We start from the raw sequence: 45,886 nt of genomic DNA on the forward strand, positions 1-45,886 counted from the left end.
GGGTGGGACTCAAAGGGGCAGCCGCGAGGACGAAGCCCGCCGCAGCAAGCACCGCACCGGGCTGTGTGGAGAGGGGCGGCGCGCAGCAAGGCGCGCGAGTCGTCGCGGCTGGGGCTTTGGAGGTGTTCACCGTCGATCCGAGTAAGACCGCTTATAAGCGAGTGGCTGGGGCTTTGGAGGTGTTCACCGTCGATCCGAGTAAGACCGCCTATAAGCGAGTGGCTGGGGCTTTGGAGGTGTTCACCGTCGATCCGAGTAAGACCGCTTATAAGCGAGTGGCTGGGGCTTTGCAGGTGTTTACCGTCGATCCGAGTAAGATCGGTTATAAGTGAGTGACTAAGGCTTTGGAGGTGTTCACCGCCCCGTTAGCAGCTTATAAACACCCGCCAGCAACACCCAAATTCGACTTATAAACGACCAGACCACCGATCTGATTCACGTACTCCCGCTATCGATCAAGATGCACGTTCAAACATCGGCTGTTTCATGCTCTATCGTGTCGCGGATCACGGCCCGCTCGCGGCGCGCCATCACAGGAGGTACCGATCACGAATGGACGTCCAGCGAGTCACGTTCAGGTTGCCTACCCGTTCGGTACGTCCGCGGACGGGTGTTCCCTCTCGTGGTCGGGTCCCGCGGTCGGTCGATCACACCACGAGCGGCCAGTAGAACAGCCACGACACCACGATCACGATGAGTCCGTGAACCATCGTCACGAGTCCGAACCCGAACACCTCACGGAGCCCGAGCGGGCCCCTGTCGTACGACAGCAGCACCGACGTGGTGTTGAACGGGAAGAACGTCGTCGACCCGATGACGGTGAGCACCGACAGCGCGAGGAACAGTCGGTTGATTCCGAGCACCGCACCGAACTCCATGATGATCGGCAGCGTCACGACGATCGCGGCCGACGCGGTCGAGAACCACACTCGGATGAACACGCCGATCGCCAGCAGCGTCCCGACGACGAGCCACGGGGCCATCGCCTCGAACGGGACCGCGTCGATGAGCAGCCCGACCACGAAATCGAGCGTCCCGGTCGACTCCATCACCTCGAGGATCGAGAACATCGCGCCGATCAGAAAGAGGATCCCCCAGCTCACCTCGCTGACGAGCTCGCGGTCGACGATGTCGATCCCGGGGGCGGCGAGGATCGCGACCGCGACGACGGCGGGGACGATCGTTGGCACGCCCAGAAAGGAGCCGGCGATCCACGCGAGAACCGCACCGAGCATGACGAGACCGACGATCCGCTGTTCCCGGTTCAACGACGCGCTGCCGTCCTCGACCGCGGTCGTCATCGAGTCGTCGAGCGCGGTCGACTCGACGGTTCGCTCGTCGTCGACGCCGTAGAGGTAGATGGCGCTGACCGTCGACAACCAGAACAGCAGCATCATCGGCGGGATCATGTACACGCCCCACTGTACCCACGTGATCGGTCGCACGGACTCGTTGATCAGCTGTGAGGTAATGATCGCCATCCCGCCGCCGGTCATCAGCATCATCGAGCCGATGGGGTTGATGTGACCGAGCACGATGAACGACGTCTTTCGGAACGAGCCGTCGTTATCGAGCCCGTACGCGTCCGTCATCTGGTTCACGACCGGAATGAACGTCACGGCGCGGGCGACGGCGGACGGCATCAATAGCGACAGCGCGACCATGTGTGTCGCGAGCGACCGAACCGTCGTTTTGGGCGTGCTTCGCGACGAGAGCATCCGCCCGGCGACGACCTTGCCGAGACCGACCTTCCCGATCGCGCCACCGAGGAGCAACAGCAGGAACAGGAAGAACACGAGCGTCGATGCGAACCCGGCCACCGCCTCATCGAACGTCTCGACGAGATCGAACGCGTACAGCATCACCACTGCGAGCGTACTGGACACCACGTACGGGACCGCTTCCGTCAGCCACAACACGAGCGCGAACCCGAACACCGCGAGAACGAGCTGCATCTCGGGTTCGAGCCCGCCGAGCGTCGGCGAGAGGACGCCGACGGTGAGGACGACGAGAGAGGTCCAGATCCCGATGTCGCGGGGACCCGGAACGGGGAGACTATCGAGAAGGGCGAACAGGCGGGTCCGGGAGTCAGGCATGTACTCGACGAACGCGGGTCAGTACAAAAACACAGCGAACGGAGCAGTATCGCCCGGACCATTGAAAATTATAAGAACGTTGGGCTCACATACCGTAGCACCAATGACTATCATTGCCGGGGTCGAGCGGATCGACCACGAGAGTGCAGCGGTCATCGAGGGTGCGAAACTCGCCGAGGCGTTCGACGAAGCGCTCCACGTCGTCCACGTGTTGAGCCAGTCGGAGTTCCGTGACCTCGAACAGAGCAGCCTTCAGGAGACGGGCCAGACCGTCCCGGTCGACGACATCAGGTCGTACGCCAAGGAGGCCGCCGACGACGTCGCCGCTCGAACGACGGACGACTACGAGGCGGTCGGTCTCGTCGGGGATGCGGCCGAAGAACTGATCAAGTACGCCAACGACCATGACGCGAGTTACATCTGCGTCGGCGGTCGACGTCGCTCCGCGGTCGGTAAGGCGCTGTTCGGTAGCGTGACCCAGGACGTTCTGTTGGATTCGAACTGCCCCGTCGTGACCCACATGCGAGCAGGCGACGAATGAGCGGCGCGGGGACACCCACCGCGCTCGTCGATCAGGACGTCAAACCGCGTGCAGTCCTCGAACGAGGCGTTGGCGACCGGATCGCACTCGACGTCGGGGTCGATCCGACGGAGGACGCGCTGATCGATCGGCTCGCGGGCAAGGACGTGTTGTTCACGACGTCCCGGCTCCCCGTCTCCCGCCGGGTACTGGAGTCGGCCGACTCGCTCGAACTCGTCGCGAAGATCGGAACCGGGATCGACACGATCGACCTGGACGCCGCGGCGGACAACGGCGTCACGGTCGTGTACACTCCCGGATTGAACGCGCTGTCCGTCGCGGAACACGCGCTCACGTTGCTGTTAAGCGTCAAGCGGAACGTGCTGATCGGTCAGCAAGCGCTCCAGGACGGCAAGTGGCGTGACGAGGTCCCGAACGCCACGCCGGTCGCGGGTACGTCCGTCGGGATCGTCGGGTTCGGTAACGTCGGATCGCGGCTCGCGGGGCTGCTCTCCGGGTTCAACGTCGACGTGTACGCGTACGATCCGTACATCCACGAGATCGACACCCAGATCACGGGAACGACCCTGACGGACTTCGAGACCGTCCTCTCGGAGCCGGAAGCCGTCGTCGTGACCGCCGAACACACCGCGGAGACGCGAGGGATGATCGACGCGGACGCGCTCGCGACGATGGCGGACGACGCCGTCCTCGTCAACACGGCGCGCGGCCCGATCGTTGACACCGACGCGGTCGTCGCCGCGCTTCGCGAGGGCACGCTCGGCGGTGCGGGACTCGACGTGTTCGAGACGGAGCCGCTCCCCGCGGACTCGCCGCTCCATGGGTTCGAGAACGTCGTCACGACGCCGCATATCGCGGCGTCGTCAGTTCGTGCGCGCTCGGCCATCATCGAGACGCTGGTGGACTGTACCTTCGAGTTCATGGACGGCGGAGTCCCCCCGGAGCGGTTCATCGCGGTCGCGCCCCCGGACGACGTGTAGCCGCCCGGGACGCGCCGTCCCACTCGCATCCTTATAAACTCCTGTTCCCGCTTGTCGGAACGATTTTGTACATGTCCGTCGTACTCCTTCATGGTTAGCTACACACATGTCTAACAACGAATACGACGCCGTCGTCGTCGGATGTGGAATCGCCGGGCTCTCGGCGGGGATCCGTTTGGCGGAACAGGACGTCTCGGTGGTCGTTCTCGAGAAATCGCCGAAGAAACACCGCGGTGGTCACACGCAGTTCACCGAGTCGTTCCGTCTTCCGACGGCGGATATCGACCTCGACGTCGAGTTCAACGTCGAAGACTACGACGCCGCGGACTTCTACTCGGACCTGATGAAGACGACGAACTATCGGGCCGACGAGGAGCTCGCGCGGACGGTGACCGAGGAGGCGGCGGAGACGTTCGAGTGGTTAACCGCGATGGGGCTGGAGTGGGAGTATCAGGCCCCCCATCCCGGCTACACGGCGGGCCGCGTCTGGCTCGACGGCGAGACGATGGTCGACGGTCTCGTCGATCGATTCGAGGAGGTCGGTGGCGAGGTACGCTACAACGCCGAGGTCCAGGACGTGATCCGTGGTGACGACGGGTCGGCCGAGGGCGTCGAGGGGTTCGTCGACGGGCGTCGCGTCCGCTTCGAGGCGGACGCCGTCGTCCTCGCCGCCGGGGACTACGGTTCCAGCAAGGAGAAGCGGACCCGGTACTTCGGTCCCGGCTACGGGAACATGAAGGTCCGAGGGAGCCGTTACAACACCGGCGAAGTGATCGACTCGGCGATGGACGTCGGGGCGAAATCCGACGGCGAGTGGGGCGACGCCCACATGGCGCTCATCGACGCGGGCTCGCCGGACGTCGAGGGCGGGATCACGCGCATCGACGGTTATCAGTACGGGCTCATCCTCAACCACGACGGCGAGCGATTCGTCGACGAGGGCGAGGACTCACGGGCACACACGTACGCGAAGTTCGGCCGTCGCATCTTCGAGCAGCCGTATCACGAGGGGTTCATCGTCGTCGACTCGAAGGTCACCGATGACGTTGCCCACATGGGCCCGTCGCGAGCGATCACCGCCGATTCGCTCGAGGCGCTCGTCAGGCGGCTCGACATCGAGCGCCCCGAGAAGGCGGTCGAAACGATCGAGGCGTACAACGAGGCCTGTGCCGACGATGCGGCCGACCGGTACGACGCCGACGTCCTCGACGGGAACGCCACGGAGGGACTCGACCTCCCCAAGTCGAACTGGGCGCTCCCGCTGGATGAGCCGCCATACACGGGCTACCCGGTCACCGGCGGAATGACGTTCACGTTCGGTGGCGTCGCGATCACGCCCGAGGCGGAGGTGCTCGACACGACCGACACCGTGATCCCCGGACTGTTCGCGGCCGGCAACGTCACCGGTGGGTTGTTCTACCACAACTATCCCGGCGGATCCGGACTGACCAACGCTGCCGTTTACGGACGGGTCGCCGCCGAAACGGCCGCCGAGTTCGTCGACGAAGCGGAGACCGAAGCCCCCGCCAGCGACGACTGACGGTCCCGATCGCACCCGAACCGGCGGCGGGAACACGCATCTTTTTAAGCGAACGTGCGGAGTTCTTACCTGATCTATGAGTTACGACAAGGTTACGGTACCGGAGGAGGGTGAGGCGATTTCGCTGGCGGACGAGGAGACGGGTGAGTTGGACGTGCCGTCGAATCCGGTGATTCCGATCATTCACGGCGACGGGATCGGCTCGGACGTGGGGCCGGCCGCCCAGCAGGTGTTAGACGCGGCCGCGGAGGCGACCGGTCGGTCGATCGCGTGGATGCGCGTGTACGCGGGGAGCGCGGCTCGCGACATGTACGGCGAGAACCTGCCCGAGGACACCGTGTCCGCCATTCGCGAGCACCGCGTCGCCATCAAGGGCCCGCTCACCACGCCCGTGGGCGCGGGCTTCCGCTCGCTCAACGTCGCGCTCCGAAAGAGGCTCGATCTCTACGCCAACGTTCGCGCCACGTACTACCTCGACGGCGTTCCCTCGCCCGTCACGAACCCCGAGGCGATGGACATGGTCACGTTCCGTGAGAACACCGAGGACGTGTACGCGGGCATCGAGTGGGAGTCCGGCACCGACGAGGTCGAGCAGGTCCGCGAGTTCGTCGAAGCGGAGATGGGCGTCGACGACATCATCCACGACGGCCCGGTCGGCATCGGCATCAAGCCGATCACCGAGTTCGGCTCGAAGCGGCTCATCCGCGAAGCGATCGACTACGCGCTCGCGAACGACCGCGACTCGGTCACGCTCGTCCACAAGGGCAACATCATGAAGTTCACCGAGGGCGCGTTCCGCGACTGGGGCTACGAACTCGCCGACGAGGAGTACGGCGAGGACGTCATCTCCGAGGACGCCCTCTGGGAGGAGCACGACGGCGACCAGCCGGACGGAACGGTCGTGGTCAAAGACCGCATCGCCGACAACATGCTCCAGCAGGTGCTCACACGCACGGAGGACTACGACGTGATCGCCACGATGAACCTGAACGGCGACTACTTCTCGGACGCGGCGGGCGCACAGATCGGCGGCCTCGGCATCGCACCGGGGATCAACCGCGGCCACGGCCGCGCACTCGCGGAACCCGTCCACGGCTCCGCGCCCAAATACGCCGGCCAGGACAAGGTCAACCCCACCGCGATGATCCTCTCGGGCCGCGAAATGCTCGAGTACCTCGGCTGGTCGGACGCCGCCGACCTCGTGCGTGACGCGGTCGAAGAGACGATCTCCTCGGGCAAGGTCACCTACGACCTGCACCGCCAGATCGAGGGCGGCGAGAAACTCGCCACCAGCGAGTTCGCCGACGCCATCGTCGAGAACATCGAACGGCTCTCCTAGAGCGCCGATCGACCCGCGGTCGACCGGACTCGACGTCGGTCGCACCTACGCTTTTAAGTTCGTCTCGCTACTCGATAGGGTATGGTACGTAAATACGAACCATCCGAGATCCCGTCGGTGTACAACCTCCGAGACGCGCCGGTCGCGAAGGAGGGGAAGGGGTTCGAGCAGGTCGTCTTTCGCGGCATCGACCAGATGGTCGGCATGACCACGATCGGGCCGGACCGGGAGGACAAGCCGCAACACTCGCACCCGTGGGAACAGATGAACGTCGTCATGGACGGCGAGGTCGACTTCCTCGTCGACGGCGAGCGGATCTCGCTGTCCAAACACGACGCCCTGGAGATCCCGCCGGACGTCCCCCACGCCTCCCGCGCCGTCTCCGACGAGCCGGCCACGCTGCTCGCCTTCTGGCCGCTCCGCGAGGACCGTCTCGACGCGACCGAGTACCAGACGGAGTTCGATGTCTAGCGACGCGGACGGCGGCAGCGAGGGCGCGGGGATGGACCTGACAGGGAAGACGGCGCTCGTCACCGGATCGAGCAAGAACATCGGGCGAGCGACGGCGGTTCGACTCGCCGAGGCCGGTGCCGACGTCGGGATCACCGCCCGAAGCGACGAAGCGGGCTGTGAGGAGACGGCTCGTCGCGTCCGTGAGGCCGGTGGCGAGGCCGCGGTCGCGCTCGGCGACATCGGGGACCCCGACGACATCGAGGCGGTCGTCGAGCACGTTCGGGACCGGCTCGGGCCCATCGACGTGCTCGTGAACAACGCGACGTACCGTCCGTCGAAGCCGTTTCTCGACATTGACGCGGCCGACGTCGACCGCGTGATGGACGTCAACTTCCGCGGCGTCCTGTTGACGACGCAGGCCGTCGTCCCCGACATGCAGGAACGGGGCGGTGGCGCGGTCGTGAACCTGATCGGGGCGATGGTCTACCTCGGAAAGACCGGCCACTCCCACTCGTACGGCTCGAAGCTCGGACTCGAGGGACAGATCCGGCAGTTGGCCACGGAGCTCGGCGGCGACGACATCCGCGTCAACGGCGTCTCGCCCGGCCTCATCGACGTCGACCGGTCCCGGACGGAGGAGTGGGAACGGATCGAACGGGAAGTGATCCGGGCGACGCCGCTCGAGCGGCTCGGTCGCGTCGACGAGATCGCGGACGCGTGTTGCTTCCTCGCGTCCGACGCCTCGTCGTTCGTGACCGGACAGGTGTTACACGTGAACGGCGGGACCTATCCGACGCCGACGCTGGTCCCTGACGAGTAGCCGCTGCGGAGAAACGGACCGTGACGGGGGACGGGTGACGATCCCGCCCGGCCGACCCTTATAAGAGACGGCTGCTCCAGCCGCCGTCGACCGGGAGCACGGAGCCGGTGATGTACGACGCTGCGGGCGAGGAGACGAACGCGACGGCCTTCCCGAACGTCTCGGTCGTTCCCATCTCCGGAACCGGAAGTTCCTCGACGCGGAGCTCGCGAACCTCCGCCTCGGTTATCCCTTCGCGTTCCGCTCGCGCGGTGATCTTCGATTCGATCCGATCGGAGAGCACGCCGCGAGGTGCGACGCAGTTCGATCTGATATCGTGTTCGCCCTCCTCGTTTGCGAGTATCTTCGAGAGCCCGTAGACGCCCGGACGGAACACGTTCCCGAGGGTACCGTACGACGTCGGCTCGGCGGCCGAGGCGGCGACGAGGTGCGTGATCGCTCCGCCACCGTCACGGAGGTGCGGGAGCGCCGCCTTACACTGGATCACCGTGCTTCGGAGTACGTCGTTGTATCCGCCGTCGAACGCGGAGAGCGACGTGTCCTCGAAGGAGGTGTTGTCGGGGCCGCCGTGGTTGGTCACCAGGACGTCGAGACCACCGAACTCCTCCACCGTCGCGGCGATCCCCGACTCGATGTCGTCGCGGTCGGCGAGATCCGCTTCGACGGTGAACACTGCCTCCCGATCGCAGCCGGCCGCCTCAACGATGCTCTCCCGAGCTTCCGCGAGGTTTCCCGCGCTCCGGGAGGCGATCGCCACGTTCGCTCCCTCGGCGGCGAACTGCGTGGCCGCACCGAGTCCGAGTCCCTTGCTTGCGGCGGCGACGAACACTGACTTCCCTTCGAGTTCGAGTTCCATGTGTGCTCATCACAGAACAGGGTGGTAACGCTTCTGTTCGCGGAAGCGGCATGATTCACCCAGCTACGATTCGCCCGGATTCGGGCCGGTACGGTCCACGGTGTGGATCCGGAGTGGTTACGCTTCTCTCGCGTCGCTGACGCGGTCCTGGAGGTCGGACACGAACGGCTCGAACGCCGGATTGTCGCCATCGCGGACCCACCGATACGTCACGATCCCGTCGTCGTCGATGACGAAGACGCTCCGTTGAGCGGACTCGATCGAGCCGTACATGTTCTCGTAGACGACGTCGTACGCGTGGACCAGTTCGTGGTCCCAGTCGGAGAGCATCGGAACGTCGAACCCCTCCTGTCGGATCCACTCGTTCTGGGCGAACGGGAGGTCGACGCTGACGCCGAACACCGAGGCGTCGAGCGCCTCGAACCCGTCCATCTCCCGTCCGATCGTACACATCTCCTCGGTACAGCCGCCGGTGAACGCGCCCGGCACGAACGCCAGAACGATCGGTCCGTCGCCGATCGCCTCGGACAGCGTGAAATCGGTCACGTCGTCGTACCCGTCTCCGCCGGCCTTCGGGACGGTGAAGTCCGGAGCCGACTCGCCTTCAGTAACCATACGTCCCCGTTTCTCCGGCAGTGACGTAACGATGGCGGACGGTCGCTGGCAGTGACGGACAGCGACGGACGGTCGTCGGGAGCGACGGACTGTGCCGGACGGTCGTCGGCAGCGACGTGCGATGTCATCGAAATCGTCTCCTGGACGAAAGCGATCCGCCGACCGCTAGGTTCTTGTCGCCGCGAGATGTGCGATCGGATATGGAGCCAGTCGATTTCGACGACGCCGAGCAGTACGAACCCGACGAAGGATGGGGCCGGAAGTCGCTCGCGGGCAGTGACCAGTTCTCCTTCGAGTGGTTCGAGAAGCCGCCGGGACACAGTTCTCCGATGCACGACCACGAGAACGAGCAGGTGTGCCTCTGTCTGGAGGGTGAGCTCACCGTCGCCACCGAGGACGACGAGGTCGTCTTAGAGAAGTACGACTCGGTCTACCTCGAGTCGTGGGAGGCCCACCGCGTCGAGAACACGGGCGACGAGCGCGCCGTCGGCCTCGACGTGTTCGCACCCGGTCGCGGTTTCGACTTCTGGACGGACCGCGAGGAGTAGTCGACGACGTCGCGGGGGCGGCGTCGTGACGCCGCCCCCACGATCGACGCCGTCCGTCACGCAGTCGGTTTACTGACACCGCGTTTTCGAGCCACATCTCTCGCCACCCCTCTAAACATACGAAAACAGCAATAAACGATAACGTATATGTGATCTACTAGGTTATCCTTCTTCGGTTCGCGGATCGGTCCGATCCGTCGGGTCTCTCAGTGGACTTTCGACTGTTCTCAACGATACACCTCATATATGTCTGTACGTGTGCGGTATATACAAATAAAATCCGAAGAAGGGCCATGTACCGTCGATATTTCCGATCGAAGAATGGACGATTCCGTTACTGTGACGACCGACCTACGTCGGGAGACGTCTCGAACAAACACGAGGTATGAGTGGGTACACACGAGGTATTAGCGGATTTCGGCCCTGGATCTCGTCCGATGCGGTCGAGACATCGGAGTACGGCGAAGCCGGTGTTGTGATCGGTGTCGGATCGCGCGATACGCTTCGTAATATAACTTGGTTCATATATGTATATATATTTTATATGTATGTGGTACTGAACGGAGGAACCGGGGTCGGTTTCGGGGGTACGACCCCGTCTCGCTCGTGTGAACCGCCTCGGGGTCAAGCCCCGAGGCACTCGGCCTGCTCCGCCTGTAGAGACTCGCGGATCGTTTGCTCCCGAGGCGCTTTACAGCAGGTCTCCCGAGGCGACTCACAGCTGTCCCGGCGATTCACTCGGCGAGTATTCGGAAGTCCGCCATGCTTTTCGCGAGGAACAGTCCGCCGATGACGACACACAACGTCGCGTACAGCGCTTCGTCGAGGAACACGGAGAACCCCGCGCCCGAAAGGACCAGGAACGCACCCACGCTGCCGTTGACGCGCATCCTCGTCGCGTTTGGCCGTGTCATGAACGCTCTACGACGGTGAACGAAAAGAGTGTGACGGCCTCGGGCGTGTTACGCTGACCCGTCGGACCGGCTCTGCCACACGCCACGGAGCAGGTTTATGGCCGGTTCGGTGATGAACACGACCACGATCGCGATCCAGAGGATGATGGCGATGGTCCCCTCGAAGAAGTACGTCGGATCCTGCCTGCTGATGAGCATGCTCCGGAGGAACGCACCCTCGATGATCGGTCCGAGGATCACCCCGAGGATGATCGGGATCAGCGAGTAGTCGTTCTCGCGCATCACGAACCCGATGATCCCGAACAGGAACATCAACCAGACGTCGAACAGACTCGATCGCATCGCATACGCCCCGATGACGGTCAACACGAGGATCGCCGGCACGAGCATGTGGGCGGGAAGGGTGACGACGCGCACGAGGTACTTCGAGATGGCCAGTGCGAATATCACCAGCGCCACGTTCGCGACGAGTAGCGAGAGGATGATGATGTTGGCCTCCAGCGCGAAGTCCTGCATGAGTTCGGGTCCCGGTCGAACGCCGTGTAACAGCAGCGCGGCGAGCATGACCGCGGTCGTTCCGCTTCCCGGGATCCCGAGCGCGAGCGTCGGGACGAGCGAGCCGGCGGTCACCGCGCTGTTGGAGCCCTCGGACGCGATCACACCCTGTGGGTTCCCCTTGCCGAACTCCTCCGGTTTATCCGACTGCGTCTTCGCGATCCCCCAACTCACGAAGTTCGCGACGGAGGTCCCTGCCCCGGGCATCGATCCGATGACGAGACCGATAGTCGCCGCTCGAACCACGTCGATCGGACGGCGGATAACGTAGACGAACCCCGAGAGGATGTCGCGGTAGCTCGTTTTGATGTCCGTGTCCGAGCTGATCGCCTTCTTGTTGATGAGGTAGAACAGTTCGGAGATCGCGAACAGCCCGACGACGACCGGAACGAACGGCACCGAGTCGTACAGCGCGAAGTAGCCGAAGTCGAGCCGCCGCTGTCCGGTCGTCGGATCGACGGGCATCGCCGCGATCAGCAGTCCGAGGAACCCGGCGACCAACCCCTTCCGGATGTTGTCCCCGATCGCGGCCGCGACGGCGGCCAGCCCGAAGAGGCCGAGAACGAATATCTCCCGGTTGGTGAACATGAATGCCAGCTGTCCGATCGGGTCCAGAAGCAGCAGGATCGCGACGGCGGCGAGGAGGCCGCCGATCGTGCTCGCGAGGATCGAGATCCCGAGCGCCTTCGATGCCTCTCCTTTCTGTGACATCGGGTACGCGTCGAGTACCGTCGCCGTCGCGCCGGCGGTCCCCGGAGTGTTGATGAGTACGGCCGGGATCGCGCCGCCGTAGTTCGCGCCGACGTAGATCGCCGACAGGAACACCAACGCGATCTCCGCGGTCATCGGGAGCGTGAACGGCAGCGCGATGGCGACGGTGTTCGTCCCGGTAAAGCCCGGGATCGACCCCGCGAGAATACCGAACACCACCCCGATGAATATCAGCGCCAGGTTCTCGACGGTCAACAGCACCTCGAGTGCTTCGAGGATCATCTCCATCGCTTCTCACCCCCGTCGTGTCGCGCGGACGTCGGTGAGACGTCGGAGATCATATCCCCAACACCCCCTCCGGCGGCTGCAGCCCCATCAGCTGAATGAACAGCCCGTACACTGCGACCAATACGAGCACCGAGACGCCGACCATCACCTTCGGATCGCGTAAGCCACCCAACAGCATGATCGCGATCATCCCAGCAAACGACGCCGGGAAGAACCCGAGAAAGTCGATCGTCCCGATGTAGACGATCCCGACGAACACCAACCCGATCGACCGGTTCCACTTCCGGGCCCGGTGCCGGACCGACTCGGCGAACGTCAGGTCGCCCGACCGTCCCCACAGATCACGGAGCTCGGTTACCGAGACGCTGACGACCGCGACGACCAGCATGGAGATGACGAAGTACGGGTAATAGAGGTTCGATCGCCTGAGTTCACCGTACGTGTTCTCGATGTAGAGTGCCGCGAGAACGAGTCCCGCGACGGGGAACGCGAACCGGACCAGCGTGACGTACGCCGTCGACAGCCGGGAGGTGTCGTCGTCGTCGCCGTCGCTCGCCGCTCCCGAGTTCTCGTCCGGATCCTCCGGCGGTTCAGCGTCGGCTCGTTCGTCCGGTTCGGCCTCGGTCGCGAGTGTATCGGTTGTCGATGTGTTTGAACTCATTTAAAAATCGAAAGGGTCGGGAGAGATCCGTTAGTTCTGGACGTACTCTTGGAACAGCGGGATGAACTCCTGGTACGTTTCGTAGGCGGCCCGCAGGATCTCCTCGGTCTCGTCGGGGTCGTTCCAGACGAGCTTCCCGAGTTCGCCGATCTCGTCTAAGTCGGCACGGTACTCCTCGTTCTGGTGCGCCTCGTAGAACGCCTCCTGAACGTGCTCGTACCGGCTCGGGTGTGCCTCCGCGGCGTCCGCCGAGACGTAGTAGAACTGCGTCCCGTTCGTCGGGTCGTAGTTGATGTCGGTGCCGAGCGCCTCGTTGATCGGCGGGGCGTCGTTCGTCAGGTCCGGTTCCGGGTTCTCCTCCGAGTAGATACAGAGACAGGTCGACTCGTCCGCGATGCTCGCGCTGTTGTACACACTGCGAGCCGCCACATCGATCTCGCCCTGTAACAGCGCCGTCTGGGTCGGTCCGCCGCCGTCGAACGGCACCAGCGTGAAGTCGATCCCCGTCGCCTCCATGAGCTGGATGATCGACAGCATGTTCCGGTTCGTTGGGCCGGATGCGCCGACGGTGAGCTCGCCGGGATTATCGTCCGCGTAGTCGACGAGTTCCTCGATCGTCTGGAACCGGTCGTCGTCGGGACGAACTCGGATGATCGCCGCCTCGCCGGAGAGGGTTCCGAGCGGTCGGAGGTCGTCGAGCGTGAAGTCGGGGTCCTCGCCCTCCGCCTCGTCGAACGCGACCGCGGCGGGAGTCGCCGGGGAAAGCGTTCCACCGATCCGGAGGAGCTCGCCGTCCTCCGCGACAGTGTTCGCGGCGATCCGCGTTCCGGCACCGTCACGATAATCGATGCTGAGGTTGGTTCCGAGCGCCTCCTCGAAGTACGGCTGAATCTGCCGCATGTTCGTGTCGACGCCGCCACCCTCCGAGTAGGCGTTGATGAAGTCCAGCGACGACGGTGGGTAGTCGTCGACTTCCTCCTGATCGTCGCCGTTGCCGCCGTTACCGTTGCCGCCGTTACCGCCGTTGCCATCGTCCGGAATCTCCTCGTCGTCCGAACAGCCCGCGAGAGCGACTGCCGCTCCGCCTGCTCCCAATGTCTTGATGAACGTCCTTCTGTCGCTTGTTGTCATGATCCGTCTTCACAAGAGGGTTATGTCTATTTATATTTTTTGTGTAGGACACAACGACGTTCGAGTCAGTGAGCGAACGTGGTGGCGGTCGAATCGCCAGTTGACGGTGATTGCGTAGGTTGACGGTGATTGCGTAGGTTGACGGTGATTGCGTAAGCGATGCGCGTCCGACGCGTCGGAGACCGTACCCGGTAGTAAGGACGTACCGGCCACTCGGGGCGTGCTTGCCGACCGAGACGGAAGGTCCGAACGGGTGCGACCGCGCCGTCAGTCGACGCGGTACTCCTCGAACACGTCCTCGTCGATCGTGATTCCGAGTCCGGGTTCGCTCGGCGGATCGATCCGCCCACCGTCCTGTACGTAGATCGAGTCGCGGTTCTCGACGTACGGTCCTGCGATGTACTCGCCGGGGTCGTCGATGTCGTCGTCGAGGACGGCGAACTCGATCAGTTCACACTGTCTGCTCGCCGCGGCGACGTGGAGGCTGGCGGCGTAGTTGATCGCCGGGCCGAGCGCGTGCGGAACCATCTCCTTGTTGAACGCCTCGACGAGCGATGCGACGCGCGTTGCGCCGGTGATGCCGCCGACGTAGTCGAGCGACGGCTGGTAGATGTCGAGCGCACCGGCCGTGAGGTGATCGAGGGCTGGGTAATGTGGCGTGTGCGTCTGGTACCCGGAGATGGGGACCGCGACGTCGTCGTTGAGCTGCGCCTGTCCCTGGATGTCCGTGTGGGCGATGGGCTCTTCGAACCACTCGACCTCGTACTCGCTCGCGGTCTCCGCGACTGCACGGGCGTCGGTGTAGTTGTAGGAGGTGTTGGCGTCGATGGCGAGCCCGAAGTCGTCCGGGATCTCGTCCATGATCGTCTTGATCCGGTGGCGGTCCTCGGCGACGCCGAAGCCCGCACCGATCTTCATCGCCTTGAACCCCTTCTCGTGGAGCCAGTCCGCGTAGTCGACGAGCTCTTCGGCCGTCTTGTCCGCCGGGAACGTCGCGTACGCGTTCACTTCGCCGGTCTGTCCGCCGAGAAGCTGGTAAACGGGTTTCCCTGCCTCCTTCCCTTTGATGTCCCAGAGCGCCTCGTCGATCGCGCTCAGCGCGCCGTACGCACCGGCCCGCTTCACGTGGAGGTACAGTTCGTGCCAGATCGCCTTGACGTTCTGCGGGTCCTTCCCCTCGATGTGACGAGACATCGACTCGATGCTGCGTGCGAGGAAGTGGTTGTTCTCCTCCGACCGGTAGAACGACTCGCCGTATCCGGTAATTCCCTCGTCCGTGTGGATGCGGACGACGACGGAACTGATCTCGAGTTCGCGGGCCCCGACCTGTGCCGGGAGAGATGCGGCGTCGACGGCACTGCCGAGAACAGCAGTTTCCACGTCTGTGATCTTCATCTGTGATTGGAAGGCGATACCACAGGGTCTAATATTTTGCGGTCGATCGCATCGATCGCCCCGTCCGTCCCGTCACTCGTTGACGACGATCTGTGCGGGTCCGCGTGCGTCGAACCGCTCCTTGTCGGCAGTTATCGTGACGGCCCGCTCGAACTCGTCGAGGCCGTCCAGCTCGTGGGTCACGTACTCCTCGATCGACACGCGGTCGCTCGCGACGAGTTCGGCGGCGAGCCCTCCGGTGTCCCTTCCCGGTCCGACGGTTGCGACACCCGTCACGGGGTTGTTCCACGTCACGCTCTTCTTCCGGATGGCCCGTGCCGAGAACGTCACGTCACCGATGACGTATCCGACTTGCACGACGGTTCCGCCCGCTCGTACCATCTCGACCGCCTGTGCGATCGGGTCGGAGCCGCTGGTCGCGTGTGACTGCTCACCGCCCACGGCCTCGAACACGACGTCGGCACCGACGCCGTCGGTGTGCTCCGTGACCGCGCGGACGGGATCGACCTCGGTGGCGTCGATGGGGTCGAGGCCTCTCTCCGCCGCGATCCGGAGCTTCTCCGGGTTCACGTCGACGACGTACACGCGCTGGGCTCCTTCGAGCAACGCGAGTTGGGCGCACTGATACCCCATCACCCCGGTTCCGACGACGGCGACGACGTCGCCGGTTTCGATCCCGCTGTCGCGGACGGAGAGTATCGAACTGGCGAGCGGCTGCAACGCGGCCACCTCCGCGTCGGAGAGCGACGACGGCACGGAGCGAAGCGCCTTCCCCGGAATGGCGGCGAACTCCGCGAGCGCCCCCGGAACGTCGTAGCCGACGTACGTCTTCGTCGGACAGTACAGCTCGTACCCCGATCGACAGTACGTACACTCCCCGCAGTGTACCTTCGCCGGTGCGTACACGCGATCGCCGACGTCGACGTGGTCGACGCGTTCACCGCGCTCGACGACGCGGGCGCTGAACTCGTGCCCGAACAGCCGAGCGGGTCCGTCCGCGAGCCGGTCCCGAACGCTCTCGTGGTGGGCGATCTTCTTGCCCCGATACAGTTCGCACTCGGTCACACTGAGCTGCACGCGACGCACGTCCACCAACACCTCCTCCGGTCCGGGCTCCGGTCGGGGAACGTCCTCGATACGTGCGTCCTCGAAGTCATGGCAGACAACTGCTCGCATATGTCGGCCTTACTGCACAGCGACCTATACGTTCTGATCGCGGTTCACGCCGGCTCAGAGCACGTACCGGCTCCAGCCACCGTCGACGCTCACCACCTCACCGGTGACGTAGCTGGCTCGCGGGGACGCGACGAACGCGACGGCGTCGGCGAACTCCGACGGCTCGCCGGGCCGATCCAATGACACTTCGTCGACGCGGCTCTCGAGGGCTTCCTCGCGAGTGAGTCCCCGCTGCTCGGCCCGTCGTTCGACTTTGTACTCGATCCGATCCGTCATGATGAACCGCGGCGTCACCGTGTTGGCGCGAACCTCCGGCGCGTACTCACGGGAGATCGACTTCGTCAACCCGTACAGCCCGAGCCGGAAGACGTTCGAGATCGCGTGGCCGGTGGGCGACTCGCGTGCCGACGCGCTCGTCACGGTGACGAGCGATCCCACGTCGCTCTCGCGGAGATGCGGGAGCGCCGCCTCACAGAGCCATCGAGTGCTGGAGATCACGCCCTCGTAGCTGTCGTTCCACTGTCGTTCGGTCGCCTCCTCGAACGTCACGGCCGGCGGTCCGCCGTGGTTGGTCACTTGGACGTCGATCCCACCGAACTCGTCGACTGCGGCCGCGATGAGCCCCTCGACGTCGTCACGCTCGGTCAGGTCACAGACCACCGGTAACACGCGATCGTCGTCGACGCCGGTTTCCGCCCGTACACGGTCGGCGGCGTCCTCGATGCTCTCGCTCGATCGTGAACAGATCGTGACGTTCGCTCCTTCCTCGAGGAACCGTTTGGCGGTCTCATAGCCCAGTCCCTTGCTCGATGCGGCGACGACGACGGATCGGTCCGCGAGCTGTAAGTCCATGGTGTGTCTCCACCCAACACGGCCGACTCTAAATCAGTTGCGCTCGCTCCGATCGCGGTACACGCGGAACACGGACTCACGGTCGGACTCGCGGCCCACGGACGCACTCACGGTACACGGTCGGACTCGCGGTCGGACTCACGGCATAGGAGGGACCGCCGTTCTTCCGATCCGGCCGACTCTACCCCCACCGGAAGTATAAGGGACCCCTGTGTCCTCACTCCGCGTAATGGTCGACACGTACGAACGGTTCCGTGACGGGGTCCGAACGTACGATCTCGTCATCGTCGTTTCGCTTTTGTGGTTCATGGTCCAGTTCCTCCGGTTCGTCTTCCCCCCGCTGTTCGAGACCTTTCAGTCGACGTTCGCGGTAACGAACACCGAAACCGGGATCCTGTTCACCGCGATGATGCTCGCGTACTCCGCCGTCCAGTTCCCGTCCGGCGTGCTCGGCGATCGATACGGCCGCCCGCTCGTCATCCTCGTCGGAGCGAGCGTGTTCACGGGGGCCGCGCTTTTGGTCGCCGCGAGTCCGTCGTTCCTGGTCATCATGCTCGGTGCCGTCCTCATCGGGCTGGGAACCGGCCCACACAAGGCGGTCGCGATCCCGCTTCTGTCCCACAAGTACGAGGACCGAACCGGGCGCGCGCTCGGGACGATGGACACGATCGGCCAGTTCGGCGGCATGGTCGCCCCGCTCGTCGTCGTCGGGGTCTTGAGCGTCTTCGTCTGGCAGGGCGTGTTCGTTCTCGGTGCGGTCGTCTCGGCGGTCCTGGTGGTGACGTTCTACGTCGTCGTTCGCGGCGACACCGAACTCCGCGTGAAGGGGTCCGTATCCCAGTCGCCCGATGACGGCGGCGACGAGGGATCGACGACGAGCTATCTCTCCGTGTTCAGTGACCGGTCCCTGCTCGTGTTCGTCGTCGTGACGATGCTTTTCACCTTCGCGTGGAACGGGCTCTCCTCGTTTTTCCCGCTGTTTCTCGCGACGGAGAAGGGACTCTCCTCGGGGATGGCCGGCGTCCTGTACAGCCTGCTGTTCGTCGCGAGCGTCAGTCAGGCCGTCACGGGCGATCTCAGCGACCGTATGGGTCGGCTCCGAGTCAGCGTGGTGCTTTTCGTGTTCATGTCGGTCGGCCTCGCCGGCCTGATCGCGCTCGAATCGCTCGCCGCACTGGTGCTCATCACGGCGGTGGTGGGTATCGGGTTCCACGGCTTCCGGCCGGTTCGGGACTCGTACCTCATGGACGTCATTCCTGACAGCGTCGGCGGCGGCACGCTCGGGGTCATTCGGACGGGTATGACGGCCGTCGGGGCCCTCGCACCGGCAGTGACGGGGTACCTCTCCGACACCGTTGGGTTCGTCGTCGCGTTCCTGGTGCTCGGTACGGCGGCGGCCATCGCGGGGGTTCTCACCTTCCTGCTCAGATGAGCTCTTCCTGCTCAGATGAGCTCTCCGGCCGTTCGCTCCCGACGGGGCGTCATCAGACACGACCGTCCGCCGTTTCGACGTGTCGCTCTCGTCTGACGATCGCGGAGCGGAGGAAAACGTTCATACGTCTCCGGTTCATCCCGTTCGTCATGGACGAACGATCGAGGTTGATCCGGTCGATCGAAACGATGTTCGACGTCGTGACGGTCCTCGTCGAAAACGACGGCGCGGGCGTGACCGAGGTCGCGACGGAGCTCGACCTCGCGAAAAGCACGGTGCATCAGCAGCTCTCGACGCTCCGCGAGCTGGGGTATGCCGTAGTGGAGGACGGCGAGTACCATCCGGGGCTTCGATTTCTGGAGATCGGCGAGCACACGAGGGAACGCAAACGGATGCACGTCCTCGCGGAACCGCTGGTCGAGCAGTTGGCCGACGAGACGGCGGAACGCGCCCAGTTCTTCGTCAAGGAACACGGGCGTGCGATCTACCTCTACACGAAGGAGGGGGAGCGCGCCGTCAAAGTCAACCGCCGTCCCGGAAAGGTCAGATATCTCCACTCCAGTGCGGGCGGAAAGGCGATCCTCTCGGGGATGTCCCGCGAGGACGTGGAGGCGGTGATCGAGAGGTGGGGACTGCCGGCGGAAACCGAGAAGACCATCACCGACGACGCGGCGCTGTTCGAGGAACTGGACCGCATCTCCGAGCGCGGGTTCGCCACGAACAAAGAGGAGTCGATCACGGGGCTGTGGGCGCTCGGCGTTCCCGTCACGGTGGACGGAGAGGCCGTCGCCGCCTTCAGCGTCTCCGGTCCGCGATACCGTCTCGAGGGCGACTGGTTCACCGAGGAGCTGCCGGGCCTGTTGCGAGGAACCGCGAACGAGCTCGAACTGAAACTCGAGTACTCGTAGTCGACGATCGAGCCCACGGACACGCAGTAACAATTAATGGGACGCGCTTGCTGGTAGGGAACGATGACGATCGTATCAACCATCGACGACGCTGACGACGCACGGATCGTCGCGGAAGGGAAGGCGCTCGCGGACGCGTTCGGCGAGGAGCTCCACGTCGTCCACGTGCAGGACCGAGAGGAGATCGAGGAGTCGGTCGGAAAACACGGGAAACGCACTGCCCGGGAGGAGGCGGCGGCGACGGCCGCGACGGTCGCGGAGACCGTCACCGACGAGTTCGAGGCGATCGGGCTGCTCGGTAATCCGGCCGCGGAGATCGATTCGTACGTCGACGAGGTCGACGCGCGATACCTCGTCGTCGGCGGCCGGAAGCGCACGCCGATCGGTAAGGCGTTGTTCGGAAGCGTCACCCAATCCGTGCTACTCAGCGTCGATACGCCGGTCGTGACGGTCCGGACCGGCGACACCTAATCCGTTCGTCACTGACGAACGTTCTGTGACGGGAATCGGTAGAATATGACGAACGTCGCAGTATCGAACGGATCCTCCAATGATTCCAGCATTACCTCCGGCTCGGGAGATATATCATTATTATATGTTTAATATCTGTACGTCCGTCACGTCGTGTATTTACAATAATACGGTTGTAATGGAATCTGTTCGGCAGTACGCTCGTTCCGTACGGGCCGTCGATCTCGGCGGATCGTTCCCCGTTTGGTCTAGCTCGCTCGACGTTCGTCATTGACGAACGACTGAATGCGCATCGATTCGCCGTCGCTCGGCGTCCGCGCTGACGGCGGATAGAATTCTCCCGCTCTCGTCACATGGATCCGACGAAACGGTCGCCACATCGTTCCGACGAAAAGGTTAATATACGAACGCACCGCAGTCGGCTGTATGGGTGAAACAGCAGTGCTTGCGGAGTTCGTCGAGTCTGTCGTGTACGACGACGTGCCGTCGGAGGCGATCGAACACGCGAAAACCGCGATCCGTGACTACGTCGGTGTGGCGATCTTCGGCTCCCACCACGAGGTCGGCGAGCAGATGACGTCGTACGTGGACGCGTACGGTGGCGACGGCGACGCGACCGTGATCCATCGCTCTCCGAAGTCCGCGCCCGCGGCGGCGCTCGCCAACGGTGCGTTCGGCCACGCGATCGATTACGACGACACCTTCGAGTCGATCGTCATTCATCCGACGTCGCCGGTGTTCGCCGCCGCGCTCGCGGCCGCCGACGAAGCCGACGCCACGACCGAGGACCTACTTCTCGGGTACGTCGTCGGCTGTGAGGCGGCGTTCCGCGTCGGTCACAGCACGTATCCCGAGCACTACCAGAACGGGTGGCACAGTACCGGAACCGCCGGTTCGTTCGGGGCGACGGCGGCCGCGGCGTCGGTTCTCGGTCTCGATGCGGAGGAGATTGCCCGGGCGTTCGGGATCGTCGCCTCCGGCTCCTCGGCGCTCAAGAAGAACTTCGGGACGATGACGAAGCCCCTCCATGCCGGCCACGCGGCACAGATCGGCGTTCGAGCGACGCTGCTGGCGCGCGAAGGGTTCACGTCCGATCCCGAAGTGTTCGAGGGCGAAAACGGGTACAACCACGTCATGACGATCGACGGCGCGTACGATCCGTCCGAGATCACCGACGGTCTCTACGAGGAGTGGGCCGTTCAGGACATCGGGTACAAACCGTACCCGTCGGGCGTGATCACGCACGCGGCGATGGACGCAATGCGTGATCTCGTCACTGAACACGATCTCGAACCGGACGACGTCGAGGAAGTCGTCGTCACGCTCGAGCAGGCCGCCGACGAGATGCTGATCCACGCACAGCCGGACGACGCGCTGCAGGCGAAGTTCTCGATCGAGTTCTGTCTCGCCGCGGTGCTCCGCGAAGGCGACGCTGGGATCCACGAGTTCACGGACGAATACGTCACGCAGGAGGCGACCCGAGAGGTCATCGACAAGGTCACTCGGGACTTCAGAGAGGAGATATTCGGCGACCAGTACGCCGGCTACGGCGCGATCCTGCAGGTGACGACGACCGACGGCGAGACGCTCGACACGGAGGTTCGGTACGCGCCGGGCAGCCCGAACAACCCGGTGAGCGAGGACCGGCTCCGTGCGAAGTTCTTCGAGTGCGCCGAGACGCAACTCGACACCGACGAGGCGGAGGCGCTCGAAGCCGCCATCCTCGATCTCGAATCGACGGATATCGACGAGCTCCGCGGGTACCTCGCTTAAGCTCGACGGGAGAATACGTCGCGTGAGCCCGCGGGAGAACACGTCGCGTGAGCTCGCGGGAGTCACGTGAGATCAACGGGCTCAGGGGGATCCCGCAGGCCACTCCCGGAAACGTTTTGGGCCGCGGCCTCGTGGTCCCGTCGTGAACCACGAAGTCCTCAGTACCCGTTCCATCGATCGGGTCGAGACCGCGTTTGCCGACGTCGACACCACCGTGATCCCGAAGCGCCGGTACGAACGCGAGGAACTCATCTCACGGATCGGCGAGGCGCGCGGGTTGTTCGTTCACTCCGAGAACACGTTCGACGACGTCGTTATCGATCGGGCTCCGAACCTCGAGGCGATCGCGAAACCGGGATCCGGAATCGACAACATCGACCTCGACGCCGCGACCGAGGCGGGCGTCGTCGTCCTTCACACGCCCGGGATGAACGCCGTGGCGGTCGCGGAGTTCACCGTCGGTGCGATCCTCGCACGGCTCCGGCGGCTACCGGAGGCCCAGGCCCACCTCGCCGAGGGCGGATGGCGCTCAGAGGACTGGTGGGGGACCGAACTGCGGGGGAAAACCGTCGGGATCGTCGGACTCGGTGCCGCCGGGATGGAGACCGCCACGCGTCTCGATCCGTTCTGTGAGGAGTTCCTCGTGTACGACCCCTACGTCGACGACGACCGCGTCGCGGCGATCGACGGCGAATCGGCGTCGCTCGAGGAGGTCCTCTCGGCGTCGGATCTGGTGTCGATCCACGTCAGGCTCACGCCTGAGACTCGCGGGATGATCGGTGCCGAGGAGCTCGCGACCCTCGGTCCCGACGCGTATTTGGTGAACACGTCACGCGGCCCGGTCGTCGAGCGTGAGGCGCTGGTCGAAGCGCTCGAGTCCGGCACGATCGCCGGGGCCGTTCTCGACGTGTTCCACGAGGAGCCGCCCGATGCCGATGACCCGATCCTCGATCAGGACACGGCGTTCACGACGCCCCACCTCGCCGGAGCGACCACCGAGACGCGCACGCAAATGCTGAATGTGGCCGCAGAGAACCTGATCGCAGTGCTCGACGGCCGCGACGTCCCGACCGAGTACGTCGCGAACCCGAGCGTCCTGTAGCGCACAAGTCGGTACGCGCCGATCCGTCTCTTATATACCTCAACGTTCTTGTATATAAGATATGTTCTACTTTACTATCATATATTCCCCTCGACGGAGACGGATGGTCTCGCATCCGCCTGCCCATCCGCGGATGCGGATCCATACGACTCGGTATGGCGTTATACGATTTTTAAGCGCGTCTCATTCGGTTCTCCTGCGAGCGCGATCGGAGATCAGCGATCTTCAGCCCGTGCTATCGATCCGTACGCTCGAATCCTCCGAGACAGGTTATATCCCGGATATTATCTTATGTTACTCCGATTTCCGGATGATATATTGATCGGGACGCCGGAATGTCGCTTCGGAGACGGATTCGGAGCAAATGCGCTCATATATCTATCTTCTATATATGATGTTATATTTATATTTATGCGGAGGAGGGGGTACGTCTGACTCGTGTGCTTCGGGCACGGTTCGTCGCTCGTTCGTGCCGGCGTCACTGTATCCGTCGTCGCCGGTGACCCTTTCCGGCCCGCCGTCGTGGTCGACGTATGTCGACCGTCAGCGACACGTACATCGAGAACCGCCAGCGCGTCCAGCCGACGCACACGAACAACTACGAGTCCGCACACGGGGGAAACGTCGTGAAGTGGATGGACGAGGTCGGCGCGATGTCGGCGATGCGTCACGCCGGCGAGACGTGCGTCACGGCCCGAATCAACGAGTTGGATTTCAAGCGACCGATCCCGCAGGGAGACACCTGCGTCATCGAGTCGTACGTGTATGCGTCGGGACGGACGAGCGTCCGTGTTCGGCTCCGCGCGTTCCGCGAGTCGCCGCGGACCGGTGAACGCGAGATCACGACGGAGTCGTACTTCGTGTTCGTCGCCGTCGACGAGGACGGGTCGCCGACGCCGGTCCCGGAGTTGACCGTCGCCGGAGAGCGCTGCAGGGAACTCCGAGACGAGGCGCTCGCGGCCGAGCCCGACGAGTAGCTCGCCCCCGTACGAATCGAACGTGGACGTCCGGGACGACCTCGCATCCGCTTGACGTGGATTTTTCTCCGTTCGGTCCAATATCTATTCGATGACGCCACCACTCGCAGCGATCGATCTCGATTTCGTCCCGCTCGGTCGGACCGGCATTCGAACGAGCGAACTGCAGTTCGGCACGTGGCGCTTCGGCAAGGAGAACGAGTCGGGCGAGGTGGAGATCGGCGAGGAGCGCGCCCACGAGCTGCTCGACGCGTACGAGTCCGCCGGCGGCCGCTACATCGACACCGCCGACGTGTACGGTAGCGGGGCGAGCGAGGAGTGGATCGGCGACTGGCTCGCCGACCGCGACCGCGAACGCTACACGATCGCCTCGAAGATCTACTGGCAGATCCGCGACGGCGACCCGAACAGTCGGGGGACGAACCGGAAGAACGTCCGCCACCGCGTCGACGCCTTACTCGACCGGCTCGACACCGACTACGTCGATGTCCTCTACATCCACCGCTGGGACGACGACACGCCGACCCGAGAGCTGATGAAGACGCTGAACGGGCTCGTCGAGTCGGGCAAGGTCCACTACCTCGGCGCGTCGACGATGCGGCCGAACGCCTGGAAGGTCGCCCGTGCGAACGCCATCGCGGACGCACAGGGCTGGGAGCCGTTCACCGTGCTCCAGCCGCGGTACAACCTCGTCGATCGCGAGGTCGAGGGCGACTACCTGGAGTTCGCTCGTCAGCGAAACCTGGCCGTCTCCCCGTGGAGCCCGCTCGGACAGGGATTCCTGACGGGCAAGTACGATCGCGACGAGGACCTCCCGGCGGACTCGAAGGTCGCGTCGTCGAGCCGGTTCCAAGAATCGTACCTCACCGCGGAGAACTTCGACGTCCACGACGAGCTCGACGCGGTCGCCGACGAGGTCGACGCGTCGCCCGCACAGGTCGCGCTCGCGTGGCTCACTCATCGGGACGGGGTCACCGCACCCATCGTCGGCGCGCGCACGGTCGACCAGCTGGCGGAGAACCTCGCGGCCGCGACGATCGATCTCTCCGACGAGCAGGTCGACCGGCTGACGGCGGCGAAGCCGGGCCCGTACGAGGGACTGTAGCCACCTTCGACGGTCCCAGGTCGTCCCTGGCGCGACTCCGTCGATGACGGCCGTGAAACGGTGCGTCCGAACGTGTTCGCCGTCCTCCTTACGCCGTCTCGGAGCGGAGTTCATCGCATGCGAACGACCAACCCGACTCGCTCTCCACCGGAGGCGAACGCGGAGACGGCATCGTCGACGACGGGGGTCGAGACGACGGTGACGGTACGATGTACGGGGCACGTGCGCCGCGAGCTCGGCACTCACGAGTTCGAGTACACCTTCGAGGGCGACACGCTCCGCGAGTTCCTCGCCGAACTGTTCGCGGAGCATCCGGAGATCGAGGACATGATCCTCGCGGAGACGGAGGCGGAGGCGACTCACAGCGGCTGGGCACCGACGCCGGAGGAACTCCCCGGAACGTGGACGAAGAACCCCGAAGGTGAACAGACGATCGCGTACGCGCGGATCCTGGTCAACGGTCGGTTCAACGAGAACCGAAACGGGTTCGACACGGTGCTGTCCGACGGGGACCGCGTCGCGCTCGTATATCCGTTCATGTTCTGCTGTTGATCGTCTGCTGTTGATCGTCTGCTGTTGATCGTCTGCTGTTGATCGTCTGCTGTTGATCGTCTGCTGTTGATCGGGAGCGCCGCTGTGACGACGTACCGATGCTCCCGTTCGTCGTGTCCGGATGAACCAACCGGTGGTACGGGGATTGCTTTTATAAATGAATCCCACGAATCTCGATGTGTGACTTCCATACGAACCGAGTTAACGCGACGGGCCGACGACCGTGGTCGGGTCGCGCTGGGCTCCGAATTCAGCGGCGAGCAGGTCGAAATCGCGATATCTCGATCCGTCGATATCGACGAACTCCCGACGATGCGTGCCGTCCACTTCATGTCGCCCTCCGAGGTTTCGAAGGCACGGTTGTACTCGGGCATCGACCGGGACGATGCGGAGGCCCTCTTCGGGATCCATTGGGGTACCGGTCCCGTCTGGGAGCGGTCCGCATACGCTGCCAAGCAGTGGGATAGCGCATTGAAGGACTACAACGCGATGGAGAAGGCGTCTCGGGGTGCACTCGTATCGGCCTACTACGGTGCAAAAGCGAAGCGCTTGTACGAGAACAACGAATACGGTCTCGATGACCATCTCGTCATCGGCGTCTGTCCTCCAGAGTCCGACGTTCGGCCCGTCCCGCTGGAGGGTGACGACGGTACCGTTCACTTCGTGAAGACGCTTCCGTTAGTGAACACGATCGAGGTGTCTCGTACGAACCACAAAGCGCTCTTTCGAGACAACGTAAAAGGGCTCTCAGTCCACGAGACCGCTCAAAAGGCGGACCTGATCCGTGACGTGTACTCGAACAACGTCCGCTAGCCGGGTCCGATATCGTGCCGTGATTCCCCGCACGAGTCGCGCTCTTTTTACACCTCTCACGGGTAGATGTCGTCGATGACCGAATCGGGTGACAACGTCCGTGTCCGCTAACCGAAAGGGCGACCGTCGGGAGCGCGAACTCGTCAACGCCCTCGACGACGCCGGCTTCGCGGTGATGCGTGCCCCGGCCAGCGGGTCCGCCACCGAGCGAGAGCTGCCGGACGTGCTCGCGGGCGACGGCGATGAGTTCTACGCGATCGAGGCGAAATCGAGCGCGGGAAACCCCATCTATCTCGACGGTGAGGAGGTCGAAGCGCTGCTGTTTTTCGCGCGCAACTTCGGTGCGAAGGCCCGGATCGCGGTCCGGTTCGACCGCGAGGACTGGTACTTCTTCCACCCCGGCGACCTGTACACGACCGACGCCGGCTCCTACCGTGTCAAAAAGGAGACCGCTCTCGCCGACGGCGTCGATTTCCCCGAGTTCGTCGGCGACACTCGGAAGGTCACGCTCGATGAGGTGGGAACCGACCCGAACGAGGAGCGCCGAACGATCCTCGAGGCCGTTCGCGACGGACACATGAGCGTCGACGACGCCGTCGACGTGCTGTAGCCCGTCGCATCGGTTGCGCTCCCGACCGATCCACGGTCGGCCGCGATCGCTTCCACCTCGGCTGCGGATCCTCGGGTCCGTTGAAATCCTTGTCAGTTGCTATAGAATCGCCCGATTGCGGTCAATACGGGTAAAGCACAGATCGCTCAACACAGGCACAGCGGTGATCGATGACGGGAGTACGTGAATCAGATCGGTGGCGTGGTTGTTTATAGGTGGGACTGGGTTGTTGCTGGCGGGTGTTTATAAATGATCGACGACGCTGCGATGAACGCCTGCAAAGCCCCAGCCGCTCGCTTATAAGCGGTTTCACTCGGATCGACGGTACACACCTGCATAGCCCCAGCCGCGACGACTCGCGCGCCTTGCTGTCGTTCGAAAATCGAAGATTTTCGTGATGACAAGAATCCAAGATTCTTGAACCACGCGCCTCGCTCGCGGTGCTCGCTGCGGTGTCGCCGGCGGCAGAGCCGCCGGCTGCCCGTGGCGCGTCGCGCCACGCTGCTTACTGCGGCGGGCTTCGTCCCACCGGGAGACTTCGTCTCCCGAGCCCCCGCTCACTCCGTTCGCGGGGATCACGGCTGCCCCTTTGAGTCCCACCCGACCGCACCGCAGCCGCGCCTCACGCCTCCCCAACCTCGTCAGGGGCGGTCGCCGGACCCGCTCGGCGACCGCCCCTGACTCCCTCGCGCGCGCTCCTCGCGCCCGCCGGGCGCTCGGAGGCACGCGCCACCGCGTCGTTCGTTTATAAGTAGTCGTCGCTGCCGCTCGCGGTCGTTTAAATGTAGTATCGCGACCGGTCGACTGCGATACGTACTCCCGATGTCGATCAAAAAGCCCCGTTCAGCGACCAACTGTTTCAGACAAGAACATCTGTAAACTACCCCACCCTACTTCGCTCACCGCATAGGCGGTTCGCTCGTTGAGGGTGTCGTCAGAAGCGGAGCTTCTGACTGCTAACCAGAAATCTCTGATTTCTGGTGATGGGGCTTTGATGTGGACTCCCGGCAATCAGTCGCCAGCAATAGGCTGGTGACTCTCGCCGCTCAACGTCCCACCATTCACACGCACGTCTACTGGTGCGTCTCCGCTCCCCGACTTGGGCGAGGAACGGAGTCTGTGTTGTCGCTTTCGCGCGTACCGCACGCCAATGTTCTTCGCAGCGTTATAATCCGCGTTCACTTCGTAACCACACTTCTGGCACTCGAAATGTTCTCCGTGGCGGTTGTCCTCATGCGTGAACCCACAGTCCGTCCGAGAACAGCGTTGGGACGTGTGATTCGGCTCGACTTGCTTCACAGAGACGCCCTGTTCGGGCGCTTTGTACTCGACGTACTCGTACAGGCGTCGGAACGCCCAAACGTGGTGCCACTTCGCCTGCGGAAGTCGCTCTCGGATGTCCGTTAGGTCCTCGAACGCGATCACGTCGCATCCGTTCTCGACGGCTTCCGTGACGATCTCGTTGGCGACGACATGGATGTACTGTTTCCGCCACGCTTCTTCGCGCTTTCCGAGGCGAAGGAGTGTGTTGTGCGCGGCTTGCGTGCCGCGCTGTTGCATCTCACCACGCCGCTTCTCGAACTCGCGGCACCAATGATCGTAGTCGTCACCTTGCCAGAATGTGCCGGTCGAAGAGACGGCGAGGCTGTTGACGCCGAGGTCGATACCGAGGACTGTTTGGTGCCCGGTATCTTCCGAAACCTCGTCATCGTCCTTCCGGGTTGTAATGTGGAAGTAGAACTCGTCGGTCGCCTTGTCGTATTGGAGTGTACTCGCACGGAACTCGTACTGCTCCGAAAGAACGTACTGCTCGTAAGGCGTTGGGCTGTCCGCTGGGAGTACAAAGTCGCACTCTACACGCCCGTTGACGGTTGAGAGCGAGACGTTGTTCTGGTAGAAGGTCGCACTCCGCTTGTCGTAAAGCATACTCCACGACGTGAACTCCGGCTGGCTCACACGCTTGCCCTGTTTCCACCGTTCGACGCACCCTTTCGTCGCTTGAACGGCACGTCGGATAGCTTCTTGGACGAGGTTCGCAGTGAGATCAGTTTCTTCCCGCAGCTCGTCATAGAGCGCGTCTCGTGCAGTCGTGTTCGCTGTAACGCAACTCGTGTAGGAGCGGTCGTCCCAACAGAACTCGGCTGCACGATTCGCACAGTAAAGGAATTGTCGCGCGGATTCGTGGAGGTCGTCGCGCCGCTCATCGGGAACGACGAGTTTGACCGGCGCGGTTCGACGCACCTCCATACTTCAGATGTTGAATTAACGGTACTTAAGCACTTGGGAGTCTAACGGCCGCAGTATGCCGGTTGTGTCGTCCCATGTCGGTTTCCTCTCCGACCTACTCACTCGCTTCGCTCGCTCCTTGAGGACGGAGGCTCCACCTTGAATCATGCTGAAAAACAGGACATCAACGGAGTCGGATCCTCCATACGATGACTCTCGGTATACTCATGCGTTTTCTTTGATCGTATATGAGGATCTATACGATCATCTCTATGGTGAAGACTGGGCTGCTATTCAATCTATGGCGGATAGATAATGATAATCGTCTATCCTGTCAAAAATTGTTAAGTGGTCGTGAACGTAATTAACAGGTAGAAAGCGACGAGCCGTCCATCGACGGTCGGTTCGGACGTTCACACGACCATGTCAGTCGAGATCGACCCAAGCGACCACGAACCGAGCCTTCACGGAAGCACGACCACCCGCGGTAGCCGGAGCGACGAAACGAACGAGGTCGACACCGAGGTCTCCGCGGACGTCGACGTGACCGGCCTGTTCGAGCGCGTGTTGGTCGTGACGAACGGCGAGGATCCGGGCGACGCGGCGATCACCGCCGGCGTCGATCTGGCGGCGGCTCACGGTGCGACCGTCGACGCGCTGTACGTCGTCGACACCACCGAACACTGGGACATGGCGGTCGAGCGACGCGAGCGCACGGGTGAGGCGGCCGTCGAGGCGGCGGCGGCACACGGCGACCGCCTCGGCGTCGACGTCGAGAAGTGGTTCCGATACGGCACCGCTCACGAGGAGGTGCTCGGCTTCGCCGAGGCCCACGACGTCGACGTGATCGTCGTCGGCTCGGCCCGCCGGACGGGGCTCGACCGCCTCGTCAACCCGGAAACGATTCCGGTCCGAGTCCAGCGCGGTGCCGACTGTCCCGTGTTGGTCGTCGGCGTCGACGGCGAGTAGACTCGGAACGCGTCGCGCTCCGGGACCCTACACGCCCGTCGAGTACCGCAGAATACCGGCGACGCCGCCGAACGCGTCGAGGAGCTGTTCGCCCTTCTCGAAGTCCGTTGAGATGAACTTCGTCTCCGTCCCGCGCTGTTCGGCGATCGCCATCAGGTGTTCGATGACGTCCTCGCGCTCCTCGACGGCGGCGTCCTCGCCGCACTCGGTACACTCGTGGGTCGGCGTCGAGTGGCGGGCGTCGACGACCTCGTACTCCTCGTGGCCGTTCGGACACTCGTAGACGACGACGTCCGAGCGGAGGTCCTCGGAGATGAGCAGCCGATCGACCGAACCCATGATCAGGTTCCGGCGGGTCTGCTCGAAGCCGTAGGTGGCCTCCTCGCCGGTGTGGAGGTTCTCGAAGAAGGTGTCCATCTGGCGTTTGTCGTCGACGATCTCCTGGTCGGCGAGCGCCTCGCTGGCGTTGTCGACGAGGTCCTTCAGGCCGGATTCGTCGGTGTACGCGACGTCGAACTTCCCGAGCACCTTGTCCTGGAGCTCGTGGTGGAGGTAGTCGCCGTCGAGGAACTCGTCTTTCGTCGGTGACGGCCCGCCGACGAGGATACCGTCCAGCTCGTGGCGCTTGGCGACGAACAGGTCGTTCGCCATCCCCGCGACCTCCTGATAGAAGTTGTCGATCGCTTCCAGCCGGAGGCGGGCGAACCGCTGGGCGGACTGCCCCCCTTTTCGCTGTTTGCCGGGGACCAGCGAGGACGCGGACTTGACCGGTTCGATTCGTTTCCCCTTCAGCCAGCCGACGTTGGCCTCGCGGCGATCCAGGACGATGAGCCCGAACAGGCCGGAGTCCTCCAGCATGTGCTCGAGCGGCTCGGTGAGGAACTCGGAGTCACAGTGGTATCGGAACGACTCCACGGGGTTCGGCGGCGACTCCAGCGTCCGGGTGACCATGTCCGTCTGTCCGCCGCCGGCGTTGATCGCGCCGGAGAAGATCACCATTCCGTTCGCCGGGGGAAACGTGTCGTAGTACCGCAGTCGGTCCTTGATCGACGTGAGCGCGTCTTGAACGTTCGTCCGGGTCTGTTTGGACTTGATGTTGGCCGCCTCGCTGTGCTCTTGGGTGACGTGGGCGACCACGTCGGATACCTGCTTGTCCTCGGGGATGTAGATGGTGACGAGCTGGGTGCCGGAGCCCTCGTACTCCGTGAGCTCCTCGATGACCTTGCGGAACTCGTACTTCCGCCGGTCCTCGCTCGCCTCCTCGGCGTCGCTGCTCATTACGTACTACTCGCCGCCGTGCGTGTAAGTAACCTTTGACCTCGGAATCGGGTGTGTTCGGCGGCGAACGCGGACACCGGACCGTCCGATTCGGCGGGGTCACGCCGACCCCTCGCTACATCGACGTCGGGGCCTCGACGCCGAGCGCGTCGAGCGCGTTCGCCATCGTGTTGCGCGCGGCGACGACGGTCGCGAGCCGGGCGTCCCTGAGGTCGTCGCGCTCGGCCGTCAGGACGGGGCATTCGCGGTAGAAAGCGTTGTACGCCTCGGCGAACTCGCGGGTGAACGTCGCGACCGAGTGCGGCTCCAGATCGTCCGCGGCCGCCTCGATGACCGCCGGGAAGCGGGCGACCTCGCGCAGGAGGTCCCGCGCCGCGCCGGTCTCCAGGACGCTCGCGTCGACGGTCTCCGAGTCGATATCGCTGGCCGCTCCGCTGACGCCGGGAACGTCGACGCCGGCCGCCGCGGCCTCGTCGACGATCCCGCAACAGCGCGCGTGGACGTACTGGACGTACGGGGCGGACTGCGCCTCGAAATCGAGCGCGTCCTCCCACTCGAAGGTGATCGTCTTCGAGGGCTGTTTCGAGACGATGTCGTAGCGGACCGCGCCGATACCGACCTGATGGGCGATGCGGTCGACGTCGTCGTCGGTGAGGTCGTCGTCGCGGATCCGGTCGTCCATGCGGCTTTCGACCTCCTCGCGGGCGCGGTCGATCGCCTCGTCGAGCAGGTCGTCGAGCATGACGCCCGTCCCCTCGCGAGTCGACATCCCGCCCTCGGGGAGGTTCACCCACGAGTAGTGGATCGAATCGAGCCGGTCGGTGTCGTTGCCGAGCACCTGCAACGCGGCGTCGAGCTGATCGGCCTGCAGCTTGTGGTCCTCGCCGAGTACCGTCACCGCGCGGTCGTAGTTGGCGAACTTCCACTCGTGGTGGGCCAGGTCCCGAGTGGTGTACAGCGAGGTGCCGTCCGAGCGGAGGAAGACGAGGTTCTTCTCGATGCCCCACTCGGAGACGTCGAGCTGCCAGGCGTCCTCCTCGTACACCGCGTGCTCGCTCTCCTTGAGCCGTTCCGCGACGTCGTCCGTCGAGCCGTCGCGCATGAACCGCGTCTCCTTGACGAACTCGTCGAACTCGGCGGGGAGCCGCGCGAGGCACTCGGTCATCCCGCCGAGGACGGCGTCGACGACCTCCTGAACGCGGTCGTACGTCTCCTCGTCGCCGCCCTCCAGCCCCTGGAGAATCTCGGTGATCTCGGCTTCGGCGGCCTCGACGTCGTCGGGGTCGGCGTCCTCCAGATAGGCGTTCCCCTTCCGGTAGTAGCGGACCAGATCGTACTCGATCCGGTCGCGAGCGGGGGGTTCCGCGAGGTCGTCCTCGTCGAACGTCTCGTAGGCCCACGTGAAGACGGCCATCTGCCGACCGGCGTCGTTGACGTAGTAGTGACGCTCGACGTCGTAGCCGGCGTACTCGAGGACGTTGGCGACCGCGTCGCCGACGATCGGGTTGCGAGCGCGTCCGACGTGAACCGGGCCGGTCGGGTTCGCGCTCGTGTGCTCGACGACGACGGAGGTCTCTCGGTCGGGGAGGCTGCCGTACGCCTCCTCGCCCGCGGCCGCGGTGAGCGTGTCCGCGAGGTACCGATCGCTCGCGTGGAAGTTGACGTACGGGCCGGCGGTGTCGACGCGGGCGAGGTAGTCGTACCCGTCGACGTCGACCGCGTCGGCGACGTCGGCCGCGACGCTCGGCGGTGCGGTGCCGACCTCGCCGGCGAGCCGGAACGCCACGCTGGAGGCGAGGGTCGCGTCCATGTCGTCGGGGGGCCGCTCGATGCCGAGATCGTCGGCCGGGAGATCGAGGCTCGCGAGCGCGTCGGCGAGCGCCGTCGCCACCTCCGACCGGAACTGCCTGAACATGTACGCCCGTTCGTGTGTCGACCTAAAAGGCCCTTCCGAAGCGTGGCGCGTCGCCCCCGACGGAACCGAGCGGTGCGTCCCGGCATCCGCAGTTCGACTCCGTCCCCGGCATCCGCAGTTCGACTCCGTCCCCGATCTCCGCCATCGCGTCCGTCGTCGGTCTCCGCCATCGCGTCCGTCGTCGGTCTCCGCCATCGCGTCCGTCGTCGATCCTCGCACCGTCTCCGCATCGTCTCCGCGGTCCCGGCGGGAGTCGTCGCGACCGACGCGCTTAGGTAGGGCCCGACCGGAGGTCAGATCGAGCGTCACGGAGTCGGGGAGCGTCCCGGAAACGGAATCTCATCTTCTCGTTTTTGAGATCCATACCAAATTCGTTATCCTTTTGAGTACGACCCTCGAATATCGGGTATGGCAGAACCGGCGGCGACGACGGAAACGGATCCGGCGGAGCTCGCGGCCCTGAAACACGTCGCGCTCGTGGGGGGGTTAGCCGAGACGAAGGTGTCGTGTGCGGCGCTCGGCGACCGCCTCGACGCGTCGACACAGACGGCCTCTCGACGGCTCCAGGCGCTCGAATCCGCGGGACTGGTCGCACGCGAGGTCGTCGGCGACGGGCAGTGGGTGACCGTCACCGACGCGGGCGAGGCGGCCTTGCGCGGCGAGTACGCCGACTACCGACGGCTCTTCGAGACCGACGTCGAACTCCTCCTCGGCGGGACCGTCACCGGCGGGATGGGCGAGGGGAAACATTACATCACCCTTCCGGGCTACGCGGAGCAGTTCGAGGCACGGCTGGGGTACGAGCCGTTCCCCGGCACGCTCAACGTCGACCTCGACGAGGAGAGCGTCCGACGCCGCGGCGAGATCGCCGGCGTCGACGCGGTCCCGATCGACGCGTGGGAGGACGACGATCGCACCTACGGTGCGGCCACCTGTTACGCCGTCACCCTCGTCGCCGACGGCGAGCGGTACGAGAACGCCCACGCGATCGTTCCCGACCGCACCCACCACGACGACGACCAACTGGAGCTCATCGCTCCGGATCGACTCCGCGACGAGCTCGATCTCTCCGACGGCGACGTCGTCGAGGTACGAGTGGAGGCGACCTCGCGGATCGACGACGCGGCCGACCGCTCCGGCGCGGGGGTGGCGTGATGCGCGCCGACGTCGACGCGGATGCCGGCACCGAGGCGGACCCCGACGTCGATGCGGAGGTCGACGCCGTCGAACGCGCGCTCGATGCGTTTCGAGCCGGCGAGCCGGTCTGTGTACACGACTTCGCGGACCGCGAGGGGGAGACCGACATCGTCTATCCGGCGAGCGCGGTCGACGCCGAGGCGGTCGCCCACATGCGTAACGACGCCGGCGGCCTCGTCTGTGTCGCCGTCGCCGACCACGTCGCCGACGCGTTCGGGCTCCCGTTCCTCGCGGACGCGCTCGAGCACCCAGCCGTGGACGACACGCCGGAGTACGACGACCGCTCGTCGTTCTCCCTGCCCGTGAACCACCGCGACACGTTCACCGGTATCACCGACGACGACCGCGCGCGGACCATCGGCGCGCTCGCGGACACCGCGGCCGCCGTCGACCGCGACCCGGACGGCTACACCCCGGAATCGTTCGCCGCCGAGTTCCGCTCGCCCGGCCACGTGCACGTCCTTCGCGGAGCACATGCCGGGCTCGACGACCGGGTCGGCCACACCGAACTCGGCTTGGCGCTCGCGAACGCGGTCGACGACGCGCCCGCCGCCGTCGTCTGCGAGATGCTCGACGACGAGACGGGTGCGGCGTTAACGCCCGACGACGCGGCCGCCTACGCCGCCCGGCGCGGGATCCCCTACGTCGAGGGGGCGGACCTGGTCGACGTGCTGCAGTAGTCGCGGCTCGTCGAGACTCGCTTGCACGCGACCGCAGTCGGCATGCGACCGCAACGGGCACGCAACCGCAGTCGGTACGCCACGCCGTCGCACGGATGTCATAATTTTAAGCCCGCTCATCTCGACGCACGGATCATGGGATTCGACGAGATGGACGTCGACACGATCTGGAAGAACGGGGAGTTCCTCGACTGGGAGGACGCGACGACCCACGTTCTGACCCACGCGCTCCACTACGGGAGCGGCGTGTTCGAGGGCGTCCGCTGTTATGACACCGAGAACGGCCCCGCGATCTTCCGCTGGGACGAACACCTCGATCGGCTGTTCGACTCCGCGAAGATGTACGACATGGAGATCGAACACGACCACGAGGAGATCTCCGAGGCGACGGTGGAGCTCCTCGACCGGCAGGGTCTGGAGTCGTGTTACGTCCGTCCGATCGCCTACTACGGGTACGACTCGCTCGGCGTCTCGCCCGCGGACTGCCCGACCGATCTGGTCGTCGCGGCGTGGCCGTGGGGCGCGTACCTCGGCGAGGAGGCGCTCCGGGACGGCGTCGACGTGATGGTCTCCTCGTGGCGGAAACACGCCTCCTCGCAGGTGCCGACGAACGTGAAGACGACCGGGCTGTACGTCAACTCCATGCTCGCTGGCGAGGAGGCCCGACGGAACGGCTACGTCGAGGCGATCGTCTTGAACAAGGAGGGCAACGTCGCCGAGGGACCGGGCGAGAACGTGTTCATGGTGAACGACGGCGAGATCTACACGACCGGTCCGGCTCAGTCCATCCTCGAAGGGATCACCCGCGACACCGTGATCACGCTGGCCGAGGAGCGCGGCTACACCGTCCACGACGAGGCCGTGATCTCCCGCGGGCAACTGTACACCGCCGACGAGCTGTTCTTCACCGGCTCGGCGGCCGAGGTCACGCCCATCCGGACCGTCGACGACAAGCAGATCGGTGCGGGCACGCGTGGCCCCGTCACCGAGGAACTGCAGAGCGCCTTCTTCGATCTCATCGAACGGCGCACCGACGACCACGACGACTGGTTCACGTATTTATAACCCCCTGCCGGTCGATCGGCGACGGCCGCGCGTTCGTCCGTCGGGGTCGCACGCGTCGTCCCGGACGATCGGAGCTACGAGCGCGGGTCGTGCGAACGCGTGGCGTTCCGCGCGGCGTCGGTCTCGCCGACGACGTCGCCGATGCGCTCCTCCTCGACCGGGATCTGGTGGGCGGAGTCGGCGAAGCCCGCCGAGAGGATCCGGGTCATTCCCTCCTCGACGCTCTCGCCGGTCTCCTCGACCCGCTCCGGTTCGACCTCGATGACGAACCCGGAGGTGATGTTCGGTGCGGTCGGCATGAACAGGACGATCTTGCCGTCCCTGGTCTTCTTCCCGGTTTTAAACGCGGTCATCCGGATCCCCGCCCAGGTTTCGAGATAGACGGGGCTCTGCAGTTCGTCGGTGCCGGAGAGGGCGGTCTCGACGGCGAGTTTGGAGGCGTTGTACACCACCCGGAGTGCCGGGATTCGGTTGATCGTATCGTCCATCTTCGACTCCGCCAATCGCCCGAGTGTGGTACGCATGAAATACCCCACTGCGAGCACGAGCGTCGTGAGCACGGCGATGGCGATTATCACGCGCGACAGCGGGAGCAGGGGGTCGGGGATGATCGCCGGCTGGAGCGCGTCGATGAGCGGTATCGACGCGATGTGCCGGTAGATCCAGCGGAGAACCAGGATGAGAACGAGGAGCGGAGCCAACACGATGAGTCCGCTCGCGAAGTCGCGCTTCCACGTAGACATCTATCACGTACGTATGCGACGGCAACCCTTAAGAGGGCTTCTACGTGTCGCCGAAAGGACGGATCCCGGACCGATATTCGCTACCGGCCGAGGACGGCCCGGACCGCGAACAGGAGGTTCCGTCGTCGCTCACGGACGCGCCGGGAGAAGTACGAGAGCCACTTCTCGCCGTACGGAGCGTACTGGGCGACCGAAACGCCCTGTGCGGCCAGATCGCGCTGTGCGTCCTCCCGGACGCCCATCAGCATCTGTATCTCGTAGTCGGTCGCGAACTCGGTCCCGAGACGAGTCGCCAGCGACACCATCTCCGGGTCGTGGCTGCCGACGGCGACGCCGCGGTCGCGATGCTCGAACAGGTACTCGATGTCGCCGCGGAACGCCTCGTTGACGCGCTCCACGTCGGTGTACGCTATCGACGGCGACTCGTCGTACGCGCCCTTCACGAGCCGGATCTTCCCCGGGACGTCGACGAGCCGAGCCAGGTCGTCGCGGGTGCGTTTCAGGTTCGACTGGAGGCACAGTCCGGCGGTCCACGGATGCGTTTCGGCCATCGACTCGAACGCGTCGATCGCGGCGTCGGTCGTTTCCGCGTCCTCCATGTCACACCAGACGAACGCGTCCCGCTGGTCGGCGTACGAGACGATCCGTCCGAGGTTGCGACCGAACAGCTCCGGGGAGACGCCGAGTCCGATCTGTGACGGCTTCACCGAGAGACACGCGTCGAGATCGGTTTCGGCCAGATCGTCTATCAGGTCGAGATACGCGGTGGTGTCGGCGCACGCCGCCGCGCGGTCGTCGTACTGCTCTCCGAGCAGGTTCAAGATCACCGCGATTCCGTCCTCGTTGCAGTTTCGTGCGTGTTCGAGCGCCTCGGGAACGCTCTCTCCCGCGACGAACCGCCGCGCGATCGGAGGGATCATACCGAGAGGTCGTACCGGACGAACCTGTACTTTTGGCTGTCGGTCCGGATCCCCCGTTTATAAACCGGCGACGACCGTCGTCCCGGTATGATCGGTTCGCTCGTGGCGACGGCGTTCTGGGCGATGTTGCCCGCGTACGTCCCCAACAACTTCGCGGTGCTCGCGGGGGGTGGACGTCCCATCGACGGCGGTCGAGAGTGGAACGGGAGCCGGGTCCTCGGCGACGGGAAGACGTGGCGCGGTACCGCGGCCGGGACGGCGGCGGGGTTCGCGCTCGCGCTCGCGCTCAACGCCGTGAACGACCCCGTGAGCGCGGCGCTGGGCGTGACGCTCCCGACGTTCGAGCTGCACGCCGCGTTCGCGCTCGCGTTCGGCGCGATGCTCGGCGACATCGGGGCCTCCTTCATCAAACGCCGGTCGGGCCGCGAACGCGGTGCGGCGTTCCCGGGTCTCGACCAGCTCGATTTCGTCGTCGGCGCGCTCGCCGCCGCGTTCGTCGTCGCGCCGGGCTGGGCACTCGCCGTGTTCACGCTCCCGGTGCTGGCCGTGGTCGTGGTCATGACGCCGGTGCTCCACGTGGTGACGAACGTCGCCGCGTACCGGCTCGGGTTGAAGAACGAGCCCTGGTAGGTCCTCCGACGGGTCACTCCTCGTCGTCGCGCAGTTCCAGATCGGCGACGATGTCGTACGGGTCCGTCCCGTGTCGGATCGCGTCCAGGATCCGAAACGCCTCGTCCGGCGCGAGGAAGTGCCGACAGATCGCTCGCCCCAGCGGCGTCGGGGAGAACCCGTCGATGAACTTCCACTCCAACAGCTTCCCGACCGCGTGTTTCGTCGGGATCTCGCCGATCATTCGGTCGTTGAGCCGCTTGGCCTTCTTACCGGCGACGACGACGTTCGCGAGCGTCTCCTCGACCGCGGCGGTCTCGTCGTACAGCGTGTCGACGTCCTCCATCTCGCCTTTTAACAGGGTGAACGCGACCTCGTCTTCCGTCCGGTCCATCGAGTTGTGGTAGACGCCGTCGGGCTCGACGAGGAGGTACACGCGGCCACGGTCGTGGTAGTCGGGTCGCCCCGCCCGGCCGAGCATCTGTGAGAACTCCTGGACGGAGAGCCACTCGATACCCATCGCGAGCGAGTCGAAGATCACCTGCGAGGCCGGGAAGTCGACGCCGGCCGCCAGCGCCGCCGTGGTGACGACCGCCGAGAGGTCCTGGTTCCCGAACTGGCGTTCCACCTGCTTGCGTCGCTTGTAGTCGAGTCCGGCGTGGTACGGCGCGGAGTCGTACCGGATCTTCCGGCTGATCTCGTGACAGCGCCGGCGGGAGTTGGTGAAGATTATCGTCTGGCCGCGATACCCCTTCGACGATTTCGTGTCGAACTCGCGTTTGACGAGCTTGTCCGCGATCTCCGCCTTCTCGCGGCCGTCGGCGAACGTGACGTGTCGCTCGATGGGGACGGGGCGCTCCTCGAACTCGATCAGCGTCGCGCGGAGCCGTCCAGCGAGCCACTCGGGGTTGCCGACGGTCGCGGACAGATAGACGAACTGGGTGCCGCCGTAGCCGTCGTGGCTCCGCATCCGCTCCTCGCTGTAGTACTTCAGTCGAGAGATCAACCCGTCGAGCCGATGGCCCCGCTCGCCCTCTTTTAAGGTGTGAACCTCGTCGATGACGACCGTGCCGACGTCACCGAGGTCCTTCCCGGTCCGGAGCGCGTGGTCGATCCCCTCGTAGGTGCCGACGATGACGTCGGCGTTCGGGTCGAAGCGGTTCCCGTCGTCGGAGATTCGGGAGGAGCCGACCCGGATCGACACGTCGAGCAGGTCGCCGTACCGATCCTCGAAGTCCTCGTGCTTCTGGTTCGCGAGCGCGACGAGCGGCACCAGAAAGAGGAGCTTGCCCTCCCCGTTCAGCGCCCGATCGATCCCGGTCAGCTCGCCGACGAGCGTCTTCCCCGTCGCCGTCGCGCTCACCACGAGCTGGTCGTCGCCGTCGAGCAAGCCGTTTCGGACCGAGAGGCTTTGCACCGGCAACAGCTCCTCGAACCGGCCCTGCACTCGGGCGGCGAGCTCCGGATGGAGGTCCAGTTCGTCGGTACGCACGGGGCTCACGTCGTCGACGTTCGCGGACACCTCGTCGTACTTCGTCAGGTCGGGGTCGAGCCCGCCCTGGAGCAGGTTGATGATCCGGTTGAGGTCCTTCGAGTCGTACAACAGCTCCTCTAACCGCTCCTCGGCGGCACCGGTGAACGATCCCTTATACGAGAGCTCCCGCTCGAGCTCCCGTTTCGCGCAGTCCCGACAGATCGACTCGCCGTTGTGCTCGATCGCGGTGTCCGCCGTGATCGGGCCGTACCGTCCGTCGCTCGCACAGCGCCGGCAGGTGCGAACGGTCAACGCCTCCAGCTGGTAGCCGTCGAGCATCGCCTCCAGCCGTGTCCGGCTCTCCGGAGAGGTCTGCTGGGAGATCCGGATCCGTCCGGCAGCACGCGCGAGGTCGACGAACTCGTCGGGAGGGCGGGGGTGATCCTCGCCGTCGCGGATCACGCGGAACTTGCCGGGGCGGGGCCCCGCCGACGTCTCCTTGAGTTCGAGCCGCCCGCGAAGCACCCTGCGTCCGTCCCGCGTGGCGACGACGGTGTAGTCGCTCCGCGCCTCGTGTATGAACAGCGTCTCGACCTCGGCCAACTGCTTTGACACTGCCACTCCGTAGGCGGGTCGGGTATTTCAGCGGTTCGGCTCCGTGTAACGCCGTGGCCCTCGAGAGCGACGAACTCGACGGCTCCGAGGGCGTTCACTCCTCGTCGGGAACCGTGTCCAGTGCCGCCTCGACGGCCCGAACCGCGTTCGCCCCCTCGCGCCGTCCGACGACGACGATGAGCGACTCGGCGGCGACGCCCGCGGCGCGGGTCTCGATCCCGGCCGTCGACAGCCGCGCGAGCACCGCGGCCAGCGCCGGGGCGTCCACGTCGCCGGTCGCGACGATCGCGGTGGCGTCCCCGTCCGGAACGATACCCGTGCCCGCCACGGACAGCGCCGGCTCGCCGGCGGAGTGGACGCTCGGACCGTCGGGGTCGTCGACGTCGGTGGGACCGCTCCGGTCGAGGGCGGCCACGCCGATCCCGCTCCGCATCGACACGCTCGCGGTTCGCGCGTCGACGTCGTACGGCGCGAGATCCTCGCGGAACCGGCGGAGCGCGGTCGCGATCGCGTCGGGGTCACCGTCGAGTCCGGCGTCGCCGGCGAGCCACGCCGCGGCGGCGCTGTAGTTCACCACGCCCGCGCGCAACGCCGTGAGAACGAACGGGCGCGCTCGAACCGCCTCGCGCGTCTCGGCAGCGAGCGACACGGTCAGTCGGCCTCGATCCGACAGCCGTCCGTGTAGTCGATCCCGTCGAGCGTCTCGATCCCGTCGTCGCCACACGCCGGACAGTCGGGCTTTCTCGCGTACTCGACGGTCTCGAAGCTCATGTCCATCGCGTCATAAAAGAGGAGTCGACCGGCGAGCGGCTCGCCGGCCTCGAGCAGGAGCTTCACGGCTTCCGTCGCCTGGATACAGCCGACGGTACCGGGCAACACGCCGAGCACGCCCGTCGCCGCACAGTCGGGAACCGTGCCGGGATCGGGCGCTTCCGGGAACAGACACCGGTAGCAGGGGCCGTCCGGGACGAGCGTCGTCGCCTGTCCCTCGAACTTGTAGATGGCCCCGTGAACGACCGGCTTCCCCTCGATCCGAGCGGCGTCGTTGACGACGTATCGGGTTCGGAAGTTGTCCGCGCAGTCGACGACGAGGTCGGACGCGCCGATCAGCTCGCGAGCGTTATCGACGTCGAGCCGCGTCTCGTGGGTCTTCACGTCGACGTCGGGATTGAGCCGCTCGACGTACCGCGCCGCCGACTCGACTTTCGGCTCGCCGATGTCGTCGTCGCCGTGGACGATCTGTCGCTGGAGGTTCGACCGCTCGACGACGTCGTCGTCGACGATGCCGAGCGTGCCGACGCCCGCGGCCGCGAGGTACTGGATGACGGGCGCACCGAGCCCGCCGGCACCGAGCACCAGCACGCGACCGTCGAGGAGCCGCTTTTGCCCCTCGGGGCCGACCTCGTCCATGATGATGTGTCTGGAGTAGCGGTCGAGCTGGGTCGAGTCGAGCGAGAGCGTCATACGCGACCGTACCCGTCGAACCGACTTAAAAACGGGCTCGTCGGTTACGGGCCGGTGCCGGGCGGATCGCCCGGCTCGTCACCGTCCGCTCCGTCGTCGTCGGCTCCGTCACCGTCCGCTCCGTCGTCGTCGGCTCCGTCACCGTCCGCTCCGTCGGCCGTCTCCGTTCCGGCCGGTCCGAGCGGGTCCTCGCCCCGCCGTGACTCGTGGACGGCGAACGTCGTCTCCCCGGCCGCGTAGGGGTCGTCGTCGGGGTCGTAGGACCGCTCCTCCCGCTCGAACAGGTACGCGAAGAAGCCGAACAGCGGGACGAAAAAGGCGATCGCCGCCCACTTCTTCGGGTTCATCCCGTGTCTCGGCGCGTCGACGTACGCGTACGCCGCGAACCCGATCAGCCACGCGAGCGGGAGGCCAACGAGTACGGCCAGCAGGAACGCGTCCATACGACCGCTACGCGGGCGACCCTTCTAACCCTCCGGTCTGACCGGCCGGGGACGTCGGTCGAGACGCGTACGCCGCCGTCACACCGCATGCGATCGCAACTGCGACCATGCCGGCTGTATCGACCGAAATCGGGCCTAATTCGGATTAACCGACGTCCCTTTTTAAGCAATATACGGTTCACCGACCGGACGTGACGATGACAACACGAACGCTGTACGTACTGCTGGTCGCGGTCGTCGCGATCGGTGCCGCCACGGGAGCCGTGGCGGCCGACGATGGACTGAACGTCACGGTCGACGACGCGGACGCGGAGCCGATCGTGACGGTGACCGACAACGAGACGGCAGTCGAGAACGCCACGGTCGACGTCGAACCGGTCGACGAGAACGAGACGTACGTCGGTTCGGGCGAGTACGAGACGGACGCCGACGGGACGGTCGAACTCCCCGCCGCCGAGGAGGACGTCTCCGTGACCGTGACGGCGACGTACGGGAACGAGACCGCGACCACGACGGTCGATCTCGAGGCACCGCCTGAGCTCACGGTCGACGTGACCGACGCGGACGCGGATCCGGTCGTGACGGTGACCGCGGGCGAGACGGCCGTCGAGAACGCCACGGTCGACGTCGAGACGGTCGACGGGAACGAGACGTACGCGGGCGAGGGAACCTACACCACCGACGGGAACGGGACGGTGACGCTCGTCGCGGCCGAAACGAACGTCACGGTCGACGTGACCGCGACGTACGAGAACGAGACCGCGACGACGACGGCGACGCTGATCGCCGAGGAGACGGACGAAGACGAGGCGGCGGCGGGACCGTTCGGTCACCAGGTCCGTGAGTTCATCCGGAGCCTCGGGATCGGCCCCGGTGCGTCCGGCGGGATCGGCGAGTTCGTCTCCGAGTTCGCGACGAGCAACAACCCCGGTAACGCGCCCGACCACGCGGGCGGCCCGAGCAACGAGACGACGAACGCGAGCGACGGTCCCGGTAACGCGCCGGAGCACGCGGGACCGCCCGAGCACGCGGGACAGGGTAATCACACCGAGAACGGAACGCACACGGGTGACGGCGGTCCGCCCGAACACGCGGGTGCCGGCTCCGCCGACGGTGCAGGAACCGGTGACGAGGCCCCAGGCAACTCCGGCGACGCGCGAGGCGGTCACGGTCAGGAGAACGCAGGTAACGGTCACGGGAACGGCGGCGGCCCCCCGAACTGATCCGTTGGCCGAGCGAACTGATCCGTTCGCCGAGCGCCGACTCGTGTACGCGTCGCTTCGCGCGACGACGACCGGCCAGCCGCTTTTTTTCGGTCGGCCCGCGATCGGTGTCGGCAGCGTTTAGTGTTCGGTGAGCCAACCACGGTTCATGAGCGAAGCCACGTACCCACCGGTCACGGAGCATCTGTCCGATCCCGACACGGCCCGCGAGGAGGGCCGCCGGAAGATGGACTGGGCGCTTCAGCACATGCCGATCCTGGAGGCGCTCCGCGAGGAGTTCGTCACGGAGCAGCCGCTCGACGGGGAGGTCATCGCGATGGCGATGCACGTCGAGGCGAAGACGGCGAACCTCGTCGAACTGCTCGCCGACGGCGGCGCGGAGGTCGCTATCACCGGCTGTAACCCCCTCTCGACGCACGACGACGTCTCCGCGGCGCTGAACGAGCACGAATCGATCACCTCCTATGCGGTCCGCGGCGTCGACGACGAGGAGTACTACGACGCGATGCACGCGGTCGTCGCCCACGGACCGACGATCACCGTCGACGACGGGATGGACATGGTGAAGCTCGTCCACGAGGAGTACCCCGAGCTCATCGACTCCATCGTCGGCGGCGCGGAGGAGACGACGACGGGCGTCCACCGACTGCGCGCGATGGACGCCGACGGGGAACTGCAGTATCCCGTCTTCGCCGTCAACGACACGCCGATGAAACGGCTGTTCGACAACGTCCACGGGACCGGCGAGTCCTCGCTCGCGACCATCGCCATGACGACGAACCTCTCGTGGGCCGGCAAGAACGTCGTCGTCGGCGGCTACGGGCCGTGCGGGACGGGCGTCGCGAAGAAGGCGGCCGGCCAGAACGCCAACGTGATCGTCTGTGAGGTCGACCCTCGGAAGGCGCTCGAGGCCCACATGGAGGGGTACGAGGTGCTCCCGATGGTCGAGGCCGCGAAGAAGGGCGACGTGTTCATCACGACGACGGGCAACCGCGACGTGATCACCCGCGAGCATTTCGAGGTCATGCAGGACGGCGTCCTCCTCGCGAACGCCGGCCACTTCGACGTCGAGGTGAACCTCGATGACCTCGACGACCTCGCCGTCGATCGGTTCGAGGCGCGCGACGGCGTCGAGGGATTCGAGATGGCCGACGGCCGCGTGTTGAACGTGCTCGCGGAGGGACGACTCGTCAACCTCGCGGCACCCCTCTCGCTGGGTCACCCGGTCGAAGTGATGGACCAGAGCTTCGGCGTGCAGGCGGTGTGCGTCCGCGAACTCGCCGCGAACGGTGACGCCTACGACCCCGGCGTCCACGACGTCCCGGACGAACTCGACCGCGAGGTCGCGGACATCAAGCTCGCCGCCGAAGGCGTCGAGTACGACGCGCTCTCCGCGGAACAGCGCGAGTACATGGGTAGCTGGGAGCACGGGACGTAGACGGTCAGCGGCGACCCCTGAGAAATGCCTGTGTGAGTCCGCATACAACCGTATGCACGTGTCGAAGAGCATCCGTCTCTCCGAGGAGGCCTACGATCGGCTCGCCGCTCACAAACACGAAGACGAGACGTTCTCCGATGTCGTTCTCCGACTCGCCGGCGAGCGATCGTTGCTCGAACTCGCGGGCATCCTGAACGACGACGAGGCCGACGCGCTCCGTCAAGCCGTCGAGGAGCGGCGTGAACGACGCCCCGCCGAGTTAGCATTTAAGTAGTATTTAAGTAGTATTTAAGTAATATTTGAGTTAGTATTTAAGTTAGCATCTAAAAACGGCGCGCGCCTCCGAGCGCCCACCGGGCGCGAGGAGCGCGTGCGAGGGAGTCAGGGGCGGTCGCCGAGCGGTTCCGGCGACC

At 65.1% G+C, this 45,886-nt stretch carries 45 protein-coding genes; 26 read left to right on the forward strand and 19 right to left on the reverse strand.

Annotation, left to right across the window (positions count from 1 at the left end; all coding sequences use genetic code 11):
• Window positions 1-332: hypothetical protein (locus ACNSN7_RS14430; protein ID WP_418283001.1), on the forward strand; the 332-nt coding region annotated here is incomplete at its 5' end.
• A 315-nt stretch (window positions 333-647) separates the two neighbouring features.
• Here ACNSN7_RS14430 and ACNSN7_RS14435 read toward each other — a convergent pair.
• Window positions 648-2,096 (reverse strand): SLC13 family permease, encoded by a 1,449-nt coding sequence (locus tag ACNSN7_RS14435; protein WP_418283002.1) that lies wholly within the window; start codon window positions 2,094-2,096, stop codon window positions 648-650.
• A 103-nt stretch (window positions 2,097-2,199) separates the two neighbouring features.
• On the opposite strand from ACNSN7_RS14435, the gene ACNSN7_RS14440 reads away from it, so the two are divergent.
• From ACNSN7_RS14440 to ACNSN7_RS14465, 6 genes are all read left to right on the forward strand, one after another.
• Entirely contained in the window at window positions 2,200-2,637 is a 438-nt protein-coding gene (locus ACNSN7_RS14440; protein ID WP_418283003.1) for a universal stress protein, read from the forward strand.
• Window positions 2,634-3,617, forward strand: a complete 984-nt coding sequence (locus ACNSN7_RS14445) for an NAD(P)-dependent oxidoreductase (protein ID WP_418283004.1) — start codon at window positions 2,634-2,636, stop codon at window positions 3,615-3,617. Before ACNSN7_RS14440 ends, ACNSN7_RS14445 begins: the two co-directional genes overlap by 4 nt.
• A gap of 106 nt (window positions 3,618-3,723) precedes the next feature.
• On the forward strand, window positions 3,724-5,157 hold the full coding sequence (tcuA, locus tag ACNSN7_RS14450) for an FAD-dependent tricarballylate dehydrogenase TcuA (RefSeq protein WP_418283005.1): 1,434 nt from the start codon (window positions 3,724-3,726) through the stop codon (window positions 5,155-5,157).
• A 76-nt stretch (window positions 5,158-5,233) separates the two neighbouring features.
• A complete protein-coding gene (gene icd / locus ACNSN7_RS14455) occupies window positions 5,234-6,496 on the forward strand; it encodes an isocitrate dehydrogenase (NADP(+)) (RefSeq protein ID WP_418283006.1) in 1,263 nt (420 codons plus the stop codon).
• An 81-nt stretch (window positions 6,497-6,577) separates the two neighbouring features.
• The gene (locus ACNSN7_RS14460) at window positions 6,578-6,967 is read left to right on the forward strand and encodes a cupin domain-containing protein (RefSeq protein ID WP_418283007.1); all 390 of its coding nucleotides are present in this window, start codon (window positions 6,578-6,580) and stop codon (window positions 6,965-6,967) included.
• Window positions 6,960-7,769, forward strand: a complete 810-nt coding sequence (locus ACNSN7_RS14465) for an SDR family NAD(P)-dependent oxidoreductase (RefSeq protein ID WP_418283008.1) — start codon at window positions 6,960-6,962, stop codon at window positions 7,767-7,769. The genes ACNSN7_RS14460 and ACNSN7_RS14465 overlap by 8 nt, the downstream gene beginning before the upstream one ends.
• Before the next feature lie 58 nt (window positions 7,770-7,827).
• Here the strand turns inward: ACNSN7_RS14465 and ACNSN7_RS14470 are convergent, their stop codons facing one another.
• Together ACNSN7_RS14470 and ACNSN7_RS14475 are read right to left on the reverse strand one after the other, a co-directional pair.
• Entirely contained in the window at window positions 7,828-8,625 is a 798-nt protein-coding gene (locus ACNSN7_RS14470) for an SDR family oxidoreductase (protein WP_418283009.1), read from the reverse strand.
• Between the two features lie 117 nt (window positions 8,626-8,742).
• The gene (locus ACNSN7_RS14475; RefSeq protein ID WP_418283010.1) at window positions 8,743-9,240 is read right to left on the reverse strand and encodes a redoxin domain-containing protein; all 498 of its coding nucleotides are present in this window, start codon (window positions 9,238-9,240) and stop codon (window positions 8,743-8,745) included.
• 200 nt (window positions 9,241-9,440) lie between these two features.
• On the opposite strand from ACNSN7_RS14475, the gene ACNSN7_RS14480 reads away from it, so the two are divergent.
• Entirely contained in the window at window positions 9,441-9,788 is a 348-nt protein-coding gene (locus tag ACNSN7_RS14480; protein ID WP_418283011.1) for a cupin domain-containing protein, read from the forward strand.
• Between the two features lie 734 nt (window positions 9,789-10,522).
• Here ACNSN7_RS14480 and ACNSN7_RS14485 read toward each other — a convergent pair.
• The 7 genes from ACNSN7_RS14485 to ACNSN7_RS14515 all read right to left on the reverse strand — a co-directional run bounded on the left by ACNSN7_RS14485 (window position 10,523) and on the right by ACNSN7_RS14515 (window position 17,471).
• Complete coding sequence (locus ACNSN7_RS14485) at window positions 10,523-10,702, reverse strand: hypothetical protein (RefSeq protein WP_418283012.1); 180 nt, start codon at window positions 10,700-10,702, stop codon at window positions 10,523-10,525.
• 48 nt (window positions 10,703-10,750) lie between these two features.
• Window positions 10,751-12,250: a tripartite tricarboxylate transporter permease gene (locus ACNSN7_RS14490; RefSeq protein WP_418283013.1), complete on the reverse strand. Its 1,500-nt coding sequence runs from the start codon at window positions 12,248-12,250 to the stop codon at window positions 10,751-10,753.
• Window positions 12,251-12,305: 55 nt separating this feature from the next.
• Window positions 12,306-12,917, reverse strand: coding sequence for a tripartite tricarboxylate transporter TctB family protein (locus ACNSN7_RS14495; RefSeq protein WP_418283014.1), 612 nt, complete (start codon window positions 12,915-12,917; stop codon window positions 12,306-12,308).
• 30 nt (window positions 12,918-12,947) lie between these two features.
• The gene (locus ACNSN7_RS14500; RefSeq protein WP_418283015.1) at window positions 12,948-14,048 is read right to left on the reverse strand and encodes a Bug family tripartite tricarboxylate transporter substrate binding protein; all 1,101 of its coding nucleotides are present in this window, start codon (window positions 14,046-14,048) and stop codon (window positions 12,948-12,950) included.
• A 267-nt stretch (window positions 14,049-14,315) separates the two neighbouring features.
• Complete coding sequence (locus ACNSN7_RS14505; RefSeq protein ID WP_418283016.1) at window positions 14,316-15,443, reverse strand: mandelate racemase/muconate lactonizing enzyme family protein; 1,128 nt, start codon at window positions 15,441-15,443, stop codon at window positions 14,316-14,318.
• 72 nt (window positions 15,444-15,515) lie between these two features.
• Window positions 15,516-16,619, reverse strand: a complete 1,104-nt coding sequence (locus tag ACNSN7_RS14510; protein ID WP_418283017.1) for a zinc-dependent alcohol dehydrogenase — start codon at window positions 16,617-16,619, stop codon at window positions 15,516-15,518.
• 54 nt (window positions 16,620-16,673) lie between these two features.
• Window positions 16,674-17,471 (reverse strand): SDR family oxidoreductase, encoded by a 798-nt coding sequence (locus ACNSN7_RS14515; RefSeq protein ID WP_418283018.1) that lies wholly within the window; start codon window positions 17,469-17,471, stop codon window positions 16,674-16,676.
• A 229-nt stretch (window positions 17,472-17,700) separates the two neighbouring features.
• Here ACNSN7_RS14515 and ACNSN7_RS14520 point away from each other — a divergent pair, with 229 nt between their 5' ends.
• The 10 genes from ACNSN7_RS14520 to hjc all read left to right on the forward strand — a co-directional run bounded on the left by ACNSN7_RS14520 (window position 17,701) and on the right by hjc (window position 27,214).
• Window positions 17,701-18,903, forward strand: a complete 1,203-nt coding sequence (locus ACNSN7_RS14520; RefSeq protein ID WP_418283019.1) for an MFS transporter — start codon at window positions 17,701-17,703, stop codon at window positions 18,901-18,903.
• A 149-nt stretch (window positions 18,904-19,052) separates the two neighbouring features.
• Window positions 19,053-19,811 (forward strand): IclR family transcriptional regulator, encoded by a 759-nt coding sequence (locus ACNSN7_RS14525; protein WP_418283020.1) that lies wholly within the window; start codon window positions 19,053-19,055, stop codon window positions 19,809-19,811.
• 63 nt (window positions 19,812-19,874) lie between these two features.
• The gene (locus tag ACNSN7_RS14530; RefSeq protein WP_418283021.1) at window positions 19,875-20,282 is read left to right on the forward strand and encodes a universal stress protein; all 408 of its coding nucleotides are present in this window, start codon (window positions 19,875-19,877) and stop codon (window positions 20,280-20,282) included.
• Between the two features lie 426 nt (window positions 20,283-20,708).
• Complete coding sequence (locus tag ACNSN7_RS14535) at window positions 20,709-22,055, forward strand: MmgE/PrpD family protein (RefSeq protein WP_418283022.1); 1,347 nt, start codon at window positions 20,709-20,711, stop codon at window positions 22,053-22,055.
• 142 nt (window positions 22,056-22,197) lie between these two features.
• Entirely contained in the window at window positions 22,198-23,157 is a 960-nt protein-coding gene (locus ACNSN7_RS14540) for a hydroxyacid dehydrogenase (protein WP_418283023.1), read from the forward strand.
• Window positions 23,158-23,690: 533 nt separating this feature from the next.
• Window positions 23,691-24,134, forward strand: coding sequence for an acyl-CoA thioesterase (locus ACNSN7_RS14545; protein ID WP_418283024.1), 444 nt, complete (start codon window positions 23,691-23,693; stop codon window positions 24,132-24,134).
• A gap of 91 nt (window positions 24,135-24,225) precedes the next feature.
• Window positions 24,226-25,239 (forward strand): aldo/keto reductase, encoded by a 1,014-nt coding sequence (locus tag ACNSN7_RS14550; RefSeq protein ID WP_418283025.1) that lies wholly within the window; start codon window positions 24,226-24,228, stop codon window positions 25,237-25,239.
• 117 nt (window positions 25,240-25,356) lie between these two features.
• Window positions 25,357-25,791 (forward strand): MoaD/ThiS family protein, encoded by a 435-nt coding sequence (locus ACNSN7_RS14555; protein ID WP_418283026.1) that lies wholly within the window; start codon window positions 25,357-25,359, stop codon window positions 25,789-25,791.
• Between the two features lie 180 nt (window positions 25,792-25,971).
• Window positions 25,972-26,604: a hypothetical protein gene (locus ACNSN7_RS14560; RefSeq protein WP_418283027.1), complete on the forward strand. Its 633-nt coding sequence runs from the start codon at window positions 25,972-25,974 to the stop codon at window positions 26,602-26,604.
• An 88-nt stretch (window positions 26,605-26,692) separates the two neighbouring features.
• Complete coding sequence (gene hjc / locus ACNSN7_RS14565) at window positions 26,693-27,214, forward strand: Holliday junction resolvase Hjc (protein WP_418283028.1); 522 nt, start codon at window positions 26,693-26,695, stop codon at window positions 27,212-27,214.
• A 1,011-nt stretch (window positions 27,215-28,225) separates the two neighbouring features.
• Here the strand turns inward: hjc and ACNSN7_RS14570 are convergent.
• Window positions 28,226-29,461: an RNA-guided endonuclease InsQ/TnpB family protein gene (locus tag ACNSN7_RS14570; protein ID WP_418283029.1), complete on the reverse strand. Its 1,236-nt coding sequence runs from the start codon at window positions 29,459-29,461 to the stop codon at window positions 28,226-28,228.
• Between the two features lie 402 nt (window positions 29,462-29,863).
• On the opposite strand from ACNSN7_RS14570, the gene ACNSN7_RS14575 reads away from it, so the two are divergent.
• Window positions 29,864-30,409 (forward strand): universal stress protein, encoded by a 546-nt coding sequence (locus ACNSN7_RS14575; protein ID WP_418283030.1) that lies wholly within the window; start codon window positions 29,864-29,866, stop codon window positions 30,407-30,409.
• A gap of 27 nt (window positions 30,410-30,436) precedes the next feature.
• On the opposite strand, the gene prf1 is transcribed toward ACNSN7_RS14575, so the two are convergent.
• Both prf1 and argS read right to left on the reverse strand, forming a co-directional pair.
• Window positions 30,437-31,687 (reverse strand): peptide chain release factor aRF-1, encoded by a 1,251-nt coding sequence (gene prf1 / locus ACNSN7_RS14580; protein ID WP_418283031.1) that lies wholly within the window; start codon window positions 31,685-31,687, stop codon window positions 30,437-30,439.
• Between the two features lie 115 nt (window positions 31,688-31,802).
• Window positions 31,803-33,602, reverse strand: a complete 1,800-nt coding sequence (gene argS / locus ACNSN7_RS14585) for an arginine--tRNA ligase (protein ID WP_418283032.1) — start codon at window positions 33,600-33,602, stop codon at window positions 31,803-31,805.
• 408 nt (window positions 33,603-34,010) lie between these two features.
• Between argS and ACNSN7_RS14590 the strand changes: the two genes are divergently transcribed.
• The 3 genes from ACNSN7_RS14590 to ACNSN7_RS14600 all read left to right on the forward strand — a co-directional run bounded on the left by ACNSN7_RS14590 (window position 34,011) and on the right by ACNSN7_RS14600 (window position 36,544).
• Complete coding sequence (locus ACNSN7_RS14590) at window positions 34,011-34,757, forward strand: DUF120 domain-containing protein (protein ID WP_418283033.1); 747 nt, start codon at window positions 34,011-34,013, stop codon at window positions 34,755-34,757.
• Window positions 34,757-35,479, forward strand: coding sequence for a 3,4-dihydroxy-2-butanone-4-phosphate synthase (gene ribB / locus ACNSN7_RS14595; RefSeq protein ID WP_418283034.1), 723 nt, complete (start codon window positions 34,757-34,759; stop codon window positions 35,477-35,479). The genes ACNSN7_RS14590 and ribB overlap by 1 nt, the downstream gene beginning before the upstream one ends.
• A gap of 135 nt (window positions 35,480-35,614) precedes the next feature.
• Entirely contained in the window at window positions 35,615-36,544 is a 930-nt protein-coding gene (locus ACNSN7_RS14600; RefSeq protein WP_418283035.1) for a branched-chain amino acid transaminase, read from the forward strand.
• 74 nt (window positions 36,545-36,618) lie between these two features.
• On the opposite strand, the gene ACNSN7_RS14605 is transcribed toward ACNSN7_RS14600, so the two are convergent.
• A complete protein-coding gene (locus ACNSN7_RS14605) occupies window positions 36,619-37,287 on the reverse strand; it encodes a DUF502 domain-containing protein (RefSeq protein WP_418283036.1) in 669 nt (222 codons plus the stop codon).
• 80 nt (window positions 37,288-37,367) lie between these two features.
• Window positions 37,368-38,207: a proline dehydrogenase family protein gene (locus tag ACNSN7_RS14610; RefSeq protein ID WP_418283037.1), complete on the reverse strand. Its 840-nt coding sequence runs from the start codon at window positions 38,205-38,207 to the stop codon at window positions 37,368-37,370.
• An 87-nt stretch (window positions 38,208-38,294) separates the two neighbouring features.
• Between ACNSN7_RS14610 and ACNSN7_RS14615 the strand changes: the two genes are divergently transcribed.
• Window positions 38,295-38,837, forward strand: coding sequence for a CDP-2,3-bis-(O-geranylgeranyl)-sn-glycerol synthase (locus ACNSN7_RS14615; RefSeq protein ID WP_418283038.1), 543 nt, complete (start codon window positions 38,295-38,297; stop codon window positions 38,835-38,837).
• A gap of 13 nt (window positions 38,838-38,850) precedes the next feature.
• On the opposite strand, the gene ACNSN7_RS14620 is transcribed toward ACNSN7_RS14615, so the two are convergent.
• The 4 genes from ACNSN7_RS14620 to ACNSN7_RS14635 form a co-directional block, all read right to left on the reverse strand.
• Window positions 38,851-40,905: a DEAD/DEAH box helicase gene (locus ACNSN7_RS14620; protein WP_418283039.1), complete on the reverse strand. Its 2,055-nt coding sequence runs from the start codon at window positions 40,903-40,905 to the stop codon at window positions 38,851-38,853.
• A 94-nt stretch (window positions 40,906-40,999) separates the two neighbouring features.
• Window positions 41,000-41,554: a DUF7523 family protein gene (locus ACNSN7_RS14625; RefSeq protein WP_418283040.1), complete on the reverse strand. Its 555-nt coding sequence runs from the start codon at window positions 41,552-41,554 to the stop codon at window positions 41,000-41,002.
• A 2-nt stretch (window positions 41,555-41,556) separates the two neighbouring features.
• A complete protein-coding gene (gene ubaA, locus ACNSN7_RS14630) occupies window positions 41,557-42,369 on the reverse strand; it encodes an SAMP-activating enzyme E1 (protein WP_418283041.1) in 813 nt (270 codons plus the stop codon).
• Between the two features lie 44 nt (window positions 42,370-42,413).
• A complete protein-coding gene (locus ACNSN7_RS14635) occupies window positions 42,414-42,812 on the reverse strand; it encodes a PLD nuclease N-terminal domain-containing protein (protein ID WP_418283042.1) in 399 nt (132 codons plus the stop codon).
• 197 nt (window positions 42,813-43,009) lie between these two features.
• On the opposite strand from ACNSN7_RS14635, the gene ACNSN7_RS14640 reads away from it, so the two are divergent.
• The 3 genes from ACNSN7_RS14640 (at window position 43,010) to ACNSN7_RS14650 (ending at window position 45,747) form a co-directional block, all read left to right on the forward strand.
• A complete protein-coding gene (locus tag ACNSN7_RS14640; RefSeq protein WP_418283043.1) occupies window positions 43,010-44,035 on the forward strand; it encodes a hypothetical protein in 1,026 nt (341 codons plus the stop codon).
• A 148-nt stretch (window positions 44,036-44,183) separates the two neighbouring features.
• Window positions 44,184-45,473 carry an adenosylhomocysteinase gene (locus tag ACNSN7_RS14645; RefSeq protein WP_418283044.1) on the forward strand — a complete coding sequence of 430 codons (1,290 nt, stop codon included), beginning with the start codon at window positions 44,184-44,186 and terminating at the stop codon, window positions 45,471-45,473.
• Window positions 45,474-45,525: 52 nt separating this feature from the next.
• Window positions 45,526-45,747: an antitoxin VapB family protein gene (locus ACNSN7_RS14650; RefSeq protein WP_418283045.1), complete on the forward strand. Its 222-nt coding sequence runs from the start codon at window positions 45,526-45,528 to the stop codon at window positions 45,745-45,747.
• The last annotated feature ends 139 nt before the right edge of the window (window positions 45,748-45,886 follow it).

This window comes from Halorubrum rarum (assembly GCF_048380895.1).
GTDB lineage: Archaea > Halobacteriota > Halobacteria > Halobacteriales > Haloferacaceae > Halorubrum.

What these genes read in the sequence shown, in the direction of transcription:
- ACNSN7_RS14590 (WP_418283033.1), top strand. Translation starts at nt 34,011, where the DNA reads ATGGCAGAACCGGCGGCGACGACGGAAACGGATCCGGCGGAGCTCGCG.
- ACNSN7_RS14605 (WP_418283036.1), bottom strand. Translation starts at nt 37,287, where the DNA reads ATGTCTACGTGGAAGCGCGACTTCGCGAGCGGACTCATCGTGTTGGCT.
- argS (WP_418283032.1), bottom strand. Translation starts at nt 33,602, where the DNA reads ATGTTCAGGCAGTTCCGGTCGGAGGTGGCGACGGCGCTCGCCGACGCG.
- ACNSN7_RS14490 (WP_418283013.1), bottom strand. Translation starts at nt 12,250, where the DNA reads ATGATCCTCGAAGCACTCGAGGTGCTGTTGACCGTCGAGAACCTGGCG.
- ACNSN7_RS14465 (WP_418283008.1), top strand. Translation starts at nt 6,960, where the DNA reads ATGTCTAGCGACGCGGACGGCGGCAGCGAGGGCGCGGGGATGGACCTG.
- ubaA (WP_418283041.1), bottom strand. Translation starts at nt 42,369, where the DNA reads ATGACGCTCTCGCTCGACTCGACCCAGCTCGACCGCTACTCCAGACAC.
- ACNSN7_RS14510 (WP_418283017.1), bottom strand. Translation starts at nt 16,619, where the DNA reads ATGCGAGCAGTTGTCTGCCATGACTTCGAGGACGCACGTATCGAGGAC.
- ACNSN7_RS14470 (WP_418283009.1), bottom strand. Translation starts at nt 8,625, where the DNA reads ATGGAACTCGAACTCGAAGGGAAGTCAGTGTTCGTCGCCGCCGCAAGC.
- tcuA (WP_418283005.1), top strand. Translation starts at nt 3,724, where the DNA reads ATGTCTAACAACGAATACGACGCCGTCGTCGTCGGATGTGGAATCGCC.
- ACNSN7_RS14460 (WP_418283007.1), top strand. Translation starts at nt 6,578, where the DNA reads ATGGTACGTAAATACGAACCATCCGAGATCCCGTCGGTGTACAACCTC.
- ACNSN7_RS14575 (WP_418283030.1), top strand. Translation starts at nt 29,864, where the DNA reads ATGTCAGTCGAGATCGACCCAAGCGACCACGAACCGAGCCTTCACGGA.
- ACNSN7_RS14520 (WP_418283019.1), top strand. Translation starts at nt 17,701, where the DNA reads ATGGTCGACACGTACGAACGGTTCCGTGACGGGGTCCGAACGTACGAT.
- ACNSN7_RS14640 (WP_418283043.1), top strand. Translation starts at nt 43,010, where the DNA reads ATGACAACACGAACGCTGTACGTACTGCTGGTCGCGGTCGTCGCGATC.
- ACNSN7_RS14615 (WP_418283038.1), top strand. Translation starts at nt 38,295, where the DNA reads ATGATCGGTTCGCTCGTGGCGACGGCGTTCTGGGCGATGTTGCCCGCG.
- ACNSN7_RS14650 (WP_418283045.1), top strand. Translation starts at nt 45,526, where the DNA reads ATGCACGTGTCGAAGAGCATCCGTCTCTCCGAGGAGGCCTACGATCGG.
- ACNSN7_RS14530 (WP_418283021.1), top strand. Translation starts at nt 19,875, where the DNA reads ATGACGATCGTATCAACCATCGACGACGCTGACGACGCACGGATCGTC.
- ACNSN7_RS14635 (WP_418283042.1), bottom strand. Translation starts at nt 42,812, where the DNA reads ATGGACGCGTTCCTGCTGGCCGTACTCGTTGGCCTCCCGCTCGCGTGG.
- ACNSN7_RS14480 (WP_418283011.1), top strand. Translation starts at nt 9,441, where the DNA reads ATGGAGCCAGTCGATTTCGACGACGCCGAGCAGTACGAACCCGACGAA.
- ACNSN7_RS14570 (WP_418283029.1), bottom strand. Translation starts at nt 29,461, where the DNA reads ATGGAGGTGCGTCGAACCGCGCCGGTCAAACTCGTCGTTCCCGATGAG.
- ACNSN7_RS14495 (WP_418283014.1), bottom strand. Translation starts at nt 12,917, where the DNA reads ATGAGTTCAAACACATCGACAACCGATACACTCGCGACCGAGGCCGAA.
- ACNSN7_RS14440 (WP_418283003.1), top strand. Translation starts at nt 2,200, where the DNA reads ATGACTATCATTGCCGGGGTCGAGCGGATCGACCACGAGAGTGCAGCG.
- ACNSN7_RS14645 (WP_418283044.1), top strand. Translation starts at nt 44,184, where the DNA reads ATGAGCGAAGCCACGTACCCACCGGTCACGGAGCATCTGTCCGATCCC.
- ACNSN7_RS14600 (WP_418283035.1), top strand. Translation starts at nt 35,615, where the DNA reads ATGGGATTCGACGAGATGGACGTCGACACGATCTGGAAGAACGGGGAG.
- ACNSN7_RS14550 (WP_418283025.1), top strand. Translation starts at nt 24,226, where the DNA reads ATGACGCCACCACTCGCAGCGATCGATCTCGATTTCGTCCCGCTCGGT.
- ACNSN7_RS14485 (WP_418283012.1), bottom strand. Translation starts at nt 10,702, where the DNA reads ATGACACGGCCAAACGCGACGAGGATGCGCGTCAACGGCAGCGTGGGT.
- ACNSN7_RS14545 (WP_418283024.1), top strand. Translation starts at nt 23,691, where the DNA reads ATGTCGACCGTCAGCGACACGTACATCGAGAACCGCCAGCGCGTCCAG.
- icd (WP_418283006.1), top strand. Translation starts at nt 5,234, where the DNA reads ATGAGTTACGACAAGGTTACGGTACCGGAGGAGGGTGAGGCGATTTCG.
- ACNSN7_RS14435 (WP_418283002.1), bottom strand. Translation starts at nt 2,096, where the DNA reads ATGCCTGACTCCCGGACCCGCCTGTTCGCCCTTCTCGATAGTCTCCCC.
- ACNSN7_RS14515 (WP_418283018.1), bottom strand. Translation starts at nt 17,471, where the DNA reads ATGGACTTACAGCTCGCGGACCGATCCGTCGTCGTCGCCGCATCGAGC.
- ACNSN7_RS14525 (WP_418283020.1), top strand. Translation starts at nt 19,053, where the DNA reads ATGGACGAACGATCGAGGTTGATCCGGTCGATCGAAACGATGTTCGAC.
- ribB (WP_418283034.1), top strand. Translation starts at nt 34,757, where the DNA reads ATGCGCGCCGACGTCGACGCGGATGCCGGCACCGAGGCGGACCCCGAC.
- ACNSN7_RS14535 (WP_418283022.1), top strand. Translation starts at nt 20,709, where the DNA reads ATGGGTGAAACAGCAGTGCTTGCGGAGTTCGTCGAGTCTGTCGTGTAC.
- ACNSN7_RS14475 (WP_418283010.1), bottom strand. Translation starts at nt 9,240, where the DNA reads ATGGTTACTGAAGGCGAGTCGGCTCCGGACTTCACCGTCCCGAAGGCC.
- ACNSN7_RS14505 (WP_418283016.1), bottom strand. Translation starts at nt 15,443, where the DNA reads ATGAAGATCACAGACGTGGAAACTGCTGTTCTCGGCAGTGCCGTCGAC.
- ACNSN7_RS14500 (WP_418283015.1), bottom strand. Translation starts at nt 14,048, where the DNA reads ATGACAACAAGCGACAGAAGGACGTTCATCAAGACATTGGGAGCAGGC.
- ACNSN7_RS14610 (WP_418283037.1), bottom strand. Translation starts at nt 38,207, where the DNA reads ATGATCCCTCCGATCGCGCGGCGGTTCGTCGCGGGAGAGAGCGTTCCC.
- ACNSN7_RS14555 (WP_418283026.1), top strand. Translation starts at nt 25,357, where the DNA reads ATGCGAACGACCAACCCGACTCGCTCTCCACCGGAGGCGAACGCGGAG.
- ACNSN7_RS14445 (WP_418283004.1), top strand. Translation starts at nt 2,634, where the DNA reads ATGAGCGGCGCGGGGACACCCACCGCGCTCGTCGATCAGGACGTCAAA.
- prf1 (WP_418283031.1), bottom strand. Translation starts at nt 31,687, where the DNA reads ATGAGCAGCGACGCCGAGGAGGCGAGCGAGGACCGGCGGAAGTACGAG.